General features: G+C 46.4%; 54 protein-coding genes (2 of these 54 running past the window's edge). 28 read left to right on the top strand and 26 right to left on the bottom strand.

Annotation, left to right across the window (positions count from 1 at the left end; translation table 11 throughout):
• From B5D42_RS04740 to amaB, 5 genes are all read left to right on the top strand, one after another.
• Positions 1–364: the end of a Ppx/GppA phosphatase family protein gene (locus B5D42_RS04740; protein ID WP_078830294.1), read on the top strand. 524 nt of this gene lie to the left of the window's left edge; the window shows 364 of its 888 coding nt (coding positions 525–888); its start codon lies off the left edge, out of view; it ends in the stop codon at positions 362–364.
• Between the two features lie 66 nt (positions 365–430).
• The gene (panB, locus tag B5D42_RS04735; protein ID WP_078830293.1) at positions 431–1,246 is read left to right on the top strand and encodes a 3-methyl-2-oxobutanoate hydroxymethyltransferase; all 816 of its coding nucleotides are present in this window, start codon (positions 431–433) and stop codon (positions 1,244–1,246) included.
• A 74-nt stretch (positions 1,247–1,320) separates the two neighbouring features.
• Positions 1,321–2,403, top strand: coding sequence for a sensor histidine kinase (locus B5D42_RS04730; RefSeq protein ID WP_078830292.1), 1,083 nt, complete (start codon positions 1,321–1,323; stop codon positions 2,401–2,403).
• The gene (locus B5D42_RS04725; protein ID WP_078830291.1) at positions 2,400–3,098 is read left to right on the top strand and encodes a LytR/AlgR family response regulator transcription factor; all 699 of its coding nucleotides are present in this window, start codon (positions 2,400–2,402) and stop codon (positions 3,096–3,098) included. Before B5D42_RS04730 ends, B5D42_RS04725 begins: the two co-directional genes overlap by 4 nt.
• 227 nt (positions 3,099–3,325) lie before the next feature.
• Positions 3,326–4,852 (top strand): L-piperidine-6-carboxylate dehydrogenase, encoded by a 1,527-nt coding sequence (gene amaB / locus B5D42_RS04720; protein WP_078830290.1) that lies wholly within the window; start codon positions 3,326–3,328, stop codon positions 4,850–4,852.
• An 84-nt stretch (positions 4,853–4,936) separates the two neighbouring features.
• Here the strand turns inward: amaB and lpdA are convergent, their stop codons facing one another.
• The 4 genes from lpdA to B5D42_RS04700 all read right to left on the bottom strand — a co-directional run bounded on the left by lpdA (position 4,937) and on the right by B5D42_RS04700 (position 8,639).
• Entirely contained in the window at positions 4,937–6,343 is a 1,407-nt protein-coding gene (lpdA, locus tag B5D42_RS04715) for a dihydrolipoyl dehydrogenase (RefSeq protein ID WP_078830289.1), read from the bottom strand.
• A gap of 189 nt (positions 6,344–6,532) precedes the next feature.
• Positions 6,533–7,066 carry an SRPBCC family protein gene (locus B5D42_RS04710; protein WP_176112902.1) on the bottom strand — a complete coding sequence of 178 codons (534 nt, stop codon included), beginning with the start codon at positions 7,064–7,066 and terminating at the stop codon, positions 6,533–6,535.
• Between the two features lie 177 nt (positions 7,067–7,243).
• Entirely contained in the window at positions 7,244–7,978 is a 735-nt protein-coding gene (locus B5D42_RS04705) for an SDR family oxidoreductase (protein ID WP_078830287.1), read from the bottom strand.
• Between the two features lie 61 nt (positions 7,979–8,039).
• The gene (locus tag B5D42_RS04700) at positions 8,040–8,639 is read right to left on the bottom strand and encodes a TetR/AcrR family transcriptional regulator (RefSeq protein ID WP_078830286.1); all 600 of its coding nucleotides are present in this window, start codon (positions 8,637–8,639) and stop codon (positions 8,040–8,042) included.
• 123 nt (positions 8,640–8,762) lie between these two features.
• On the opposite strand from B5D42_RS04700, the gene B5D42_RS04695 reads away from it, so the two are divergent.
• Positions 8,763–9,341 (top strand): pentapeptide repeat-containing protein, encoded by a 579-nt coding sequence (locus B5D42_RS04695; RefSeq protein ID WP_078830285.1) that lies wholly within the window; start codon positions 8,763–8,765, stop codon positions 9,339–9,341.
• Here the strand turns inward: B5D42_RS04695 and B5D42_RS04690 are convergent.
• From B5D42_RS04690 to B5D42_RS04670, 5 genes are all read right to left on the bottom strand, one after another.
• Entirely contained in the window at positions 9,338–9,757 is a 420-nt protein-coding gene (locus B5D42_RS04690) for a GreA/GreB family elongation factor (protein WP_078830284.1), read from the bottom strand. The two genes, B5D42_RS04695 and B5D42_RS04690, sit on opposite strands and share 4 nt — an antisense overlap.
• 5 nt (positions 9,758–9,762) lie before the next feature.
• Entirely contained in the window at positions 9,763–11,325 is a 1,563-nt protein-coding gene (locus tag B5D42_RS04685; RefSeq protein WP_078830283.1) for an FMN-binding glutamate synthase family protein, read from the bottom strand.
• Between the two features lie 444 nt (positions 11,326–11,769).
• Positions 11,770–13,068, bottom strand: a complete 1,299-nt coding sequence (locus tag B5D42_RS04680; RefSeq protein ID WP_078830282.1) for an NRAMP family divalent metal transporter — start codon at positions 13,066–13,068, stop codon at positions 11,770–11,772.
• 34 nt (positions 13,069–13,102) lie between these two features.
• The gene (locus tag B5D42_RS04675; protein ID WP_078830281.1) at positions 13,103–14,680 is read right to left on the bottom strand and encodes a Na+/H+ antiporter; all 1,578 of its coding nucleotides are present in this window, start codon (positions 14,678–14,680) and stop codon (positions 13,103–13,105) included.
• Positions 14,681–14,760: 80 nt separating this feature from the next.
• Positions 14,761–15,207 carry a lasso peptide biosynthesis B2 protein gene (locus tag B5D42_RS04670; protein WP_078830280.1) on the bottom strand — a complete coding sequence of 149 codons (447 nt, stop codon included), beginning with the start codon at positions 15,205–15,207 and terminating at the stop codon, positions 14,761–14,763.
• Positions 15,208–15,455: 248 nt separating this feature from the next.
• Here B5D42_RS04670 and B5D42_RS04665 point away from each other — a divergent pair, with 248 nt between their 5' ends.
• Positions 15,456–16,373, top strand: coding sequence for an ATP-binding protein (locus B5D42_RS04665; RefSeq protein ID WP_078830279.1), 918 nt, complete (start codon positions 15,456–15,458; stop codon positions 16,371–16,373).
• A complete protein-coding gene (locus tag B5D42_RS04660) occupies positions 16,370–17,245 on the top strand; it encodes a sulfotransferase domain-containing protein (RefSeq protein ID WP_078830278.1) in 876 nt (291 codons plus the stop codon). The genes B5D42_RS04665 and B5D42_RS04660 overlap by 4 nt, the downstream gene beginning before the upstream one ends.
• Positions 17,246–17,268: 23 nt before the next feature.
• Here the strand turns inward: B5D42_RS04660 and B5D42_RS04655 are convergent, their stop codons facing one another.
• Both B5D42_RS04655 and B5D42_RS04650 read right to left on the bottom strand, forming a co-directional pair.
• Positions 17,269–17,886, bottom strand: coding sequence for an SET domain-containing protein-lysine N-methyltransferase (locus B5D42_RS04655; RefSeq protein ID WP_078830277.1), 618 nt, complete (start codon positions 17,884–17,886; stop codon positions 17,269–17,271).
• A 152-nt stretch (positions 17,887–18,038) separates the two neighbouring features.
• Positions 18,039–18,332 carry a PqqD family peptide modification chaperone gene (locus B5D42_RS04650; protein ID WP_139366986.1) on the bottom strand — a complete coding sequence of 98 codons (294 nt, stop codon included), beginning with the start codon at positions 18,330–18,332 and terminating at the stop codon, positions 18,039–18,041.
• A gap of 33 nt (positions 18,333–18,365) precedes the next feature.
• Between B5D42_RS04650 and B5D42_RS04645 the strand changes: the two genes are divergently transcribed.
• A complete protein-coding gene (locus B5D42_RS04645) occupies positions 18,366–19,388 on the top strand; it encodes an SAM-dependent methyltransferase (RefSeq protein ID WP_139366985.1) in 1,023 nt (340 codons plus the stop codon).
• Between the two features lie 368 nt (positions 19,389–19,756).
• Here B5D42_RS04645 and B5D42_RS18220 read toward each other — a convergent pair whose 3' ends face one another.
• Genes B5D42_RS18220 through B5D42_RS04615 form a run of 7 tightly spaced genes read right to left on the bottom strand, consistent with a single transcriptional unit; the run spans position 19,757 to position 25,253 of the window.
• Positions 19,757–19,888, bottom strand: a complete 132-nt coding sequence (locus B5D42_RS18220) for a hypothetical protein (protein WP_262507767.1) — start codon at positions 19,886–19,888, stop codon at positions 19,757–19,759.
• A 42-nt stretch (positions 19,889–19,930) separates the two neighbouring features.
• Positions 19,931–21,829 (bottom strand): asparagine synthase-related protein, encoded by a 1,899-nt coding sequence (locus B5D42_RS04640; RefSeq protein ID WP_176112900.1) that lies wholly within the window; start codon positions 21,827–21,829, stop codon positions 19,931–19,933.
• Between the two features lie 9 nt (positions 21,830–21,838).
• Entirely contained in the window at positions 21,839–22,750 is a 912-nt protein-coding gene (locus B5D42_RS04635) for a formyltransferase family protein (protein ID WP_078830273.1), read from the bottom strand.
• A gap of 39 nt (positions 22,751–22,789) precedes the next feature.
• Positions 22,790–23,329, bottom strand: coding sequence for a phage tail protein (locus B5D42_RS04630; RefSeq protein ID WP_078830272.1), 540 nt, complete (start codon positions 23,327–23,329; stop codon positions 22,790–22,792).
• Positions 23,330–23,369: 40 nt separating this feature from the next.
• On the bottom strand, positions 23,370–23,915 hold the full coding sequence (locus B5D42_RS04625; protein WP_078830271.1) for a phage tail protein: 546 nt from the start codon (positions 23,913–23,915) through the stop codon (positions 23,370–23,372).
• Between the two features lie 56 nt (positions 23,916–23,971).
• The gene (locus B5D42_RS04620) at positions 23,972–24,520 is read right to left on the bottom strand and encodes a phage tail protein (protein ID WP_078830270.1); all 549 of its coding nucleotides are present in this window, start codon (positions 24,518–24,520) and stop codon (positions 23,972–23,974) included.
• Between the two features lie 49 nt (positions 24,521–24,569).
• Positions 24,570–25,253 (bottom strand): hypothetical protein, encoded by a 684-nt coding sequence (locus B5D42_RS04615; protein WP_139366984.1) that lies wholly within the window; start codon positions 25,251–25,253, stop codon positions 24,570–24,572.
• A gap of 343 nt (positions 25,254–25,596) precedes the next feature.
• Here B5D42_RS04615 and cysC point away from each other — a divergent pair, with 343 nt between their 5' ends.
• Complete coding sequence (gene cysC / locus B5D42_RS04610; protein ID WP_078830267.1) at positions 25,597–26,208, top strand: adenylyl-sulfate kinase; 612 nt, start codon at positions 25,597–25,599, stop codon at positions 26,206–26,208.
• A 113-nt stretch (positions 26,209–26,321) separates the two neighbouring features.
• A complete protein-coding gene (locus tag B5D42_RS04605) occupies positions 26,322–29,138 on the top strand; it encodes an outer membrane beta-barrel family protein (RefSeq protein ID WP_078830266.1) in 2,817 nt (938 codons plus the stop codon).
• Positions 29,139–29,207: 69 nt separating this feature from the next.
• Here B5D42_RS04605 and B5D42_RS04600 read toward each other — a convergent pair whose 3' ends face one another.
• The gene (locus B5D42_RS04600) at positions 29,208–30,794 is read right to left on the bottom strand and encodes a S41 family peptidase (RefSeq protein ID WP_078830265.1); all 1,587 of its coding nucleotides are present in this window, start codon (positions 30,792–30,794) and stop codon (positions 29,208–29,210) included.
• Between the two features lie 220 nt (positions 30,795–31,014).
• Between B5D42_RS04600 and B5D42_RS04595 the strand changes: the two genes are divergently transcribed.
• From B5D42_RS04595 to B5D42_RS04580, 4 genes are all read left to right on the top strand, one after another.
• Complete coding sequence (locus B5D42_RS04595; protein WP_078830264.1) at positions 31,015–31,857, top strand: N-acetylglucosamine kinase; 843 nt, start codon at positions 31,015–31,017, stop codon at positions 31,855–31,857.
• 9 nt (positions 31,858–31,866) lie between these two features.
• Positions 31,867–32,682 carry an N-acetylmuramic acid 6-phosphate etherase gene (murQ, locus tag B5D42_RS04590; RefSeq protein ID WP_078830263.1) on the top strand — a complete coding sequence of 272 codons (816 nt, stop codon included), beginning with the start codon at positions 31,867–31,869 and terminating at the stop codon, positions 32,680–32,682.
• Positions 32,683–32,769: 87 nt separating this feature from the next.
• Positions 32,770–33,333 (top strand): hypothetical protein, encoded by a 564-nt coding sequence (locus B5D42_RS04585; RefSeq protein WP_078830262.1) that lies wholly within the window; start codon positions 32,770–32,772, stop codon positions 33,331–33,333.
• A gap of 48 nt (positions 33,334–33,381) precedes the next feature.
• Entirely contained in the window at positions 33,382–34,707 is a 1,326-nt protein-coding gene (locus tag B5D42_RS04580; protein ID WP_078830261.1) for a DEAD/DEAH box helicase, read from the top strand.
• 37 nt (positions 34,708–34,744) lie between these two features.
• On the opposite strand, the gene B5D42_RS04575 is transcribed toward B5D42_RS04580, so the two are convergent.
• Both B5D42_RS04575 and hutU read right to left on the bottom strand, forming a co-directional pair.
• Entirely contained in the window at positions 34,745–35,530 is a 786-nt protein-coding gene (locus tag B5D42_RS04575; RefSeq protein WP_078830260.1) for a hypothetical protein, read from the bottom strand.
• A 73-nt stretch (positions 35,531–35,603) separates the two neighbouring features.
• Positions 35,604–37,265 carry a urocanate hydratase gene (gene hutU / locus B5D42_RS04570; RefSeq protein WP_078830500.1) on the bottom strand — a complete coding sequence of 554 codons (1,662 nt, stop codon included), beginning with the start codon at positions 37,263–37,265 and terminating at the stop codon, positions 35,604–35,606.
• Between the two features lie 160 nt (positions 37,266–37,425).
• On the opposite strand from hutU, the gene B5D42_RS04565 reads away from it, so the two are divergent.
• A complete protein-coding gene (locus tag B5D42_RS04565) occupies positions 37,426–38,010 on the top strand; it encodes a hypothetical protein (protein ID WP_139366983.1) in 585 nt (194 codons plus the stop codon).
• Positions 38,011–38,058: 48 nt separating this feature from the next.
• A complete protein-coding gene (locus B5D42_RS17830) occupies positions 38,059–38,217 on the top strand; it encodes a hypothetical protein (RefSeq protein ID WP_176112899.1) in 159 nt (52 codons plus the stop codon).
• Positions 38,218–38,222: 5 nt separating this feature from the next.
• Here the strand turns inward: B5D42_RS17830 and B5D42_RS04560 are convergent, their stop codons facing one another.
• The gene (locus tag B5D42_RS04560) at positions 38,223–38,537 is read right to left on the bottom strand and encodes a tetratricopeptide repeat protein (RefSeq protein ID WP_078830499.1); all 315 of its coding nucleotides are present in this window, start codon (positions 38,535–38,537) and stop codon (positions 38,223–38,225) included.
• A gap of 198 nt (positions 38,538–38,735) precedes the next feature.
• Here B5D42_RS04560 and B5D42_RS04555 point away from each other — a divergent pair, with 198 nt between their 5' ends.
• Positions 38,736–39,479: an electron transfer flavoprotein subunit beta/FixA family protein gene (locus B5D42_RS04555; protein ID WP_078830257.1), complete on the top strand. Its 744-nt coding sequence runs from the start codon at positions 38,736–38,738 to the stop codon at positions 39,477–39,479.
• Positions 39,480–39,530: 51 nt separating this feature from the next.
• Positions 39,531–40,496 (top strand): electron transfer flavoprotein subunit alpha/FixB family protein, encoded by a 966-nt coding sequence (locus tag B5D42_RS04550; RefSeq protein WP_078830256.1) that lies wholly within the window; start codon positions 39,531–39,533, stop codon positions 40,494–40,496.
• A gap of 69 nt (positions 40,497–40,565) precedes the next feature.
• Here the strand turns inward: B5D42_RS04550 and B5D42_RS04545 are convergent, their stop codons facing one another.
• Together B5D42_RS04545 and B5D42_RS04540 are read right to left on the bottom strand one after the other, a co-directional pair.
• Positions 40,566–41,354, bottom strand: coding sequence for an SDR family oxidoreductase (locus B5D42_RS04545; RefSeq protein WP_078830255.1), 789 nt, complete (start codon positions 41,352–41,354; stop codon positions 40,566–40,568).
• An 11-nt stretch (positions 41,355–41,365) separates the two neighbouring features.
• Positions 41,366–41,692 (bottom strand): cupin domain-containing protein, encoded by a 327-nt coding sequence (locus B5D42_RS04540; protein ID WP_078830254.1) that lies wholly within the window; start codon positions 41,690–41,692, stop codon positions 41,366–41,368.
• Between the two features lie 122 nt (positions 41,693–41,814).
• Between B5D42_RS04540 and B5D42_RS04535 the strand changes: the two genes are divergently transcribed.
• From B5D42_RS04535 to murB, 8 genes are all read left to right on the top strand, one after another.
• Positions 41,815–42,405, top strand: a complete 591-nt coding sequence (locus B5D42_RS04535) for a bifunctional nuclease family protein (RefSeq protein ID WP_078830498.1) — start codon at positions 41,815–41,817, stop codon at positions 42,403–42,405.
• A 26-nt stretch (positions 42,406–42,431) separates the two neighbouring features.
• Positions 42,432–43,271 (top strand): 4-(cytidine 5'-diphospho)-2-C-methyl-D-erythritol kinase, encoded by an 840-nt coding sequence (ispE, locus tag B5D42_RS04530; protein ID WP_078830253.1) that lies wholly within the window; start codon positions 42,432–42,434, stop codon positions 43,269–43,271.
• A 259-nt stretch (positions 43,272–43,530) separates the two neighbouring features.
• Positions 43,531–48,057, top strand: a complete 4,527-nt coding sequence (gene gltB / locus B5D42_RS04525) for a glutamate synthase large subunit (RefSeq protein ID WP_078830252.1) — start codon at positions 43,531–43,533, stop codon at positions 48,055–48,057.
• Between the two features lie 24 nt (positions 48,058–48,081).
• Positions 48,082–49,563 carry a glutamate synthase subunit beta gene (locus B5D42_RS04520; RefSeq protein ID WP_078830251.1) on the top strand — a complete coding sequence of 494 codons (1,482 nt, stop codon included), beginning with the start codon at positions 48,082–48,084 and terminating at the stop codon, positions 49,561–49,563.
• 156 nt (positions 49,564–49,719) lie between these two features.
• Positions 49,720–51,150, top strand: coding sequence for an ammonium transporter (locus tag B5D42_RS04515; protein WP_078830250.1), 1,431 nt, complete (start codon positions 49,720–49,722; stop codon positions 51,148–51,150).
• A gap of 45 nt (positions 51,151–51,195) precedes the next feature.
• Positions 51,196–51,954 carry a lysophospholipid acyltransferase family protein gene (locus B5D42_RS04510; protein ID WP_245825550.1) on the top strand — a complete coding sequence of 253 codons (759 nt, stop codon included), beginning with the start codon at positions 51,196–51,198 and terminating at the stop codon, positions 51,952–51,954.
• 28 nt (positions 51,955–51,982) lie between these two features.
• Positions 51,983–54,418: a replication restart helicase PriA gene (gene priA / locus B5D42_RS04505; RefSeq protein ID WP_245825548.1), complete on the top strand. Its 2,436-nt coding sequence runs from the start codon at positions 51,983–51,985 to the stop codon at positions 54,416–54,418.
• Between the two features lie 36 nt (positions 54,419–54,454).
• On the top strand, positions 54,455–55,468 hold the full coding sequence (murB, locus tag B5D42_RS04500; RefSeq protein WP_078830249.1) for a UDP-N-acetylmuramate dehydrogenase: 1,014 nt from the start codon (positions 54,455–54,457) through the stop codon (positions 55,466–55,468).
• Positions 55,469–55,564: 96 nt separating this feature from the next.
• On the opposite strand, the gene B5D42_RS04495 is transcribed toward murB, so the two are convergent.
• Both B5D42_RS04495 and B5D42_RS04490 read right to left on the bottom strand, forming a co-directional pair.
• Complete coding sequence (locus B5D42_RS04495; protein WP_078830248.1) at positions 55,565–56,038, bottom strand: hypothetical protein; 474 nt, start codon at positions 56,036–56,038, stop codon at positions 55,565–55,567.
• 48 nt (positions 56,039–56,086) lie between these two features.
• Positions 56,087–57,166 carry a TolB family protein gene (locus tag B5D42_RS04490; protein ID WP_078830247.1) on the bottom strand — a complete coding sequence of 360 codons (1,080 nt, stop codon included), beginning with the start codon at positions 57,164–57,166 and terminating at the stop codon, positions 56,087–56,089.
• A gap of 90 nt (positions 57,167–57,256) precedes the next feature.
• Here B5D42_RS04490 and B5D42_RS04485 point away from each other — a divergent pair, with 90 nt between their 5' ends.
• On the top strand, positions 57,257–57,671 hold the 5' portion of the coding sequence (locus tag B5D42_RS04485; RefSeq protein WP_078830246.1) for a tetratricopeptide repeat protein. The gene runs 392 nt beyond the window's last position; the window shows 415 of its 807 coding nt (coding positions 1–415); its start codon is at positions 57,257–57,259; its stop codon lies beyond the right edge, outside the window.

The raw sequence follows: 57,671 nt of genomic DNA, 5'->3' as shown, positions 1-57,671 counted from the left end.
CAGCATGTGGGACAATATGAAAAACCACATCAAACAGAAAACAAAAGGTTATAAAAAGATCGTGGCAATTGGTACAGGCGGAAATATCAACAAGGTCTTTTCACTCAGCAAGAAAAAAGACGGCAAACCGCTCCCAGCTGAATTATTAAAGGATTATTACAAGGAGCTTTCCAGTGTTTCCCTGGAAGAGCGTATGCGTATTTACAAGTTCCGGGAAGACCGGGCAGATGTGATCGTTCCTGCGCTGCAGATCTATATCAATGTGATGCGCTGGGCCGATGCAGACGAGATCTATGTACCGAAGATAGGCCTGGTCGACGGACTTGTGCAACATCTGTATTACAGCCTGCAGCCCCAATCCTGACCATTTGCCATCCCTACCGCTATATTCCGCAGATTGAATAGCTTTGCCAATTAAACCAAGCAGCTGATGAGTATTCATAAAGATGTTAAAAAGGTCACCACGCATACCCTTCTTAAAATGAAGGCTAACGGAGAAAGAATTTCCATGCTTACCGCATACGATTTTTCATTCGCACGATTGTTTGATGCCGCGGGTATTGATGTAGTGCTGGTGGGCGACAGTGCCAGCAATGTAATGGCCGGCCACGAAACAACCGTACCCATCACGCTCGACCAGATGATCTATCATGCACAGTGCGTGGTAAGAGGCATTTCAAGAGCGCTTGTGGTAGTAGATATGCCATTCGGCTCTTACCAGTCCAATTCGGACGTGGCGCTTGCATCCGCAGTAAAGATCATGAAAGAAAGCGGTGCGCATTCCCTAAAACTCGAAGGTGGCGAGGAGATCATCGACAGTATCAAAAGAATTGTGGCAGCCGGCATTCCGGTAATGGGACACCTGGGACTTACCCCGCAATCGATTTATAAATTCGGCACCTATACGGTAAGGGCTAAGGAAGAAGCGGAAGCAGCCAAACTGATCAGCGATGCGAAACTGCTGCAGGAAGCAGGTTGTTTTGCTATCGTGCTGGAAAAGATCCCTGCCACACTGGCAAAACAGGTGAGCGAAAGTCTCGATATTCCAACCATCGGGATCGGTGCCGGGAACCATTGCGACGGGCAGGTGCTGGTGATGCATGATATGCTGGGCATCAACAACGAATTCAGTCCGCGTTTCCTGCGCAAATACCTGAACCTGCAGGAGCAGATCACAGGTGCAGTGCAGCAATATATCGGCGACGTAAAATCACGCGATTTCCCTTCGGAAAACGAATCATATTAAGAATTCACCGATAAGCCGCCTGTTTTCACCCAAATTCTTTCAGATGCTGCAACAGGCAGGATAGATTTGATAGAATGAATGTCAAAAAAATAGTTACCATCATAGCGCATGTAGCGGCCTGGGCCTGTTTCCTGTCGCTGCCTTACCTTGTCTTTTTCCCGAGACTGCGTGAATTCAGCCTCAGCAACCATATGCTTGCCACGATCGTGTGCAACAATGTGTTTCTGGTTGTTTTCTATTACCTGAATACCCTGGTGCTGATCCCGAAGCTGCTGATCGAGAAAAAATGGTTATGGTATGCCCTGTCGATCGCGGCCAGCCTCACTGTTTTTCTTTTCGTGCCGAAGATGATCGCTACGGTAGTAGCGCCGCCCGAATTTATTCAGGTAGGAAAAGAATATGTGCGCAACCCGGCATTCCAGGGCAAACCGCGTTTCTCAAGGCCACCGCGTTACCGCCAGGGAACCGATCCTTACAATACCATCATTTTCCTGCTGGTCTTTACCGTGGGAACCTGTATCTCTGTAACACAGCGCTGGCTGAAGACTGAGCGCAACCGCCAGGAAACAGAGAACGAAAAACTGAATACGGAGCTTTCCTTCCTGAAATCGCAGGTGAACCCGCATTTCTTTTTCAATACGCTCAATAACATCTATTCGCTTGCCATAGTAAGAAGTGAGAAAACCGCACCAGCTGTGATGAAGCTGGCATCGATCATGCGGTATATTCTAACCGAAACCGAGCGCCACCTGGTGCCGCTGAGCAACGAAGTTGCATTCATCACCAATTTCATAGAATTGCAGCAGGTAAGGCTGACAGACAAGGTAAAGATCAATTTCCATGCAGATGGCTCGATCGATACGCTGCTCGTAGCCCCGCTCCTGTTTATCCCCTTCGTTGAGAATGCATTCAAATACGGGGTGAGCACAAAGTCGCCCTCGCAGATAGATATCAGCATAAAAGCGGAAGGCGACAAGATCCTTTTCACGGCAGTCAATTACATCGTACCTTCAGAAAACAACCTGATGGAAAACACAGGTATCGGCATCAATAATGTAAAACGCAGACTGGAACTCATGTATCCTGAAAAGCACCGGCTGCAGACAACACAGAAAGACAATTACTATACCGTTCATCTTGAAATAACAACAGCATGATAACCTGTATCGCAATCGACGACGAACCCCTGGCGCTGCAACTGATCAATGAGTATTGCGGTAAGATCTCATTTCTCAAGCTGGAGAAAGTGTTCACTGATACCGATGAGGCCAAAGCCTATCTCCTGCAGAATCCCGTGGATCTTTTATTCCTGGATATCCAGATGCCGGATATTAACGGTGTGCAGTTCTATAAAAGTCTCTCCGAAAAACCGCCCGTAATTTTTACCACGGCTTATAAGGATTTTGCGGTAGAAGGCTTCAATATGGATGCTGTAGACTACCTGCTGAAACCTTTTGAATATGACCGTTTTCTGAAAGCCGCGTATAAAGCGAAGGAATACATAGAGTTCCTGAGTTCCCAGGAAATGCAGCTCAATTCGATCTTCGTAAAAGTGAATTATGAGATCATGAAGATCAACCTGAAAGATATAGAGCTGATCGAAGCACTCGATGATTATATCAAGATCTACATCAAACCCAATCCGGTATTAACGCTGATGACGTTGAAAAGCATCCAGGAAAAACTTCCGGCCCGGGATTTTGTACGCGTGCACAGGTCGTTCATTGTACCGCTTTCCCGGATCGAAAAATTCAGTAAAACCAAATTATGGATCAGCGGCAAAGAGATACCGATCGGCAGCAGTTACAGCCAGGTATATGACCAATTGTTAACGCTTTCTAAAACAAAGTAGTTTCCCCGGTACATATTCCTTGCTCACCTATATAATTTCAGTTTTTTTATTTCCGACATTACTTTTAACCTGAAAATGCTGAATAAGCGTTTCATGCAGGGTTTTAGATAATAAAGGTATCACAGGTTGTTCTCAACGTATGTGGTACCTTTTTTTTGCCCGCCATTCAACAAGGAGACGCGACCCGTTGACCCGGTTTACCTTACCTTTGCGCCAAATTATTTGATATGGATTTTTTAGCCCAACTTAAAATAACGGCACTGAACCCGGGCGTTTCCACCGGCAGTGAATGGATCAGCAGCAAAGGAGAACAGATCGATTCTTTCTCGCCCGTAGACGGTACAAAGACCGGCAGCGTAATGGCAGCTGACGAAACATCCTACAACGAAGTGATCGTTAAAGCAGAAGCAGCTTTCCGTGAATGGCGGTTATGGCCCGCGCCGAAGCGTGGTGAGATCGTACGCCAGGTAGGTGAGGCATTGCGCGACAACAAGGAGCCGCTCGGCAAACTTGTGAGCTATGAAATGGGTAAAAGCCTGCAGGAAGGTCTGGGTGAAGTACAGGAAATGATCGATATCTGCGATTTTGCAGTTGGGCTTTCACGCCAGCTTTACGGCCTTACCATGCATAGTGAGCGTCCTTCGCACCGCATGTATGAGCAGTGGCACCCGATCGGCGTAACCGGTATCATCTCAGCCTTTAACTTCCCTGTGGCAGTATGGAGCTGGAATGCAGCCCTGGCCTGGGTATGCGGTAACACTACCGTGTGGAAGCCAAGTGAAAAAACACCACTCTGCGCAATCGCAGTACAGAATATTGTAGCCGAAGTATTCAAAAAGAACCAGGTACCGGAAGGCGTTAACTGCCTGGTACAGGGGGGAAGAAGTGTGGGCGAATGGATCAGCAACGATACACGCATCCCGCTGGTATCTGCAACCGGTTCAACACGGATGGGCAAAGCTCTGAGTGCAACTGTAGCAGGCAGGCTGGGCAGGAGCATCCTGGAACTGGGCGGCAATAATGCCATTATCATTTCCAAAGATGCAGACCTGGATATGTCGATCATCGGCGCCGTATTCGGAGCAGTGGGAACGGCAGGACAAAGGTGTACCACCACCCGCCGCCTGATCATCCACGAATCCGTTTATGAAAGTTTCAAACAGAAACTGGTAAAAGCATACGGACAACTCCGCATCGGCAACCCGTTGGATACAGCCAATCACGTAGGACCACTGATCGATACAGACGCTGTAAAAATGTACCAGGACGCCATCGCACAGGGCAAACAGCAGGGTGCAAACTTCATTGTTGAAGGCGGCGTACTGGAAGGTGCAGGTTATGAAAGCGGCTGTTATGTAAAACCATGCATCGCAGAAGCAACCAATGATATGCCCATTGTGCAGCACGAGACATTTGCACCGATCCTGTACATCATGAAATACAATACCCTCGATGAAGCCATTGCAATGCAGAACGGGGTACCACAGGGGCTTTCTTCAGCGATCATGACACTGAACATGCGCGAAGCAGAACAGTTCCTTTCACATGGCGGAAGCGATTGCGGTATTGCCAACGTGAATATCGGCACAAGCGGCGCAGAGATCGGCGGTGCATTCGGCGGCGAGAAAGAAACCGGTGGCGGACGCGAAAGCGGAAGCGATGCATGGAAAGCATATATGCGCAGGCAGACCAATACCATCAACTGGGGCACTACACTGCCGCTGGCACAGGGTATTGTGTTCGACTTCAATTAATCGTTCAATACATATCATAACAGAAAAGCCCCGCACTTTGAAGAGCGGGGCTTTTTATTTTCAGACAGGAAACCTGTACTTGTTTTAGATATCGATCGCTTCGCCGTAAGCAGCTGCAGTAGCTTCTTTCAGACCTTCGCTCATTGTAGGGTGCGGGTGTACAGCATTCAGGATCTCGTGAGCTGTAGTTTCCAGCTTGCGGGCAACAACAGCTTCGGCAATGTTTTCAGTAACATTGTTACCGATCATATGACATCCGAGGAACTCACCGTATTTCGCATCGAAGATCACTTTTACAAAACCTTCAGTTGCGCCGGCAGCAGTTGCTTTACCACTGGCAACAAACGGAAATTTACCAACCTTGATCTCATATCCGGCTTCTTTTGCAGCTTTCTCGGTATAACCTACGCTTGAAATCTCCGGTGTGCAGTAAGTACAACCGGGGATATTGTTATAATCGAGCGGTTCAGGCAGATGGCTGGTCTTTTTCTCAGTATAAGCCATATGCTCTGCTGCGTTGATACCTTCTTTGGTTGCAACGTGTGCAAGCGCCTGACCCGGAGTACAATCGCCGATGGCGTAGATACCCGCCAGTGAAGTCTGCTGGTACTGATCCACAACGATCTTACCTTTTTCGGTTTTGATACCGCTTTCTTCAAGACCGATGTTCTCGATATTGGCTACCACGCCCACAGCGCTCAGAACGATATCTGCTTCAAGCGTTACGGTAGAACCATCCTGCTTTTTTACGGTTGCTTTTACGCCGTTGCCAGATGTATCAACAGATTCAACAGAAGAATTGGTCATGATCTCAATACCCTGTTTTTTGTATTGCTTTTCCAGTTCTTTGGAGATATCCTCATCTTCAACAGGAACGATGCGCGGCAGGAATTCAACGATGGTTACTTTGGTGCCCATACTGTTGTATACATATGCGAATTCTACTCCTATCGCGCCACTACCTACGATGATCATGCTTTTAGGCTGTGTGGTGATAGACATCGCTTCGCGGTAGCCGATCACTTTTTTGCCGTCCTGCTTCAGGTTTGGCAGTTCGCGGCTGCGACCGCCTGTTGCGATCACGATGTATTTGGATTCCACCACCTGCTTGCTGCCATCAGCCGCAGTTACTTCAACCTGGCCCTTGCCCTTGATGCGGCCATATCCGGGGATCACATCGATCTTGTTCTTTTTCATCAGGAACTGGATACCCTTGCTCATTTTATCCGCTACACCACGGCTGCGCTTGATCACACCTTCAAAATCGTGGGTTCCCGTGGCATTGATGCCATAATTGGCACTATGTTTCACATACTCATATACCTGCGCACTTTTCAGCAACGCCTTGGTAGGGATACAGCCCCAGTTAAGGCAGATACCACCCAGGCTTTCCTTTTCGATGATCGCTACTTTAAATCCTAACTGTGAAGCACGGATAGCTGCGGGATAACCGCCCGGTCCGCTACCAATTACAATGACGTCGTATGCCATAAAATATTGATTGTTGATTGAATAGATATGCAAACATGCTTTTGCGCAGCAAAAATACTTGCTATTGGCCAAATGGAAAAAAATGTCTGTATCCTGTATTTCATGCAAGTTTCTGCCGTTTTCCCGCCCGCCCTTAAACAGGTGATGGCCGCCAGGGCAGCCATCACCTGTTTAAACGTATTAAAACGGTTATTTCTTTTCGATTTCCCGTTTCATATTGCTCAGTGTCTCCTCCATATTCTTGCCCATCATGCCCTTCACGAATGGCAGCATGATGTTCATGGGATACGCCATGCTGCTGTGGAAGCTCCAGTTCACGTTTGTAGTGCTGGTATCGGTCTGTTGCAGCCTGACATTACATTCGGCCTTTCCTTCGAAAGGTTTGATGAAACGGAGCTCATAGGCAACCAGGTTGTTCTGCTCCAGTTTTGTGATCTGCTGCTCGCCCTTACCGGCTTTTTTCTCACTGTCCCAGGCATAGAGGAAGCCTACTGTGCCATCTGTTCCCGTGTAGGTTTTCTTCATTCCGGGATCCATCATCACCCACACATTGTAATAATCCTGGTTTTTAATCATACGTGCATAATCATACACCTGGGCCTGTGGCCGGTTAATGGTTATGTCACGCTCCATCGTATACTCTTTCGGCATGAACAGTGCAATTACCAGTACCAATACCAGTAACAGCAGGATCGCAATTATAATTTTTTTGAGAATTTTCATACAAAGGTTTTTGGTTTGCTTAAAAATACAATAAAGAAGCACTTTTTCATAATCTGACGGATTATCCCGGTACCCGGATGATCCGCAAACCATTATGGCTTCGTTGTGCAAACCTACCCCTGCCAGACATATTCCCTGCGGTGCGATTACGGCAAATTGAAGGCTGATTGCGACAGCCTATTCCCTGTTCATCAGTTTAAACGCTTCTTCAGGCGAAGCCAGGTACGCACGGTAAACAGCTTCCGTATCTCCTACCCTGATCTCGTACTGATCCTTCGCCCAGCTTTCCGTAAAAGCCTGCGCCACCTGTGCAGGAGGAATTCCCCGCTCGCCGCCAATGGCACTGGAGAATGTTGTGTTCACGAGAGGAGGCATCAGTTCATACACTTTCACAGAACTTTTCCGCAAAGCAAACCTCAGCGATTGCGTATAAGAGTGCAAGGCAGCTTTACTGGCCGAATAGGTGGGAATCAGCCCCGGCACAAATGCCACCACCGATGATACATTTACGATGGCTGACTCTTCCTGTTTTTTCAGTAACGGCAGCAGCAGGCTGTTCAGCCGGATAATTGAAAGATAATTCGTGAGCATTTCAGCCTCCGCATGCGTAAAAACATCCGCCTGTTCATCCGCGAGGTCCAGCAGAACTGCATGGCCGGCATTATTGACCACCATATTCAATTCCGGGAATTCCAGTTCCAGTTTCTGCACCAGTGCAGCTACGTCAACATTACTTGTTACGTCCGCTGCAACAGCCGTGGTATTCTCCAGTTCTGCAGCCGCTTTTTCCAGTCTTTCCTTATTCCTGCCGGTGATGATCACCTTATTGTTGCGGCTTAGCAGTTTTGCCAGTTCGAAACCTATACCGGCACTTCCGCCGGTTATCAGGATCGTGTTACCTGTTGTTTTCATTCTATTTTGTTTTAGTATTCATTTATTATATACCGATCGGTATATGTGTTAGAAAAAAAATTTATTTGCTCAATCCTCTGATAAGGTCTTCGGCAGTTGCCAGTACCAGATCAAGATCCTGTTTATTCTTTGATGTTCTGCTCAGCAGAATCGCGCCTTCTATAAGTGCGATCAGGGATAAAGCTGTTCTTTCAGGATCAGCGGTTTTCCTGAATTCCCCGTTCTCAACTCCTGCGCGTATGATCTGCACCAGTGATTTTTTCCAGGAAGTAAATGCCGCTGCCGCCTGTTTGCGCAAAGGCTCATTCGTATCGTCTGCTTCAATGGCCGTATTCATGATGGGGCAGCCTCCGTCCGGGAAAAGGTGACGGCTACTGCTGCTGAAAACCCTTACGTTAGCAAGCAGCTTCCCTTTGGCAGTCGTTTCCGCTTTAACCTGCTGCTGTATAACGGATATCCTGTTCGCAACATTGAATGCAAATGCTTCCTGCGCTACTTCTTCCTTATTCAGGAAATTCCCATAAATACTCCCTTTTGTAAGGCCGGTTGCTTCGGTAAGATCAGACATGGAAGTACCCGCATAACCTTTCCGGTTAAATACACCCGCCGTAACTTCTGTAATAAAACGGCGTGTCTGCTCCGAACGCGGGACGAACTTCATATTGCAAATATACCAATTGGTATATGAAAGATCAAAAAAAACTTTCCGCTCATCCAATAGTGGTTTCCTTTGAACAAAAGATCACTAATTTACATTCCTATCTTTTCAGGTAAAACCGTTATTATGCCGGCTTATTTCGAGGACCAGCTACTGGAAAAACAGGATTACAAAATCCAAAACCTGCCAACAGGTGATTATGCAGGCTGCACCTTCAATCACTGCGACTTTTCCGGAACATCTTTATCTGGGGTTTCTTTTGAAGATTGTGTATTTTCGGATTGCAATTTCAGCCTGAGCAAACTTCACGGTACAACTTTCCGGGATGTAAAATTCAACGGTTGCAAGATGCTGGGACTGCATTTTGAAGATTGTAATCCATACGGGCTGGCCCTGCAGTTCGACCACTGTATCCTGAATCACAGCTCTTTTTACAAAGCGAAGATCAGGAAGACGGTTTTCAAAAATACGCAGCTGATTGAAACGGATTTCACTGAAGCGGATCTTACCGGTTCTGTATTTACGGATTGTGAACTCAGTGGTGCCAAATTTGAACAGACCATACTGGAAAAAACCGATCTGCGCGGAGCGGTGAACTTTATCATAGACCCGGAGATCAATAAAATAAAAAGGGCCAGGTTCGGCCTGTCCGGCTTACCTGGCCTGTTAACCCGTTACGACATCGAGATCGACCACAAAAGTTAGGCTTGCTCTGCGACGTTTTCAGGTTGGTTACAAACATCAACGATCGTAAATGTCTTGTTACCGGCAGGAACCTGCCAGTTTACTTTCGCACCTTTTTTAAACCCGATCAGCGCAATAGCGATCGGTGCGAATACAGACACTTTCCGACTCTTGATATCTGCTTTTTCAGGAAGTACAAGTGTGAGCTCGATGAGTTTGTCCTTCTCTCCTTCTTTTATCCGTACAGTAGAATTGATCCGGACCACATCGGCCGGGAGTTCCTGTGCTTTTACCAGTTTGGCCTTCTTCAGTTCTTCCTGCAGCATCACAGCATTCTGCCTGTCTGCAACAGTGGTCTGTGTCTGCCTTTTGATATAGGTACTGATCACGTCAAAATCTTCGGGTGTGATCATCAGTTCATTATTCTCGTTCTGCATAACTATCAGTTTAATTGTTGATAATCCTGTTTAAATATTTTTCGGCTGGCGGCGAAATAGATCTCTTCAAAACTCCTCGTCCTCTGTTCATCCACACGTCTGAAGAAACGGGCTGCTTTGATCTCATCAGGACTGCTGAACCCGCATGCTTCCATGATCTCTTTTGTAGCTGCCAGTGTATTGGCATGAAAGCTGGCTACCCGGTTCTTCTTATCTGTTACATCAAGTCCGTTATACAATGTTTCATCCTGCGTTGCCACACCGGCAGGGCATTTATCGCTGTCGCATTTCAGTGCCTGTATACAGCCCAAAGCGAACATCATTCCTCTTGCGCTGTAGCAGGCTGATGCACCAAGTGCAAGGGCTTTCAGAATATCGAACCCGGTAATGATCTTACCTGCTGCTATGATCCTGATCTTTTCTGAAAAACCAAATGCATCCAGTGTGCGCCGGACGAATGTGAGCCCTTCATACAAAGGCATCCCGAGATGATCGGTGAATTCCAGTGGTGCGGCACCTGTTCCTCCTTCTGCACCATCCACACAGATAAAATCGGGCAGGATCCCGGTAGTTACCATCGCATCGCAGATATCGATGAACTCCTGCTTGTCGCCAATACATAATTTGAAGCCGACAGGCTTCCCTTCGCTGAGATTGCGCAGCAGCTGCAGGAACTTCAGTAATCCTACCGGTCCGTCGAATGCGCTGTGCCTTGCCGGTGAATGGATCGTGGTGCCTTGTGCAACATTCCTGATGGCGGCAATCTCCTGTGTGTTCTTCGCTGCAGGTAATATACCGCCCTTGCCGGGTTTCGCGCCCTGCGACAATTTCACTTCGATCATTTTCACGTTCGGAAGCAGGGCTTTTTGTCTGAAGGATGACATATGAAACCCGCCATTCTCGTTCCTGCAACCGAAATAACCTGTACCGATCTGCCAGATAAGATCACCGCCGCGCATATGATAATCGCTGATCCCGCCTTCGCCGGTGTTCTGTGCAAATCCACCAAGAGCAGCCCCTTCATTCAATGCAGTAACAGCAGTCTTGCTCAGGGCACCGTAACTCATCGCACCTATATTGAAAATACTGGCTACATAAGGTTGCGAGCACTGGGAATGACCGATTTTTACGCGCAGGCTTTCCGTTTTTACGGAAACAGGGTAAATGGAATGGCCCACCCATTCGTAACCAGGTGCGGAAGGATCGGCCTGCATACCGAACGCAACCGTCTGTTTCTGGTTCTTCGACCGCTGGTAAACGATCGAACGTTGCCTGCGGTTAAAGGGTTTACCATTGAGATCGTCTTCGAAAAAATACTGCCTGATCTCCGGCCGGATATTTTCCAGCATATAACGGAAATGCGCAAGTATGGGGTAATTGCGCCGCAACGCATGTTTTTTCTGCAGCACATCGTACAATGCCAGCAGTAAAAGCGGCAAAGTGATACATAGTAGCCAGTACCTGTTTGAATCGTACACAAAAGCGCTTTTCAGCACAACGGTATTCAGCAGCACGAGTATGGCTATGATGGTACCACTGACGGAAATATTTTTTTTATGAATAGACATATGATAGAATTTGCATCCTGAAAATGTGGCGAATTACGATTATCCCACCCGATGCAAAAAGAGGCTGTACTGATAAGCATTCCATGCTTATTGCTATTGCCCGCGGTAATGATACCCGGCTAATATGATCTGTTTGAAATAAGGAACAGCACTGCTTTTATGACCCGACAGGACAAAATTCCGCGGCTGCCTGTGAAATCAGGCCGCGGCCTGCGTTTTAAAAGCTTTGAAGCTGGAGAAATAATACAGGTTAGACGTAAAAGGAAGAAACTCTGTAAATGAGCAGGTGTAACAATCCGCCGTATCACGTACAACAAAGTACCTGACAGGTGTTAACGGCTTGATATGTGGAATAATACCCTGCATGTTTGAGCAAACATAGGAAATTATATTTATTCAAACCGTTAAATCAGTCGGCCTGGTTCATTGCAGTGGCAAAGGTATTTACCAGAGTGTGAATAACAGTGCGATTGCCGCACAAGCCATCACCAGGAATGTAGCCCAGAGGAATGTTTTGGATAACCAGCCGCTTTTGAATTTACCCATGATCTTTTCATCCGATGCGATCTTGACTACCAGGAATAAGAGGGGCACAGCAGCGATGCCGTTGATAACTGCCGTATAAACCAGCGCTTTTACGGGATCTATCCCGATAAAATTGATGATCAGTCCTACAATAGTTGCAATCGTGATCACACCATAAAAACCATGCGCTTTACGGAGCTTGAGATTAAAGCTGGCATTCCAGTTAAATGCTTCAGATACGGCGTAGGCGGCCGAGCCGGACAAAACAGGCACGGCAAGCATACCGAGCCCTATGATACCGATGGAAAAGATCAGCTTGGCAAGATAACCGGCGTGCGGAAAAGAACTTACCAGCGGTTCCAGGGCTTTGGCTGCATCGGAAGCGTTACGGATATCCGTTACACCGCTTTTATGCAATACGGTTGCGCCAACCAGTAAAATACACCAGGTTGTGAATTCGGAAATGATCATACCTACCGTATTGTCTTTGCGCATGGCCCGGATATGCGGCCAGCGCACCCTGGGTTTCCCGTTTACGATCATTCCTTTTTCCTGTAACTCCTCCACTTCCTGTGACGCTTCCCAGAAAAACATATAAGGTGTAATGGTTGTGCCGAAAACACCCGTAATAATGAACAGGAATGCAAACGTGAATTCAAAATGAGGAACCACCGTTGCGCGTAATACTTCCGGCCAGGGCTGATCTACGATAAAAACTGTGATGGGATACGCAAGCAATGCCAGCGCCAGCCATTTAAGGATCCGGGCGTAAACCCGGTAACTTGTGAATACTTCCAGCAGCAATATACCTGCCGTGAAGAGCAACGTCAATACAACAAACGGAACAGGGATCAATAATTGGGCAGCTGCTGCCATTGCACCGATATCTGCACCGATATTGATGGTATTGGCTACTACCACCAGCCCTACCACACTGTATAATATTTTGCTACTGTAATGTTCGCGTACAACCGCTGCAATGCCTTTACCCGTCACTAGTCCGATTCTCGCGCAGGCTTCCTGCACGGCAATCATGAAGGGCAGCATATATAAAGCTGTCCACAGTTGCCCGTATCCGAACTGGGCGCCCGTCTGCGAATAAGTAGCTATACCAGACGGGTCATCGTCGGCCGCACCGGTAGTAAGCCCGGGACCTAACAGTCCGAACACTTTACCTAATTTTCTTTTCCGGATCCGTCTTTTTTGTTTGGCACTCATTTGTTGTTGTTGAAAGGCTCGTTTATTTCAATCCCTAATCCAGCTTCAGTTTCTCCTCTTCAAAATCCAGCCGGTGCAGGAATTTCCTGACCACTTCTTCATCGATACGTGAATCAGTCTTATTCCTCTGCAACAGGAATTCGCGTTGCCGGCTGATAACCGACCTGTAGATAACTGCGATATGTTCTTCCAGCTTGTCCGTTCCATGGGCCTGCAGCTGGTGCTGCCATTGTCCGGCCAGTTTTTGCAATAAAAGATCCTGTCCGAGCTGATCCGGATGGTTGGTCTGCAAATATTCCAGCGCCTCGCGCGCCAGTGCTTCGCGAAGCTCACGGATCGTTTCCTCTTCCGGCTGATGATCGTTGAATTCTTTCATTTTTATTTTCCTGATCAGTACGGGCAAAGTCAGCCCCTGTAAAACCAAGGTTACGAGTATCACAACAAATGTGATATACAGGATCAGGTTACGGTGGGGGAACGGAGTACCATTATCCAGTGTTACGGGGATCGATAATGCTGCCGCCAGCGAAACCACACCGCGCATGCCGGTCCAGCCCAGCACCAGCGGCGCTTTCATACCCGGCCTGTTATCGGCAACGGTAATAAAGCGACTGGCCAGCATGGTCACGATCACGGCGCCGTAGGCAGCGAGCATCCTGCCCAGGATCAGTACGGCAGTGATCAGCAGACTATAGCCTGTAGCCTCGTAAAAGCTGATACCATCCGCTTTCAGGCCTTCGATGATTTCAGGCATGTCCAGCCCGATCAGGAGAAACACCAGGCCATTCAGCAGGAATACCAGGCTTTGCCAGACATTCTCGCTGCGCAGCCTTGACGTAACGTTGAGGAAGCGATGCCTGTGGTAAGACAGGAAAAGTCCGCCGCTGACCACAGCGAGTACGCCTGAAGCATGCACTTCTTCTGCTGCGATATACATAGCATAAGGCGTGATCAGCGTAAGAATAATATCTGCATTTGCATCTGTAGGCAGCCATTTATGTGCTTTAAGAAAAAGCATTCCTACCAATAATCCGATCACCGTTCCACCGGCTACCATCCAGCAAAAACTCAGTGCGGCCTGGTGCCAGACAAACTGGCCGGTAGCAACCGCGATCAGGGCAAAACGGAAAATGATCAGGGAAGATGCATCATTGAGCAGGCTCTCACCTTCCAGGATCATTGACATACGCTTCGGGACCTTCACAAATTTCAATATTGCTCCGGCACTTACCGCATCCGGAGGCGAGACGATGCCACCGAGGAGAAATCCCAGCGCTAATGAAAACCCCGGGATCCATGCGTTTACAACAAAGGCAACAGAAATAGCGGTAAGAAAAACAACCACAAATGCAAAACTGCCAATGATCCTGCGCCAGCGCCAGAGCTCTTTCCAGGAATTGGCCCAGGCAGCTTCGTACAACAGGGGCGGAAGAAATATCACAAAGATCAGTTCCGGGTCTATTTTCAATACCGGGATACCAGGAATAAAACTGATGATAAGCCCTGCCAGCACGAGCAGCACAGGATAAGCTACTTTGATCTTATTGCCCAGCATGATCAGCAAAAGGATCAGCACGATCAATGCGAGGTAAAAAGGAAAATGATCCAGCATAGGTTAGTTTATGACGAAGTAAGGATCTGACCTTCAATATTGATGTCAATCGCTGCTAAAAGTTAAAACATTCAGCGCAATCAGGAAAAAAAAGAATGTACCTGGTAGAGGTGCAGTTCGGGCATGTTGCCGGTTACCAGCATATCTGCACTGCGCAGCCAGGCATGCCCCTTATAAACGCCGGTCTCATCTTTATAAAATCCAATGTAAAGGGTACTGGGTATTCCTTTCTTACGCAGCAGGATCTTGGCAGTCAGTGATCTTGTATAACATTCCGTTTTCCAGAATGTGTACCGGTCTGCAAGGGCTAATGCAGTTTTCACTTCTGTACGGTATTGCAGGGTTTCGGGGTCGGGTAGTTTATCGGTTTCAATACTGTCTGTACCCAGCCATTTCATCACTTTCCTGAAAGGAAGAAAGCTAAGTGTAAAACGCACGAGACCCGACAGAAAAAGCGCCCTGAAAAAAAGGAACTTTTGCCGGGTTGAGAAATGAAAAAAAATGCGCGTTTTTTTTACGAGAGACATAAGGATCTAGCTTCAAAATGGCAAGATAGCTATTTTACGTGCAGTAACTGCTAAGTGTTACCGGTAGCTGTTTACCCAAACAACGATATAAAGCCTGTGTACATCTGATGTTATCTGCGTAATATAAAGACATGTTCAGTTCCAGCATATTGTCTTCAAAGATTACCACCGTATTATTCGGATGGCACCAACCACGCATATAATGGATTACGCTTATATTTGTCAATCAAATATAATCGTTTTTACTCATGCATCAGTATTGGGGATTTGGCTTGTACATCACATCAGAAATTGAGTTTCCGGAATTGTATCCGTTTCCATTTTCAGAAGTACCTGACATTACCATACAATATGGCAATACTCCAAAGGAACTTAGGGGTGAGCCAACGCTAAAGAGAGTAGATATGTTGGTTGCACCTACCGAATACCTTCTTAAAGTGAATGGCATTGCGAGCTATTATGCAAGTAATGGCAACAGAATCATTGTACAGCCAGCTGCCGGCGCAGACATCAGCAGTGTTCGTCTTTTTTTACTGAGCAACGCTATCACAGCCATCCTTTATCAGCGGAATACAATTCCTTTACATGCATCTGCTGTAGTGTATAATGAGAAGCTTATACTTTTCTGTGGGCATTCAAGGGCAGGAAAATCCACACTTGCCACTAAGTTGAACGCACTAGGTTATCCGATATTTTCGGATGACATATGTGTATTAAAAATCAGCAATGATGATAAGTTAGTTATTTATCCTTCTTATCCGATGTCTAAACTGTGGGAAGACAGCTTCGATCTTTTATCGGTGCAACGAAGCGAATTGAATGTTCAGCTAAGACCTCATCTGGCGAAATACGGAAATTATTTCCACGGTTCTTTTGACATGCTCTCAAGAGACATCTTCTGCACATTCATATTGAATGATTCACATCCTGCTACTAAAGAAGATGTAGAGATTAGAAAAATAAGTTCAATGGAAGCATCTTTAGCATTATTCAAAATGCCATATAGACAATTGCAATTGGATGGTATGCTAAAACGGGCTGTCAATTTCTCCACCTTGTCCAAACTATCCACAACTTCCTCGGTATATGAAATAAGGAGGGACCAGAACCTGAATACAATTAACCTGCTGGCGGAAAAAGTTATTGAATTAATACATTTCAAATGAGGATTGATGTTGCGAAAAAAATAGTCTGGCTTGCATCCTATCCGAAATCAGGTAATACATGGTTCAGGATGTTCTTATCTGCACTACTGAAAAACGATGGTGCATTTAATATCAATACACCTGAAATCCAGGGCATTTTTTCATCAAGAGCGCTTTTTGAGCAATTCACAGATTTCGACTCCGGTTATCTTTACAGGCATGAAGTATTGCAGTTGCTCCCGGAGGTGTTCACGGAATTCGCCAACCTGAACCAATCTTCAGAGAAGCTGTTCCTTAAAGTTCACGACGCATATATTCTGAATGAAAAAGGGCTTCCTATAATACCAGCTGCTCCAACAAGATGTGCTGTTTATTTTATCAGAAATCCACTTGACATTGTTGCATCTTTTTCAAATCATATGGGCAAATCTTTCGACCAAATGATCCTAACCATGAACAACCCCATGGCATTCCTGGCATCTCAAAAAAACAACCTGAATAACGAAAGCCAGTTTCCGCAACTGCTGCTAAGTTGGAGCGAACATGTATTAAGTTGGAAATATGTTACTCAATTTCCAGTTCTAATAATCAGGTATGAAGATATGCTTGCCGACACACTGGCTACATTTTCCAGGATTACGGATTTTATTGGTTTGCAAGCATCTCAACAGGAAATCAATAAAGCTTTAGCTACTACCAGCTTTCATCAGTTAAAACAACAAGAATCTACTGCCGGGTTTAATGAAATAAATCCATCAAGATCTTTTTTCAGGCAGGGGCAGGCTGGGAAATGGGTAGATGAATTAACAAAAGAGCAAGCTAATTTGATCATCAGTACGCATGGAACTGTAATGCAGCAGTATGGTTACCCTTCAAGTTTAATTATGGAATAGATGACACTGCAAAAATGGAATATTTATTTTTGGGTAAAATCCAGCTTTTCTATTTCCTTATTTTCTCTTACATTCTTCCAGAAATCGCGGAGCAACCAGTATTTAGCACCATAATGAGTAAATATCTCATTGTCAGCATCTATGTCAGTAGCCGCTGTAAAAGATATCAACTGACGGGGAAAATCTATATTTTTATGCGTATTAGGCTTATCAGCATGATTATAAATGGATCCAAAACCAAGAGCCAGATATTGTTTAACACCATACGTCTGGCATTCTGTGCACGTGCATGATTTGTTACCCCACACATAATCATTAATTACATCATCATGCTGAGCTTTCTGGCGATAGCCAAGTTTTAGCAGTTTCGCCTGTTCGATCAGTTCTCCGGCAAATATTTTCTCCCTGGCAAAAATACCGAAGCCATGCACAGGCGATTTTCTTATCTCTATTTTAGAAGGACCGCCAATCACATCACGAGGCGGCTTTTCTTTTTTGCATAAAGGTGGTTCCGTTATTGGTGAAATATCTGGTTGGCCTGTAAAAATCACCTGCGTATCGGAAAAATTTACCTGGGTATGCTGCAATTCGGGGAAATTTCTGAGCAATTCCTGCAATTGTATTTTTACTGCTTCAGTCATCCGATTGATTTAGGAGAATACTACAATGATTTATAATGCAACACCTTTGAATTGAGTTTACTCTTTATGCACAACAAAACCCTTTATACAACCTCATTTCATAAAAAAGGAAAGTATTTCATGCCGTTTAAAGTCTTTAACTTTTATTCTTTTCATTGTACAATTTCAATAGCATGAATTGATTGCATCTGTGTAAGGTAGTTAAGTGTATTCAGAATACATTGCTCCGCTTTCACATCATATTCTGCAATAAGCTGGTCTACAAGTTCACCAATTATTTTCGGTTCCGGTATTTTTTCCCAAATATCTGTTCCTACTTCGTTAAGGCCGATATAATCCCCACTTTCAAGATCCATCATAACAGTTTCCGTACCAACCCTGCTGATCAGGAATTTTTTTTCGTTGCGACGAATTACCGAATTTAAAGTAAGAGGGTATTGAGACATGAAATATGTTTTGATGAATTTAGATACTAAAATATGCAATTTCCCCTTTATTCTTCTGAATGCATTATTTTTATTCAAACCATGCTGACAATTATGAAAGAGATACTAAAACGCTGTGCAGATTCACTACTTTTTTATCCGGATGATTACGGCCATATTTACGGCGCTGTAAGAGAACTGCATAAACTTTATGCACCGATCACAGGCATTACTGCGGGTGTTCAGGGAGCCGGCAGTGATATATATTTACCGCAAGGTAAAGCCATTTCACCTCCTCATGCTGCATTCTGCCTGCTGGAAGGCCAGCGCACATCTGTTTTCATGCGCGGTATATACCAGGCTATTTTAAAACTGAAGACCATTTACCCGAGTACACGATTGACTATTTTATACGCAGGATGCGGTCCCTATGCAACACTGGTTACGCCTCTTACTACCCTATTCAAGGCTGAAGAGATTAACATCCAGATGCTCGATATAAACCCAATCTGCCTAGAAGCAGTAAAAAAACTATATACGGAACTGGGTCTCTCAGCTTATGTAGGGTCCTATATTTGCGAAGATGCTACCGTATATCAGGCGGAAATCCCCCCGCACCTGATTATTTCAGAAACCATGATGCATGCACTTGTCAGAGAACCGCAGGTTGCCATTATGCTCAACCTTATTCCTCAGTTAACTCCCGGAGGACTATTTATTCCACAGGAAATCACTGTAAGTGCTACGCTCTTGAATTTCTCCCAGGAATCCAAACGTTGCCTGGATGCCAGTTTTAATCCCAAACGCACATCTGTTGGAAAAATTTATACCATCAGTCAGCATAATTGCCAGAAACACCAGCCTGTTACGGTTAGAATGCCGGAAAATTTTGAAGAAACAAAAGAATTATATCTTTTAACAGACATCAGGGTGTTTAATGATCAAAAGCTTAGCATTAATGACTGTAGTCTCAATATACCTGTTAAGGTTCAGTCAGTTGAAGGTTATGAAGGCAGAGACGTAACATTTGAATATATCATGGGTGAAAAGCCTGCGTTTCGTCACCATTGGAGTTAAACAAACGTACTTCAGAAATCTATACCTGCATGAAAATTCTTGAAGATATTAATAGTCACAGAATTTATATCGCGGGGCGAATGTTTACCCAACTGTGATGTATAAGGCGACCGTCTTAAATATAAAACTATAATCTGATTTTTTTCTAGAGGGAATGACAGTGAGGAATACCAACAAGGAAAAATTAAATTAATAACCTAACCAATAATAATCACGTAATTACGATACTTAGGCTTATCCTCGTATATAAAATTTATATGCAAATTCAATGAAAAATAACAAAGCTCCGCTAGGCAACCTTAAATTACGATATCACTCATAATCCGAAAAAGTCACCAATAACAAGGAGCCGGCTTGTATTATTTAAATTAACTACTACCCTTTGTAGCCGCACCTTCTGAGATAGTTACAGCACCACTTTTAACCGCATCTTTAGAGATTAAAGTTACAACTGGTTCTGACCAGGTTTTGAGGCCTTCATTAGAATGAATCATGTTCATAAGTGAAATAATTTTAATAAAGTTATGAAAAAGAATAAAATATTACAAATTATTCTTTTCTAGCCACCTTACAATACAATGTAGCCTTTTTCTGTTCATCCTGCCATTCAAGATAAAATAATCGCGGTCGTTGTCGAGGCTATAACCCGCCATTAATTTATCAAAATTGACATAAGGAAGCCTTTCCGGCAGGCCCGCTTGTTTAAGCCACGCGGCTATACTTCCTTGATCTCTGATCCAATTCGGCAATACGAACGGATGGATCAACGATTCTTTATCTGTTCTCCTAATAATGCTCTCCGGTATAACAGCCGCCATGCTTTTCCGGTATAACAGCCGCCCACCAGTAGCATTGGCTTTCTGTCCGGCCGGAATACTCAGCATGAATTGCAGCAAGCGCCTGTCCGCCATCGGAAAACGGGTTTCAGATTTGTAAAGCAAACTATTTCTGTCTTCTGTTTCCGGCCTGTTGCTGACAAGTATTTTCTGTAAGGACATCTTTTGCAGTCTCCTGTAGCTTCGCGGCCATCCGGGCGGGTCTTTTACCAGGCGCTGGTATTCCGCATGGGATAATGTTGGTGTTAAAAAATTGCCTGGAAGGTTACGATGATTTTGTATAAATCTTTTTTTGCGGTAAGCTGTCAATGATTTCTCCAGATAACAGTCTGCTGTTGCTTTGAACAATAAAGCGAGCGCCTTCATAGCACCCATTTCTCGTTTTGCTTCTTTTAGGAATGTTCTATATCTCTTCTTTTCAAAATGTTCAAAAAAATAACCCTCTGCATAACTGGTGACCATCTGATCGCCGGGGAAACCGGACAAAAGCACACGCACGTTTTCTTCCACCACTTTCTTTTTAAGCGGATCATGCCATGGCAATAACACACCAGGGCCATCGTTGATTCGCAATGCCAAGTCTATCTCCTCCATAAAATTGCTGTAACCATCCTCTCTTATTTTTATTACCTTATCAACATTGGCAAATGCAATAACTTCATCAGCAAAATGTTCTTCAATCAGATCTTCTGTATTATGATAAAACGTTTTTGACTTTTCATCGAACCCGTACGAAAAAGTCGCTATTTTTTTCCCTTCTTCATGCAACATACGTGCAGCAATACATGTAATACCTGAAGAATCAAGTCCGCCGCTTAGTTCGGCTCCGACAGTGAATGCACTTCTTAGCCTGCATTTGATTGCTTCATCAAATAGTTCTTTGAAAGCATGAACATAATCACGTGGATCTTTATAAATTATTTCCTGCTCGGTATCCAGTTCCCAATATTTTGTAAGCTTTAGACATTTTCCTTGGATTGATACAAAATGCCCCGGTGGCAAACGGGATATCCCTTCATAAGATGTTTCCGCCTCATTATGATCAATAAATCCAACCATTTTCATCAGATAATCGTGATTTGCTTTTTGTTTAATACCAGGAATTGCAAGCAATCCTTTTTTTTCTGAAGCAAAAGCAAAAAAGTGATCATCTGAATAATAAAATAATGGCTTAATGCCAACATGATCCCTTACACAGAATAATTTTTGTTCTGAAGGGTCCCAGATTGCAAATGTGAAATCCCCCACAAAATGTGAAAGGCATTCTTCGCCATATTTACAATATGCTTTCAGTATCAGGATGCTGTCAGCCAACTGCGGCCTTTCATCCTGCATAACTCCAAGTTTTCTGAACAGTTCTTCACGGTTGTCTATCCTTGCATCCGCAACAATGGTCATCCCTGATACAGCATCTGTAAAAGGAAGTTTTTCGTGGAAGGATTCCGGCGTGTTAAATAAGGTCAATTGACCCAACATCGTCTGTTCGTCTGCCCATATACCAGAAGCATCAGCATTCCAATGGTCGAGAGCCACTTTCATCAAAACAGCTTCGTCTGTTAAGACTGGTTGTTTATCTATGTTACATTTACCGAAAATCGTACTCATACACATTAATTATCCGAAACAGCGACCCGGAATTATACCCCAGATCCGGCAATAGTATGCCGGCAGAAAAAAATCGTTGTAAAATAACATATTTATATGGATAATCTGGTTATCTGAACAAACCACTGTTAATTGTGCGTCTGCAGCCACTATTGTACCAGGAGGCTCATCCCTCTTTTCGCTGCCGGCAGTAGCATCCGTAATTTTTATCGGTGTACTGTTAATAAAAGTAATAGCACCTTTATTCCATGGATTACAAGCTTTAACGAGACGAACAATTTCATCTGCGGTCATCGTATCCCAGGTGATGGTAACATCCGCTGCCGCAGGCTTCTTATAATATTTCATTTCACCGTTCTTATGAGCAACAGGTACTACGGGTAAAGAATGCATAATTAGTTGCAGGATGAAAAACACGCCTTCCGTGCTTAACTGAGACAAGAGCATATCTGCAAGCCGGCAGTTATAATGAGCCATATTATCTATTTCCTTCATCCATACAACAGGACCATCATCAAACTTCTCGGATAGCAGATGTATAGACACGGTCAATTTTGGCACGCCCAGTTTTAGCTGCCAGAATACAGGAGAAGGTCCGCGGAACCCGGGCAGGGCGCCTGAATGGATATTAAACATTTTTACGTTTAGGTTACCTGTTTTTTTTATATCGATGAGACGTGGGTAGCCTGATACAAAAACTACATCCGGCGCAACAGATTTTATCCAATTGTACAGGTCTTTATCCGCATTTTTTTCAATGGCACAGGCTATATGCTGAGCCTGCATGAAAGCTTCCACCTGCTGGTTGGCGAAAGGATCCGGTGACGGGCAAAAAAATACATGCACCTCTAAGCCACGGGCTTTAAGTGCATGTATCAGGTATAGAGCATATTCGTTATTTGTAATGATACCTATGCGCATGAGTCAGTTTGGTTCAGGCATAAACATACGCAATTATCATTACGGCCGCATAGGAAAGTTTCCAGAGAGCGCAATAATGAAATTCATCACAACATATGGCATCAGGTTATTGTGCGAACCTGCACCTCCGGTATTAACCACCGTTGCGGTATCCAGCGTACCATTTGCGGCAGCGGGATTATAAAAATCTACCGCTGAATATGTTCCACCGGCACCATTGGATTGTGCAAGAACAGCTCCATTCGGCGAAGTTGTTGTTGCAGGGGCTGTTGACGCAACCATAGCATGATTATGTGCAGGCATGGTTGACTCATCGATCGTTACACTAACAGCACCTCCGGTTTGTCCTAGTACATAATTATTAGTTCCTCCCGATATAACACCGAAACTGACAGGCACCCTGCCCCTTAGATCAGGAAGATTAAAAGTATTAACACCATCTCCGCCATAGGTAGTTCCTATCAATGCAAACAATCCCGGATTTCCGCTAACCGAAATCGAAGCACCATTGCAGATTGCCCAGCCAACCGGAGCGTAGGATCCCGCAAAAAGTCTTATTTCACCAACATAATTATCCATTTTAAATTAGTTTAACTGTTATCAACTATTTTTTACTCTGTTAAGGACGTGGGGGATAGAGTCCCGATATTGCAATACAATAATTCAGTACCAGAAAAGGCGACCTGTTTTCATGCGCACCACCGCCACCAGTAGAAGTAACTGAACTTGATAACAACGTTGTTAATGTATTGGCCTGTGGATTTACGGCATAAAGATTGGCAATTGAAGCATTTGTAGTAACAGTTGCTCCTGCTGTTTTTACATTCGTGTTACTCAAAAAGTTAGTGTTAGGGTTACCGAGATCATAACTGTTATTGGCCAATATTGAATGCGTATGCGCCGGCAAATTGGCTGCAACAAGCGTTACCGCTTCCGCCCCCCCTGCAACGCCCTGAGTAGGATATTGAGCAGACTTATGAATTATAGCACGTCCGTTCAGATTAGGCAGATTAAAGTTTTGGTTATTCCCACCATACAGATTGCCTATCAGCGAGTATAATGCCTGATTACCTGTTACGGCCAGACTCTGACCGTTACAAAGCGCCCAGCCACTGGGCGCATAATTAAATGGGAATAGTCTGATCTCTCCAAGAAGTGGATCCATAATATATTTTTTTTGTTTTAATTAATTAACCTTAACAAGATCGAAGCAAGCTCCTCCTAATTAGGATTTTCAGGCCAGATACCATTTTGAACACAAATACAATAGTTCATGACCAGAAAAGGCCCCATGTTATTATGAGGAGTATTTGTTCCAACAACCCCCATCTCAATTGCCGACATGGTAATTGAAGATGTATTTGAATAAGCGGCGATATTGGATTTTGTTGTGCCAGTAGTTGCTGCGGGCACTGCAACCGAGACCGTTGGTCCTGGCGCATTTGTTGTTCCCTGGCCAATTACAGCCTTAACTGAGTGATTGTGATTAGGCATCTGGTTGGTAAGCAGGCCTTGTGTTGCCGATCCACCGGTTTCGCCTAAGGTATCAAAGGGAGTTTGTCTGGTATCCAGTTGCGTCGCAATAGCGCCCTGAAGGTTCGGTAAATTGAAATACCCTTGTTGTATATTACCTCCGTAAGAGGTTCCGATGATCGCAAACAATGCCTGATACTGATTGATAGGCACTTGCCTCCCATCGCAGGGTAACCAGTCAAGCGGAGCATAGGTAAAGCCAAAAGGCCTGATTTCTCCATAAAACGGATCTGCCATAATAATTGTATTTTAAAGGTTAAGGAAATATGTTTTATCGCAACCGGAATTACGGGTTGCTATTGTCAGCAACAGGACCAGGTGACACGGGTGGAACCGAGACCGCACCGGGAGCTGTTATGCCTCCGGAAGGCGGGCTGGTTTTGTTCTCCGTACTCTTGATTGCCGCGTAAGTACCCGAACTGATACCCAGCAGCATCAGTACATTATCACTCACATCCGGAAGAATGGTATCGATACAGGCTGTTCCCGAACAACATCCGGCAGGCACACAGTTCATCAGGTTATGCAATGCACAAGTGATGAACCATGCTCCGATCACCATGTTGAAGATCACGGTCTGCAGCCGGTGGATACTTACCCCATTATTGTCTGAAAGAATATCGATAAAGAAATTATCGCCATTGGTCTCCTGGCTCAGAATGCGCAGCGGCTTTGTGGCATCACCCACATCTATCAGTCTTCCGGCAGCAGTTGTGGCCGCACTGATCCCGAGGAGGATTACCGTGGAATTGGCCAGGGCCGGGATATTTCCGCGCGTAATGAATATGGTGATGAAAAGCGACATGATCACCAGCGTCCACCAGGCCAGCTGGGAACGCGAATAGCTATAAGGTTTTTTAGGCGCGGAACTTTCATCACGCAACAGATCATATTTTTTATCTAAAAAAATGATGATGAATAACAGGATCGCGAACACGACCCAGTAAACCAACAAAGGATGTTGCTGCATGGATAATAGATTGTTAGTTAAGGTTGAAAGCGAATGGATTATCTGTAGGAAACAGTTGTTCTATTCTGCATCCAATATAGAAGGGATTTTTTACAAAAGCAAGTGATTCTCAAAAAATAATGCAGTTATTTTTTAAGTAATAATACGGGGGTATTTTTCCCGGTATCGACAGAAGATGCATCCATTTTCTCTTATCGCTTTTAATTATTTTTTTCATGCCTTTTATTACCGGATTATGAACAATTCTCATTTTCTTTCCTGTTATTTTCAAAATGATCACTCGTTGCATCCAGGCAATAGACTCACGGCTTAACTTTGGCACGAGTTGATATACCAGTTATTCATGAGCAAAGAAAAAAACAGTTACCTTTTTACCCAGCACTTGTCGGTAACAAGACAAAACAGGGAAACCCACAAAGGAAATAAAGCTTTTACATTATGGTTCACAGGTTTGTCCGGCGCAGGCAAATCAACCATTGCTTCCTTGCTCGACAAATGGCTGTTTGACAACGGTTATCATTCTTATGTACTGGATGGCGACAATACACGTTTAGGCATCAACAGCGATCTTGGTTTTTCAAAAGAAGACAGGACTGAAAATATCCGCCGTGTTGCAGAAATGTGCAGGCTGTTCAACGATGCCGGCATCATTACCATTGCGTCTTTTATTTCGCCTTTTGAAAACGACAGGGAAAAAGCTTCAGCCATCATCGGGAAAGACAGCTTTTATGAATTATTCATCGATTCTCCGCTTGAAACCTGCAGGAAAAGAGATACAAAAGGTTTATACCTGCTTGCAGAACAGGGAAAGATCACCGATTTCACTGGTATCAGCAGTCCATATGAGAAGCCTGAAAAACCCGACCTTCATCTTCATACTGCTGAAAAATCTCCGGAAGACAGCCTCATCGAATTGATCACATGGTTGCGCCAAAGCAGCAAACTGCTGAAATAAGACTCTTTTTACCTGGCTTTACCTATACACTTATACGCATCACCGATTATATCTTTGTTTTATAAAGCGTGGTTTTATCTTGTACTACCCTTCTGCGCAAACAACTAAGTAGTATGAAAAAAATTCTCACCTGCTTGTGCATGTGCGCATCTGTATTTTTTGGATTTGGACAGACAACCGGAACTATTAAAGGTAAACTGACCGACACACTTTCGAAACAAACCCTCAAAGACGCTTCTGTAACCGTGCTGAATGCAGGCGACTCAACGCTTGAAATGGCAGGTCTTTCCAAAGCAGACGGAAGTTTCGAGATCGGCAACATCCCGTTTGGATCCTATATTGTGCATGTTGCATTCCAGGGCTTCGATCCATTTTATAGAAATATCTCGTTATCCAAAACCAATGCAGTGCATGATCTCGGCAATATCATTCTTCATGTGCACGAGAACGATCTGGGCATGGTAACCGTTACCCAATCGCCTATCACTGTAAGGAACGACACCATTGAATATAATGCTTCCAGTTTCAAAACAAAACCCAATGCGGTAGTGGAAGACCTGCTGAAGAAATTCCCGGGCATGGATGTAGACAAGAACGGCGGTGTAAAAGCCCAGGGCGAAACGGTGCAGCGTATACTGGTAAACGGTAAAAGGTTTTTCGGAGATGATCCGAAACTTGCAACGAAGAACCTGCCACCGGATATCGTTGATAAGATCCAGGTATTCGACGATCTCAGTGACCAGAGCAAATTCACCGGATTTGACGATGGCAATCGTGTTAAAACGATTAATATCACTACCAAGAAAGACAAGCAGAAAGGTTATTTCGGGAAAGCTGTGGCCGGTGCCGGCGATAATGGCACTTATGATGAAAGTATTAACCTGCATCGCATGAACGGCAACCAGCAGATCGCAATTGTGGGGCAGGCAAATAATATCAACAAGCAGAGCTTTACTTCACAGGATTTCCTGAATGGAGGAAATGGCGGTGGCCGCGGCCGCAGTGGCGGCGGTGGCGCGGGCATCACTACCAGTCTTGCGGGCGGCCTCAATTACCGCGATACCTGGGGAAGCAAGACAGATGTATCGGGCAGTTATTTTTACAACGACCAGCGTACCAATTCCGAACAGGAAACACGCACACAGAATATCCTGAAGCAGGATTCTTCTTCTTATAATGAACGCGAAAGGAATTCATTAAGAAGCAACCGCAATCACCGCATCAATTTCAATATAGAATCAAAACCGGATTCTAACAATTCATGGGTATTCCGACCCAATATCAGTTTTCAGCAGGCAGTGCCATCTTCTTCGTCATCCAATCTCACTACCGCCGATCCTGATGGTAAACTTGTTAACCGTTCCGCAAGTACATCTTCAGGAACCAACAGCGGGTTCAATATCAATGGCAGCAATCTCCAGTTCAGGCATCGCTTTGCGAAAAAAGCACGCACGGTTTCGCTTGATCTCGGATTTTCTGCAGGCACCAATAACAGCCAGGGTTATAATTATTCGATCAATGATTTCTTCAGACCGGTAAGCAAAACAGATACGCTTAACCAGTATTATATCAGCAAATCCAATTCGTTCAGTTTCAGTCCTACCCTGTCTTATACAGAACCTATCGGCAGAAACCAGATACTCGAATTCAATTATAACTTTTCCTATTCGCGCAATAACTCATCCAACAATACTTACCGTTTCAACAAGCAGACGGGTACTTATTCCACGTTCGACAGTCTTTTCAGCAATTCATATAATTTCACCAGTACTTCCAACAGGGGCAGCCTCAACTACCGGCTCCAGGGAACCAAATACAATTTCAGCCTGGGAAGCGGCATTCAGTTTACCGAGCAGAACAGCCTGAATACAACCAAAAATATCCAGGTGATCAACAAGTTCACCAACTTCACACCAACGGCCAATTTCCAGTATAATTTTTCGAAAACAAGGAACCTGCGTGTGAACTATAACGGCCGTACCGGCCAGCCTTCGATCCAGCAATTGCAACCGCTCGTTACCACCAGCGACTCCATTAATTTTCAGATCGGCAATCCTGACCTGAAGCCACAGTTCACCCATAGCCTGCGCGTGTTATATCATTCATTCGATCCCGTTACCCAACGCGTTTTCATGTTCACGGTGAATGCAAGTGCGGTTCATAATGACATACAGAGTTCTGTGATCCAGAATGCGAACGGCGGCAGAACTTCTACCAGTGTAAACCTCGACGGTACTTATGCCATTTCAGGCTACCTGAACTATGGATTCCCTTTAAAAAATCCGAAATCGAACCTGAATTTCACTACCAACGTAAACTATAACCAGGCTCAGACACTTGTAAACAAACAAAGCAATTTTACCCGCAATACGCAGTTGTCGCAAACCATCAAGTGGACCACCAATCTGAAAGATAATTTCGATATGAATTTCAGCGCAACCACTTCTTATACCATTGCGCGGAACAGCTTGCAGTCTACGCAGAATGCCAACTATTATTCGCAATCCTTCTCTACCGAAGCAACTTATTACACCGATAACGGCTGGATCGTGTCGGCCGACTTCGATTATACTTATACAGGCAACCGCACCGGCGGATTCAGCGCGAGCGTTCCTTTGCTGAATCCATCCATCGCCAAGCAATTTCTGAAAAACAATGCCGGCGAATTAAGGTTATCTGTTTTTGACCTGCTGAACCAGAACCAGAGCGTTACCCGCAGCGTAACCGGTAGCACCATACAAGACCAGCGTTCTACAGTACTCACGCGTTATGCCATGCTTACGTTTACCTATAACCTGCGCCAGTTCGGTGCAAAACCAAAACGCAGGCCGTTTATGCAGGCAACGCCACGTAACGGTAACGGAGGTGGTATGATACGCCAGGGAGGCGGAAGACCAGGCGGCATGCGCGGTGGCCGTAATGAAGAATAAGAATTTGTTACAATAAAAGAAAACAGGCAGACTTGTCAGGCCTGCCTGTTTTATATAACTATTGCAAAGTTATTTTTTTATCAACTCCAAGGCCTTCAGTACGGTCGGATCTGTGAGATTGGCTACTTCAAAATAACCCTCTGCTCGCCAGATCTGGCGGCCCATCTGTGCACGCAATTGTTTTACCAGTTCACCCCTGTCTTTAGGCGCAACTGCATCGAGATAAATACTGTCTTTCCTTACATAAGAAACAAAGGCATTCCAGTCGTTCTCGTCGTTCATGAATTTCGAAGGGATCTCCAGCGCAGATTTTGCTTTAGACAATTCCGGGTGCTGCATATAAAAACGGTACACAAAACTGCTGAGGAGATTCTTACGGTATAATTTCATCAGCAGGCTGTCGATCCTTGTTGTATCGTAAGGAACAAATACATCAGGTGTAATTCCACCGCCGCCGTATACAATACGTCCGCCCGGTGTTTTATACGGCTTGGTTTCATGTTTTGAAGTATCACCTTTTACCATCTCTCCATTCTGGAAACGGGATACCAGCTCCTCTTCGTATTCCTTCTTTCCCTTCGTATAGGATTTCTGGATGTTGCGGCCAAGTGGAGTGAAATAGCGGGCTATCGTGAGTCTTACCGCCCCGCCATCGCTGAGCTGGAACTGCTGTTGCACAAGTCCTTTGCCAAAACTTCTCCTGCCGATGATGGTGGCGCGATCCCAGTCCTGCAGGGCACCGCTCAGCACTTCGCTGGCAGAAGCAGATGTTTCATCGATCAGCACCGTGAGTTTACCGGTTTCAAACAATCCGGGACGTTTACAGTGGTACTCATATTTTTCTACATGTTCGCCTTCGGTATAAACGATCAGTTTATCATCACTCAGGAATTCGTCGGCAATGGCAGTGGCTTCTTTTAACAGACCGCCGCCGTTTCCGCGCAGATCGAGGATCAGTTCTTTCATACCTTCTTTCTGCAGTTTTTCAAGCTGGGTCATGAACTCTTCATAGGTTCTGTCCCCGAACTTGTTAATGCGGATAAATCCGGTAGTAGCATTCATCATATAGCCCACATCAACGGAAGCCACAGGGATCACGCCTCTTTCGATCGTAATATTCTTCACTTCATTTCCCCTGAGTATTTTCACGGTTACAGAAGAGCTGGCAGGGCCTCTCAGGCGTTTGCGGATATCGTCGGGGTTTAATTTCCTGCCTGCAAGCGCAATACTGTCGTTCACCGCCAGGAACTTATCTCCCACACGGATCCCGGCCCTGGCAGAAGGTCCGTCTTTGATCACGTTCATCACATTAACGGTATCGTCAAAGAGTTGAAATTCAACACCAATTCCCTGGAAATTGCCCATCAGTTCTTCGTTCACATCGTCGAGATAGGCTGCGGGAATATAAATGGAATGCGGATCGAGGTGAGAAAGCAATTCGGTGGCTGCCAGTTCATTGATACTGTCGGCCGATACTTTATCAACATACCTGTTACGGATCAGTTCTACCAGCTCCTGCAGTGAACTGCGCCTGGCGGTATTAAAAAACCTGTTACCGGTGGTTTTGCCTTTCAGCTGGTAGCCAATGACCATGCCGAGCACCATCACCAACGAAAAAAGCAGGGGTAACCAAACCTTTAATTTTTTACTTCCCATATTCTTCTGCTTGATTAGAGAGCGGCAAATATCCACATTAAGAATGAAATAAGGTTACCGGCCATGAAGTTTAGCATAATAATGCGTTTTTGTGCTTATTTCGAATTGAAATATGTTGTAAGTTTGACATTAGTGCGTTTTTTTGCTTACTTCGTGCTTGAAAAGAATGCAAAGCAGGTCTGCAAGTGACCTCCACGCATACATATATTTAAATAGTATTATGCCAATAAAACTGATTGCTGACAGTGGCGCGACGAAGTGCGAATGGTGCCTGTTGCAGAATGGCCGTAAAAAAACCATCCACACCCAGGGTATCAGCCCCTATTTCCTGTCGGCAGAACAGATCACAGAACTCCTCAGCAAAGAATTGCTTTCCAAGCTGAAAAATGTTACAGTGGACGAAGTGTTCTTTTATGGCACAGGACTGTCTAATCCGGATAATGTAAAAATCCTCAAAAAGGTACTGAAACAGGCTTTCCCGAAAGCAAAAATAGAAGTGAACCACGACCTGCTTGCGGCTGCAAGATCGCTTTGCGGCAACCAGAAAGGCATTGCCTGCATCCTCGGAACCGGCACTAACTCAGCTTATTATAACGGGAAGAATATTGTGAAGAACAGTCCCGGCCTCGGCTATGTGCTGGGCGATGAAGGAAGCGGCGCTTACCTGGGCAAGAAAGTGCTGCAGTATTACCTGTACCGCACATTCGATGAGGAGCTGCAATCACGCTTCGAAAAGCGATTCCCCGGTATTACAGCGCCGGAGATTCTCGACAATGTTTACAAAAAACCACTGGCTAACCGTTACCTGGCATCCTATGCCATTTTTCTTGCGGAGAACCGCGGGCATTATATGATCGAGAATATCATTGAAGATGGCCTGAACGACTTTTTCTTTACTCACTTATATAAATACAGAGAAACGTGGACCTTGCCGGTCAATTTTGTAGGCAGTATCGCTTTCGGTTTCAAAGATGTGCTGAAAGATTTATGCAACAGCTATGAGCTTGAACTGGGCAAAGTGATCAAAGCCCCGATGCAGGGATTAATCGACTATCACCGTTAAAATTCATTTATGTCAGAATTCATAAAAGTAACAGAACAACCTTCTACTTACAGGCATCTTGAAAAAATGCCGATTCATGAATTACTTGTAAATATCAACAATGAAGATAAGCAGGTACCATTGGCAGTGGAGAGGGCCATACCGCAGATAGAGAAGCTGGTAGCAGCCATAACGGATAAAATGCTGGCCGGCGGACGTTTGTTCTACATCGGAGCAGGAACCAGCGGCCGATTGGGTATTGTGGATGCGAGTGAATGTCCTCCATCTTTTGGCGTCCCTTACGGGCTCGTGATAGGCCTGATCGCAGGGGGCGAAAAAGCAATTACCCAGGCGGTAGAGTTTGCGGAAGACAGTACGGAAGAAGGCTGGGCAGATCTGCAGAAGCATTTTGTAAGTGATAAAGATGTGGTAGTAGGGCTTGCAGCCAGCGGCACCACGCCATATGTGATCAGTGCGCTCAAAGAATGCAGGAAGAGAGGTATTATTACAGGAAGCATCAGTTGTAATCCATCTTCACCGGTATCTGCAGAAGCGGATTTCCCTGTTGAAGTAGTGGTAGGACCGGAATTTGTAACCGGCAGCACCCGCATGAAAAGCGGAACAGCGCAGAAGCTGGTGCTGAACATGATCTCAACCGCAACCATGATACAGCTGGGACGTGTAGAAGACAACAAAATGGTAAACATGCAGCTCAGCAATGTGAAACTGGTAGATCGTGGCGTGAAGATGGTGATGGACAACCTCCACATGGCCGATTATGAAAAGGCAAAAGACCTGCTGCTGAAACATGGCAGTGTGAAAAAAGCAGTTGAAGCGGTAAGCTGAGCAACTGAATAAAAAGATTTGAATATCTTTGCAAATACCAATCAAGGACTGCAATTCTAACAGCCCCTGATTGGTATTTTTTTTATTATGCATGAAATAGAACCTTTTTACAACTGGCGGCATATTTACACTTCGGAAGAAGACCCGCGCTCGCCTTTTTTTGGCAGAACCTACAGCGAGTTCGAGTTTTCGCAGACGGTTTACAATTACTATATCCATCCGCAATGGGACGATTTCGGTAGTCGTACACTGTACATGAAGATCATTTATGCTGATTATGAGCTGCAGTTTGCGGTGATAGAACTGATCGGCGAGTGGAACGATGCCATCGAGAATGATATCATGGAAATGAAACGCGAAGTGATGGACCTCCTGTTCAATGAAGGGATCACCAAATACATACTTATTGCAGAAAATGTGCTCAATTTTCACAGCAGCGACAAGGAATATTACCAGGAATGGTATGAGGAAGTAAGCGACGAGAACGGCTGGGTTATTGCACTGAATATGAGTGAAGCTGCACAGCATGATTTCAGGAAAAAGAAGCTGAATTATTATATTGAACTGATGGAGATCCCGGAATGGCGCACTTACAAGCCCTACCATCTTTTCAAAAAGATAGACGATGAACTGATGAAGCGGCTCGACTAGCTTCACGCCCTCTTTCGCATCCTGACGCATAAGGATTACCTTTGCAGGATGGAACAGAAGAACATGCCTTTTAAAGCTTACCTGGAGAACCTCGGTATCGATTCATTGAACGAGATGCAGGAAGCGTCGATCCGGGCAAACGAAGAACATGCAGATGTGGTACTTTTATCAGATACCGGATCCGGCAAAACGCTGGCATTCCTGCTGCCTGTGCTGCAGCGGATGGACAAGGCGAAGAAACACACGCAGGCGCTGATCATCACCCCTTCCCGCGAACTGGCGTTACAGATAGAAAAAGTATTCAAAACCATGGGTACGGGTTTTAAAGTGACCTGCTGCTACGGCGGTCATCTGCGTGAAACAGAAGAGAACAACCTCAAAGAAGCCCCTGCACTCATCATCGGAACACCCGGCCGCCTGGGCGATCATTTACGCAGAGGAAATATTCAACCTGATGGAATAGAAACGCTTGTACTGGACGAGTTCGACAAATCCCTGGAAGCCGGTTTCCAGGAAGAAATGGAAGAAGTGATCGCAGCAATGACCAACCTGAAAAAAAGAATCCTCACTTCTGCAACAGGCGGCGAGGAGATCCCGGCATTCATTGGCCTGCAAAATCCTTTAACACTGGACTTTCTTTCAGGCGAAGCGCCGGATATGCTGGCCATACAGGTTTTAAAAAGCGAAGAAAAAGACAAGGCAGAAACCCTCTTCAGGCTGATCTGCATGCTGGGCAACCGTTCTGCCATCGTTTTCTGTAACCACAGGGATGCAGTTGAACGTACCAGTCATATCCTTTCCGAAAAAGGCATTCTCAATGTATTCTATCACGGCGCACTGGAGCAGCGCGAACGCGACAGCGCATTGTGCAAATTCAGGAATGGTTCCTCCAACGTACTGGTAACTACAGACCTCGCATCACGCGGACTTGACATCGCCAATATCAGGTACATCATTCATTATCACCTGCCTGCCACAGAAGATGTTTACACGCACCGTAACGGCCGCACCGCACGTATGGAAGCAAGCGGCACCGCGATCCTCCTTTTAGGACCTGAAGAGAAACTGCCTTCATTTGTAAACCCGGAAGAACTGAGCGAAATCAGCTTACCGGAAAAGGCAGAATTGCCTGAGAAACCCAAATGGACCACGTTATTCATTGCAGCAGGCAAAAAAGATAAAGTGAATAAAATAGATATCGTAGGTTTTTTTTCCAATAAAGCGCATCTGAAAAAAGAAGACATCGGCCTCATTGAAGTGAAAGATCATTTCTCTTTTGTTGCAGTGAGAAAACTGCAATCAAGCCGCATCTTACATCTTATCCAATCAGAAAAGATCAAAAACAAAAAAGTGCGGATCGAGTTTGCGAGATAACCCGATCCACACTTTCTGTTCAATACGGTTTTAGACGTTACCGGTAATACTCATAAGTGAATACCGCGCCGTTTTCAGTGTGCTGTAACGGGAATCCATCCGCATTATAGCCCTGGTAAGTGATGAGCGATACATTCTCCGGCTGCCCTGGTAAAAGGAAGTTCTTAACGGTTTTCTTTGTAATATTATTCCTGTTAACCCCAAAGGGCATTACCCAGGTATGCTGGTAAGGGTTCGCCTTATTATCGTACTCATAGGTTGTTCTTGTTGTAATGGTTACCGGGGTTATTGCAGAACTGCCATTGTAATATTCTTCAGTCTGTACATTTCCATTGGCATCATAGGTGTATGATGCACGGATATAAAAACCGACTCCACCGTTACTGCCGGGAGTGAGTTCCGATGTAATCAGCTGCCCCTGTGCATTATAACTATTCGATGCGGCACTGACATGTCCGTTCCTGTTATAAGTATCCGTTTTTTGCAACAGGCCATTGTTGTTATAACTGAAGATCGTGTAACTGGTGTCGTACTGAGGAGTTGTAAGTGAAGAGGAATAATTCATGAGTCTGTCTTCACGAACAAGTTTGTTGTTTGAATATGTGCGGGTTACATCCTCGGATTTTACACCGGTGCTGACATAACTGATCCAATGGACCAGTTGCCCCGCCGTATTGTAGAAATACTCACTGCTGATATCAGTACCGGATTTGACACGCGCAAGTTTGCCTTTGAAATCACCTCCCGTTACAGGGCCGGCGTCTTTGGTGCAGGATGAAAAAAATACAGCCAGCACCGCAGTTAGTGAAAGCAGGTAACGCATAACAATAGTTTTTAAGGGTTATGTATAAGCATTGCCATGTTCTGACAAACCATATCCCTTTTCCGTTGCACCGTCAGCCCAACCGCGCCGTAAGCCCCAGTCCATGCGCACGTAAGGTATCCAGCGCTTTATCATAGCCGGCATCCGCATGACGGATCACACCCATACCCGGATCATTGCGCAATACCCTTGAGAGACGTTCTGCGGCCTCATCGGTGCCGTCGGCTACAATAACCATCCCGGCATGGATACTGTAGCCCATACCAACGCCGCCGCCATGATGCAGGCTTACCCAGCTGGCGCCGCCTGCCGTATTGACCAGCGCATTGAGTACCGGCCAGTCTGCTACGGCATCGCTGCCATCGAGCATAGCTTCCGTTTCCCTGTTAGGCGAGGCAACAGAACCGGTATCGAGATGGTCGCGGCCGATCACGATGGGCGCTTTTACCCGGCCTGTTTTTACAAGTTCGTTGAAGGCGAGGCCGGCCTTTTCGCGCTCGCCCTGCCCAAGCCAGCAGATCCTTGCAGGCAGGCCCTGGAAAGCGATTCTTTCCTTTGCCATTTTCATCCAGCGCTGCAGGCTTTTGTTTTCAGGGAACAGCTTCAGGATCAGTTCATCCGTAACGGCTATATCGGCGGGATCGCCGCTCAGGGCAGCCCAGCGGAACGGACCTTTTCCTTCACAGAACAATGGCCTGATATAAGCAGGTACAAAGCCCGGAAAATCAAATGCATTGGCCAGACCATGTTCCTGGGCCCTTGCGCGAAGGTTATTGCCATAATCGAATGTGATAGCGCCGGACAACTGTAACTGCAGCATCAGTTCAACATGCAGTTTCATGCTGTCGTATGCGAGTGCGATATATTTTTCGGGATCTTCCTGTCTCATTTTTGAAGCGGCTTCATTATCCAGTGTATGCGGTGTATAACCGATCAGCGGATCATGCGCAGAAGTCTGGTCGGTGAGCACGTCCACTTTCACCTGCCTGTCTATAAGACGCTGTAACAGCGTCACAGCATTACACAGCACACCGATGCTCAGTCTTTCGCCGGCATCCCTGGCAGCGACGGCCCTGTCGATGGCCTGGTCTATATCTGTAAATTTCAGGTCGAGGTATTTTGTTTCGATTCTTTTATCGATCCGCCATTCTTCCACTTCAGCACATAAGGCAACTCCATCGCACATGGTGATGGCCAGCGGCTGAGCGCCGCCCATACCTCCCAGACCCGCAGTAACGCTCAGCGTTCCTTTCAGCGAATCATTGAAATGCTTGTCGCCGACGGCAGCAAATGTTTCATAAGTTCCCTGTACAATGCCCTGTGAGCCGATATAGATCCATGAGCCGGCAGTCATCTGTCCGTACATCATCAATCCTTTTTTCTCCAGCTCGGTAAAGTGTTCCCAGGTTGCCCATTTAGGCACCAGCTGTGAATTGGACAACAGCACGCGAGGCGCGTCTTTATGTGTTTTGAGGATTGCAACCGGTTTCCCGCTCTGGATCAGCAGTGTTTCATCATGCTCAAGGTCTTTCAGCGCTTTGATGATCAGGTCGAGGCTTTCAAAATTACGTGCAGCTTTGCCCCTGCCGCCGTACACGATCAGGTCGTCGGGCCTTTCGGCAACTTCGGGGTCGAGGTTATTGAGCAGCATCCGGAGTGCGGCTTCCTGGATCCAGCCTTTGCAATGCAGTGATGAACCCGTAGGGGTTTTATATTTCGTAACGTCGTATGGCATTCTTATCGTTTTAGCGCGATGAAAATACAATTTTTCTCCAACCGCCTCCTGCGAAGATTCGTGAAGCATGACCATTCAGCCCTGCAAACATCCGCCCGCCCTTTTTCTGTTTCGCAGAATCTCTGCCCGGTTGTTGGTTTGCATAACTAAACACCTGAGCATGTACCGTTTCTTATACGCAATGGCATGTAGCGCCATTGTTATGGCCTGCGGCAAAACCGCCACAAGCCCTGTTACACCTCCTTCGCCGCCGGCGGGTAATACGATCTATCAGAACCTGAACGACAGTAGCCTGTTTTATAATCAGAGCATTGTTATAGACCTGAACAAAGACGGCATTGCCGATTTCAGGTTCAGTAATGTGCTCATACAGGAGAACAATGCATTTTACCTGCAGTTTAAAGTAAAGCCGTTGAACTCGAACAAACTGCTGACCGTTACTGTAGATGAACCTTTCGTTGCCTGCATGAATGCAAATGAAACCATCGGCATCACACCGTTAACACCTTATGAATGGACGGTTTCGGCTTCAGCGCTGGTGATCAAAAATGCGGGGAGCATCTGGGAAGGCCCGTGGAAAAACCGCACGGACAGCTACCTGCCGGTACAGCTCGAAAAGAACGGCGCATTGTATTCAGGCTGGATCCGGATTTCGTCCAGCAATTTATATCCCGCAAGGATCATAGTGCACGATGCGGCAGTGAGCACCGTGGCAGGAACAGGCATAACAGCAGGCAGCAAATAATGGAAATAGCCTTCGAATGCGTTATATTTGGGTTATAAAAATTTTACTATGGCGTTACCAGTTAATAATTCCAAGGGAGGGAAACAGGCCGCAAAAGGCAGCAAGCCGGGTGGCCAGGGTTCCAAATTCATTGTAAAGCCCGGCGCTTCGAAAGCGGTTGGGGTTGCTAAAAAACCAATCAAAACCGGCGGATCCAGGGGAAGCTGATCCTGTTAATACAACAGGTCGTCGTAAGCCGCTTGTAATTCATTGTAAGAATGGTTGTCACCTGCAAGCCGGGCGGCAGCCATTCCTTTTTCATACCATTCCACAGCCGCATCGCGCTCACCGTTACGTTCCAGCAGCCGGGCAAGATGGTAATAAGAGCCCACATAATCAGGACTATCCTGCAGAATGGCCTCGAATAAAGACCGGGCTTTGTCGTCGGCCTCCGCCTTCACATACTCCAGCGCCAGTGCATGCCGTAAAAAATTATCTTTTGGCGAGGCCTCCAAAAACTCCATAATCCTGGCAATACGGTCTGTCATAGAAATGTTTTTGTGTACAAATGGGCAGATAGCGAAATTAAGCAGATAAATCCTTGCAAAAGCCCGCAAAATGGCATAATTAAATTTTCCCGTTAAATATATAATCCAAACCTTTGCCGCGTTGAAAACCTTACTATATTTGTATTGGTTGCATAAACAACTATTTTTTCCTATAGCCGAATAAAACAATTGTTATCTATGAAAATTTTAGTTTGCGTGAGCAAGACTCCGGACACCACTTCAAAAATTGCCTTTACAGATGGCAACAGCAAATTTGATGAAGCAGGTGTACAATGGATCATCAATCCTTATGATGAATGGTATGCATTGGTAAGGGCGATTGAACTGAAAGAAAAAGACGCTTCTGTAACACTGCACCTGGTTACCGTTGGCGGTGCCGATGCAGAGCCGATCATCCGTAAAGCGCTTGCGCTGGGTGGCGATGAAGCGATCCGTGTAAATACTGATAACAGCGACAGTTATTATATTGCTGCCCAGATCGCGGAGATAGCGAAACAGGGTGGCTACGACCTGATCTTCACCGGTAAGGAAACCATCGATTACAATGGTTCCTCTATCGGCGGTATGGTTGCAGAACTTACTGATGCACCTTATATTTCCCTCGCAACTAAATTTGAACTGAACGGAACTACAGCTACCGTTACCCGTGAGATCGAAGGTGGTGAAGAAGTGGCCGAAGTGGCGCTGCCGCTGGTAGTAAGCTGCCAGAAAGGCGTGGCAGAGCAACGCATCCCTAACATGCGTGGTATTATGGCTGCACGTACCAAACCATTGAAAGTGGTAGAACCTGTTGCTACCGAAGCACTCACCAGCATCGTAAGCTTCGAATTACCGCCGGCGAAAGCAGGTGTGAAGCTGGTAAGTCCTGATAACGTGGCAGAACTGGTAAGATTACTGCATGAAGAAGCAAAAGTGATCTGATCACACTGAACAGAAGGTTCCATTATTTCAACTCTTAAAATCCGGCATAATATGTCAGTATTAATATTCGCAGACCAGGCAGATGGTCATATCAAAAAATCTTCTTTCGAAGTACTTACCTATGGCGCAAAACTGGCCGCCCAGCTCGGCACAAGCGCAGAAGCGCTGGTATTGGGCAATGTGAACGACGATCTCGCTTCACTGGGTAAATATGGTGTTACCAAAGTACACCAGGTAAAAGACGCCAATCTGGAACACGTGGATGCACAGGTCTATGCCAAAGTAATTGCCGAAGCAGTTACCGCTACCGGCGCAACCGTGGTAGTCATTTCCCATAACCAGACCGGCAAAGCCGTTGCTTCACGTGTTGCAGCAAGACTGAAAGCCGGTATTGTAGCAGGTGCCAGCGCATTGCCGGATACTTCTAACGGATTTGTTGTACGCAAGACCGTATTTTCTGGCAAAGCATTTGCCAATGTAAGCATCAGCTCTCCTATCAAAGTGATATCACTCAACCCCAACAGCTTTACTACTGTAAGCGGAGAAGGAACTGCGGAAGTAAACGTACTGAACATTGCAGTGGAAGCGCCAAAAGTAAAAGTAACTGCCGTGAACAAAGTAACCGGCGAAGTACCGCTTACGGAAGCCGATGTTGTGGTAAGTGGCGGACGCGGTCTGAAAGGCCCTGAAAACTGGGGCGTACTCCTCGACCTGGCGAAAGAACTGGGCGCAGCTACCGCCTGCAGCCGCCCTGTAGGTGATGCACACTGGAGGCCGCATCACGAGCACGTAGGACAAACCGGCGTTCAGGTTGCACCCAACCTCTATATCGCTCTTGGTATTTCCGGCGCTATCCAGCACCTTGCCGGTGTTAACCGGAGTAAAGTGATCGTGGTGATCAATAAAGATCCGGAAGCTCCTTTCTTCAAAGCAGCAGACTATGGTATTGTAGGCGATCTGTTCGAAGTGGTTCCGAAACTCACGGAAGAAATCAAAAAGATGAAAGCGGGCGCTTAATCATCTTTCACATAAATGAAAACGGGAACCGCAGCAGCAGTTCCCGTTTTTTATTTTTGCCATTGAAGTTCAGAGGCCATTTAACCTGCCGCCATCTACGGGGAGATTGATGCCATTGATGTAGGCTGCTGCCGGTGAACACAGAAATGCAACGGCAGCCGCAAACTCCGCGGGTTCGCCAAGACGACCGGCAGGAATACCGCTCACAGTCTGTTCCCGGATCTCACCGGCAGTACTCGCATTTCTTTCTGCCTGTTTTCCGAACAGGTAATCCAATCTTGCTGTACGCGTATAACCAGGCAATACATTATTTACCGTAATGCCATGCATGGCTATCTCACCTGCAAGGGTTTTGGCCCAGTTGGCAACGGCTGCACGTATACTGTTGGAGATCCCCAGCCCTTTGATCGGCTCTTTCACGGAAGTGGAAACAATGTTTACGATACGGCCATATCCAGCCTGTTTCATTCCCGGCACCAGCAACTGTGCGAGCAGGTGCGCAGTGATCAGGTGCGAACGGAAAGCCGTATCAAGATCTGCCACAGCCGTATCCAGCAATGGACCCGATGCCGGGCCGCCGGAATTATTAACGATGATATGAACGGTACGCTCATTACCCAGGTAAGCCGCTACTTTATCCCGCAATGCTGCAGGATCGGAACTGTCTGCTGCAATGAGATCATGTTGTTGCCCATTCTTACACGGGAGCGCGGTTTTCACCTGTAACAGGTTGGCTTCATTCCGCGCAAGCAGCAAAACATCTGCTCCGAGCAAAGCAAGTTCATAAGCCACAGCCGCACCAAGCCCCTGCGACGCACCGCATACCAGTGCCGTTTTACTTGTCAGATCGAGATTCATAGTATTATGTTTTACAAAGCCCTGTAATCTTCCCGCACCGGGTTGAATACATCCATCAGTTTGCAATCGGTAACAGCCAGCCCGGAATGACGCACGCCGGACGGGATCACCACAACGCTGCCGGGACCAAAACGCACCGGAACACCATCGAGCGTCAGCTCAAATTCACCCTCCAGCACATGGGAAACCTGCTCATGCGGATGCGAATGTTCCGGCAGCATGGCACCGGCAGCTACATCCAGGTAAGAAAGCGTCATGCTCTCAGTATGAATAAAACGGGCGGCATAACCTGGCACAATTTCTTTGACTGCGATACCGGAAAGGTCAAATACGGGCATATAGGAATGATTGAACGCACAAGTTACAATACACGGCCCATCCGTTACAAATCTTTCCGGCAGCAGAGAAACCGCCCCGGCTGATGAACAATTCGTTAAATTCAACTATTTTCGTGTCCGTTATGAAAAAGATAGAACTGGAGATAGTCGCTTTGTCGCACAGCATTACCCAAACGCATTCCTATGCGGTGGTACTGGGAGAAAGTAACGGGCTGAGACGACTGCCGATCGTGATCGGAGGCTTCGAAGCACAGGCTATCGCGGTAGCATTGGAACACATGCAACCCAGCAGGCCGCTGACCCATGACCTCATGAAAAATTTCATGAACGCTTTTAATGTAGAACTGCAGGAGATCGTGATCAGTGATCTGCAGGAAGGCATTTTCTATTCCAAACTCATCTGTTATACAGAAAATGATACCGTAGAAATAGACAGCCGTACCAGCGATGCCCTCGCGCTTGCCGTACGTTTTGGTTGTCCTATTTACACCTACGAACATATCCTCGACAATGCCGGTATTATCATGGAAGATTCCGGCGGTGAAAAGAAAAGCAAAACAGAAACAGCAGAACAGACTGTTGAGGAAAATGCACACAGCGACCTGCATACCATGACACTGGATGAATTGCAGACTCTGCTGAATGAAGTACTCGAGCATGAAGACTATATCCGTGCCATCGCCATCAGGGATGAGATCAACAAACGTAAATAATTCCTCATCGTTCCATCCGATTGTCCATGGTAGTTTTTCCAAATTGTAAGATCAACCTGGGACTGAATATTGTCCGCAAAAGAACGGATGGTTATCACGATCTGGAAACCATATTCCTGCCAGTAAGCCTTCGCGATGCCCTGGAGATATTACCGGCAGGTGCAGGCGTAAATGAGATCAGTTTTACAGCATCCGGTTTACCGGTAAACGGCAGGCCGGAAGATAATCTTTGCATCAGGGCCTGGCAATTATTAAAAAAAGACTATCCCGGATTACCCGCAGTGAAAATGCATTTACACAAAGCCATCCCGATGGGAGCAGGATTAGGCGGCGGCAGTGCAGACGGTACTTTTACATTACGTTTATTATCCGATATGTTCCAGCTTGCCATCCCGGACGAACGATTAAGCGAATATGCGCTTGAACTGGGAAGCGATTGCCCTTTTTTCCTGCTGAACAAACCCTGTTTTGCAAAAGGCAGGGGTGAAGAAATGGAGCCATTGGAGCTGGATCTTTCAGGATATAAAATACTGCTTGTACATCCGGGCATTCATATTTCTACCGGCTGGGCATTTGCGCAGATCAGGCCGGCTCAGCCGTCAGTTTCACTCAAAGAACGGATCACAATGCCGCCCGCACAATGGAAGCAGTTTATTAAAAATGATTTCGAAACGCCGGTACTGGCAGCATATCCTGAACTTGCAGAGATCAAAGATCAACTGTATCGTTCAGGCGCAGTTTATGCTTCATTAAGCGGCACCGGCAGCACGATATACGGTATCTATCAGCATGATGCCACTATTCCTTCAGACCTGTTCCGCAACTATTCTGTCTCGCATGCAACTTTAAGCAGCAGACCCGACTAAACTGTCAATTACCTTATTATTACACATTACCGGATAAGTTGATTCGCTCCATTCCTGCAAACTCTTGCACAAAACCGAAGAAAACCATAAACTAACATTCGTTTTCATATAGAGCATATTCAACAATACTTACTATTTATTAAATAATTTCAATAAAAACAACGCTTAAGTAAAATTATTTTTCAAAAAGAGCGCAATATTTTTTAATTTACTACCTGATCGCCTGCCATCTTTTTTTCATTCCCAAATTCGATTGTACATGCTTGTTCCTCAAACCAGCCAGGGTTTGTATAGCCCTGCTTTTGAACATGATGCCTGTGGTATAGGCTTTGTAGCCAGTATCAAAGGCCGCAAATCGCACCAGCATATTTCAGATGCGCTTACCGTGCTTGAAAACATGGAACACAGGGGCGCCTGCGGCTGCGAAAGCAATACCGGCGATGGCGCGGGTATCATGATCCAGATTCCGCACGAATTCTTCTTTGATGAATGTGTCCGGCTTGGCGTACAACTCCCCTCTTTCGGGCAATATGCAGTGGGCGCGATCTTCTTTCCGAAAGACCTGCAGTTGCGCGAAGAATGCCGCGACATATTTAACCGCGCAGCAGAAAAGCTCGGGCTGGATATTCTCCTGTACAGGAAAGTACCGGTAAATCCTTCCGGTATTGGCGTAACGGCTCTTTCAGCCGAACCTGTAATGGAACATGTGTTCGTGGCCTGCCCTGACCATATTACCCATGCAGACGACTTTGAACGCAGGCTTTTTATACTGCGCAACCATGCAAGTCATACGATCAGGAATACAGTCAGAAAGGATGAGATCGGTTTTTACCTAGCTTCGCTTTCATGCCGTACCATTGTTTATAAAGGACAGCTGACCAGCAGCCAGGTAAGGAATTATTTCCCGGACCTGAGCGACAAAAGAGTAGTATCTGCATTCGGTCTCGTGCATTCCCGTTTTGCCACCAACACCTTCCCTTCCTGGAAACTGGCGCAACCATTCCGTTACATTGCACATAATGGTGAGATCAATACCCTGCAGGGCAACCTGAACTGGTTGCGCTCCAGTGAGAAAGGTTTCACTTCGCCCTATTTCAGCAAAGAGGAAATGGACATGCTGTTACCTGTGATCACAGATGGTCAGTCGGATTCCGCATGCCTGGATAATATGATCGAACTGCTAACGTTGTGCGGCAGGTCATTACCACATGTAATGATGATGCTGATCCCTGAGGCATGGGACAACAATGAACAAATGGATGCCGCCAAAAAAGCATTCTATGAATACCATGCCTGCATGATGGAGCCCTGGGACGGCCCTGCGTCCATCTCATTCACCGATGGAAAAATAATCGGCGCTACACTTGACCGGAACGGGCTACGTCCATCACGCTATTGTGTAACCCTGGATGAAAGAGTGATCATGGCATCAGAAACAGGCGCACTGCCTGTGGAAGCATCGCTGATAAAGGAAAAAGGCAGGCTGCAGCCGGGAAGAATGTTCGTGGTAGACATGGAACAGGGCCGGATCATCAGCGATGACGAACTGAAACAGGCGATCTGCGCACGCAAACCTTATGCAGACTGGCTGAACAAATACAAGATCAGGCTGGAAGAATTGCCTGAGCCGCGTGTAATGTTCACGCACCTTGAGCCCGAACAGGTATTCAAATACCAGAAAGCATTTGGTTATTCCACTGAAGACCTGGACACTATTATTGCACCTATGGCCATCGATGCAAAGGAACCCATAGGCTCTATGGGAACAGATATTCCCCTCGCCGTACTCAGCGACCAGCCGCAGCATCTGAGTTGTTATTTCAAACAGTTATTTGCGCAGGTTACCAATCCGCCCATCGATCCGATCAGGGAAAAAATGGTTATGTCGCTGGCCACATTTGCAGGCAGTAACGGCAACCTCCTCAGTGAAGACCCGCTTGCCTGCCACAGTGTAGCGCTCAGGCAGCCCATCCTTACCAATTATGAACTTGAAAAGATCCGCAGCATCGATACCGGGATTTTCCAGGCAAAAACGCTGCAGACCTATTTCAGGGCCGATGGCAAACCAGGCTCGTTAAAAGCAGGGCTGGACAGGCTTTGCCGTTACGCTGCAGATGCGGTGGAAGACGGTTTTGAAGTGATCATACTCACCGACCGGGCCATAGATTCGGACCATGCACCCATGCCTTCGCTGCTGGCCACATCAGCCGTACATCATCACCTTATCCGCAAGGGCTACAGGAGCCGGGTTGGAATTATTGTTGAAGCAGGCGATGCATGGGAAGTACATCATTTTGCCTGCCTGATCGGCTTCGGTGCAACAGCCATCAATCCTTATCTCGCGTTATCATCTATCAGGGACATGAAGCTGAGCGGCAAACTTGAAAATGTGCAGGACGTGGATCAGCTCAAAAAAAATTACATCAAGGCAGTTAACGATGGCCTGTTAAAAGTGTTTTCAAAAATGGGTATTTCCACGCTGCAATCCTACCAGGGTGCGCAGATCTTCGAGATCATAGGACTGAACAGGCAGGTAGTGGATACTTATTTCACGGGGGCCACTTCACGTATTGCAGGTATGGGACTGGATGAAATTGCGCGTGAGGTACTGGCGAAACATCATTTCGCATTCAGCAAAAAAGCAATACCGTCAGACAGGCTGCCTGTTGGCGGCATCTACCAGTGGAAAAGAAAAGGCGAATACCATCATTTCAATCCGCAGACCATTCATCTCCTGCAGTATTCAACAAGGATGAATGATTATAACACTTTCAAAAAATACGCAAAGCTCATTAACAAGCAGGATGAAAAAGCCTGTACCTTAAGAAGCCTGTTCAGGTTCCGGCGTAATAAACCTTCTATTCCGCTGGAAGAAGTAGAACCGGCTGAAAACATTTACAAACGTTTTGCAACGGGCGCTATGTCGTTCGGATCCATTTCCTGGGAAGCACATACCACGCTGGCCATAGCCATGAACCGTTTAGGCGGGAAAAGCAATACCGGCGAAGGCGGAGAAGATGAATCACGTTATGAACCAAAACCAAACGGCGACCAGATGCGCTCCTCCATCAAACAGGTAGCATCTGCACGTTTTGGTGTTACAAGCCGTTACCTGACAGAAGCCGATGAGATCCAGATCAAAATGGCACAGGGGGCAAAACCGGGAGAAGGCGGACAACTACCCGGCCACAAAGTAGATGAATGGATCGGCAGAACACGCCATGCCACACCAGGCGTAGGGCTGATATCACCACCACCGCATCATGATATCTATTCCATCGAAGACCTCGCGCAACTCATATTCGATCTTAAAAATGCCAACAGGAATGCACGCATCAATGTAAAGCTCGTATCCAAAGCAGGTGTTGGAACGATTGCAGCCGGTGTTGCAAAAGCAAAAGCAGATGTGGTACTCATCGCAGGTTTTGACGGAGGCACAGGTGCTTCACCGATCAGCTCGGTAAAGCATGCAGGTCTTCCCTGGGAACTCGGGCTTGCAGAAACACACCAGACATTGGTTAAAAACAAATTGCGCAGCAGGATCACCGTTCAGGCCGACGGCCAGATGAAAACCGGCCGCGACATTGCCATAGCAGCTTTGCTCGGTGCAGAAGAATGGGGCGTTGCAACGGCCGCGCTGGTTGTGGAAGGCTGTATCATGATGCGCAAATGTCATCTGAATACCTGTCCTGTAGGCATTGCAACACAAGATCCATTATTACGCGATCGCTTCACCGGAGATCCGGAACATGTGGTGAACCTTTTCCGTTTCATTACACAGGAACTGCGCGAGATCATGGCAGAATTGGGTTTCAGAACAGTGAATGAAATGATCGGCCAGGTAGATTCGCTGGAAATGAGAGACGACATCAGTCACTGGAAATATGCAAATCTCGATTTATCCGCCATACTTTACAAAGAACCCGCATCGCTGTATACCGGCTTATATAAGCAGGAAGAGCAGGATCATGGCCTCGCAGCTATTCTCGACTGGCAGCTGTTACGTGCGGCAGAACCTGCACTTAAGAATGGCGCGCAGGTAAAAGCATCTTTTAATATCAAAAACACGGATCGCACCATAGGGACATTATTATCGAACGAGATCACAAAAAAATATAAAAGCGAAGGACTTCCCCACGACACTTTGCATTTCAGTTTCAGGGGCACTGCAGGACAAAGCTTCGGCGCATTCAACACAAAAGGAATGACGCTTGAACTCGAAGGCGATGCAAACGATTATTTCGGAAAAGGACTGAGCGGCGCGCGGCTGATCGTTTATCCTGAGAAAGATGCGTCTTTTATCCCTGAAGAAAATATCATCATTGGCAATGTTGCGTTTTACGGCGCTACATCGGGCGAAGCTTTCATCAGGGGAAAAGCAGGTGAACGATTCGCGGTACGTAATTCCGGCGCATCTGTTGTAACCGAAGGCGTAGGCGATCATGGTTGTGAATACATGACCGGCGGCACGATAGTCATACTCGGCGAAACCGGCCGGAACTTTGCAGCCGGAATGAGCGGCGGAATTGCTTATATCTATGACCCTGCCGGAAATTTCACCGACCGCTGCAACAGGGAAATGGTAGACCTGGATGAAGTATCATCCGAAGACCTGCCCTTATTAAAAAACATGATCGGCAATCATTATAACTATACAGGAAGCACTGTGGCGAAATTCATACTGGATGATCTCGAAAATCAGCAAAAGCATTTCATAAAGGTCTTTCCTACAGATTATAAAAAAGCACTCCTGCAACAACGCCTTCAGGCAACCATACCATCATAACCAGCAGTTTAAAAGATAATAACCATGGGTAAACCAACCGGATTTATAGAATTCTCCAGGGTAGCCCCCGAAAAAAGGCAACCAGAGAAAAGGGTCAAAGATTACAATGAGTTTGTAGCAAGATTACCAGACCAGCAACTGAACCAGCAGGCCGCCAGATGCATGAACTGCGGCGTACCGTTTTGTCATAGCGGCTGCCCGCTCGGCAATATTATCCCCGAATTCAATGACGCAGTTTACCGGCAGAACTGGCGTGAAGCTTATGAGATCCTAAGTGCCACCAATAATTTCCCTGAATTTACAGGACGCATCTGCCCTGCACCCTGCGAAAGCGCATGCGTGTTGGGTATCAACCAGTCGCCTGTTGCAATTGAAGAGATCGAAAAGCATATTATTGAGATCGCGTTCGATAAAGGTTTTGTGGTACCGAAAAAGATCAATCTACGCACTGGTAAAAAAGTCGCTGTTGTCGGTTCCGGACCGGCAGGTCTTGCTGCGGCCGCACAGCTGAACTATGCGGGACACGAGGTAACTGTTTTTGAACGGGATGATCAGCCAGGCGGATTATTGCGCTACGGTATTCCCGACTTCAAACTGGAAAAATGGGTTGTGGAGCGGAGGATCACGCTGATGAAGGAAGAAGGCATCATATTCCGATGCAATGCCAATGTGGGTGTGAATACAAGCATCAGCGACCTGCTTCGCGGATTTCATTCAATTGTACTGGCCGGCGGATCAACCATCCCCAGAGATCTTGACATACCGGGAAGGCAACTGAAAGGGGTGCATTTTGCCATGGACTTCCTTAAACAGCAAAACAAAAGGGTAAGTAATACAGCGGCCGGCAATACAGAAGAAATAAAAGCAACCGGCAAACAGGTAGTGGTAATAGGCGGTGGTGATACAGGCAGCGATTGCGTAGGAACCTCCAACAGGCAGGGAGCGGTTTCCGTAACACAATTCGAGCTCCTCCCCAAACCGCCGGAAAAGCGCACTGCATACATGCCCTGGCCAACTTACCCGATGACGCTGAAAACCTCCTCCTCGCATGAAGAAGGTGTGGAAAGAAACTGGGCAGTTGTTACCAAAGCTTTTCTCGGCGATGAAACCGGGCACCTTACCGCCTTGCGGATCGCAGACCTGGAGTGGACATGCGGCAGCGATGGCAGGCCCGCGCAATTTGCAGAAAGACCTGGCAGCGAACGAACTATTCCCTGCCAGCAGGTTTTCCTGGCAATGGGTTTCCTGCATCCGCAGCACGACGGACTGATCAACGAACTGGGAATTAGCCTCGATGAACGCGGAAATGTAAAAGCAGATGAGCAGTTTTTCCAGACCAGCATTCCAAAGATCTTTACAGCCGGCGACATGCGGCGTGGTCAATCATTGGTGGTATGGGCCATCAGTGAAGGCAGGGAATGCGCAAGAAAGGTGGATGAATTTCTGATGGGCAGTTCTTTGCTGGAGAGTAAAGAACTAAGCTGTCTTTCAAATGAAAAATATTGATATATAAATGTAGGGGCCTGTAAACACTTACTTGATAAGGTTTATTTCAAAATAATTTAAATATAAATAAATTAAATTTATTATTTTTTGACTACAGAATTAGCTTAAATGGTAACTTCATGAAAGAAATAGTTAAATATATATTTTTAAAATATCATGAAGAAACCAACGCTAAAACAGTCAGCTCCGTTTGCGGTATTGGCACTGGTAGCCCTTGCCGCTGTTTTTACTCCAACTTTACCCACTTTCACAAGCGGCAAATTCAACAGTGCGGATATCGCCTGGCTGCTCACGGCAACGGCGCTGGTCTTCCTGATGACACCAGGGCTTGCATTTTTCTACGGCGGGATGGTGCACAGGAAAAATGTGATCTCCACCATGATCAAAAGTGTGGTAGCGGCGGGCGTTGTAAGCATATTCTGGGTATTCATTGGCTTCAGCCTTTGTTTCGGCGATTCTGTCGGTGGTTTCATCGGCAACCCCGGCACTTATCTTTTCTTTAAAGGTGTTATGTCGGGCGCACCATGGAGCCTGGCCCCTACCGTTCCCTTTGCCCTGTTCGCGCTCTTCCAGCTGATGTTCGCGATCATTACCCCGGGACTTGTTGTTGGTGCGGTAGCAGAGCGGATCCGGTTCACAGCTTATATTCTTTTTATTGCTTTATTCAGTTTGCTGGTCTATGCTCCTATTGCGCACTGGACCTGGCACCCCAACGGTTTTCTTTTTAAAATGGGAGTTCTGGATTTCGCGGGCGGAACGGTTGTACATATTTCGGCAGGCTGTGCGGCACTTGCCGGAGCAATGGTACTCAAACGCAGGCAGGCTCATTTAAACCACCAGGAAGTGCCGCCAGCTAATATCCCTTATGTATTGATCGGAACGGGCCTTTTATGGTTCGGCTGGTTCGGGTTCAATGCCGGCTCGGCACTGGGCGCAAACGTTCTGGCTGTTTCTGCATTCGCAACTACCAATACAGCTGCTGCTGCCGCCGGACTTTCATGGATGTTCTTTGACGTGATCCGTGGTAAAAAGCCATCCGTTCTCGGGTTCTGTATCGGCGCCGTGGTTGGCCTGGTAGCCATTACACCGGGTGCAGGTTTTGTGGCTGTTCCGCAGAGTATTTTTATCGGATTCGTTTCTGCGATCATTTCCAATATGGCAGTTTATTATAAAAGCAAATCCGTGCTCGACGATACACTCGATGTATTCCCCTGCCATGGTATCGGGGGCATGGTAGGTATGCTGCTTACCGGAGTCTTTGCAAGCAAGGCAGTGAATGATGCGGGTACGGACGGACTTTTTTACGGCAATGCAGCATTCTTCTTTACACAGCTGAAAGCACTGGGTATTGTGATCGCTTACAGTTTTACCGTTTCTTTCCTCATTTTCAAATTCATCAATTTTGTCCTTCCGTTGCGGGTGAGCTCAGAAGAGGAAGAAATAGGCCTGGATGCAACACAGCACAATGAAAAATACGTGCAGGGAACACTGATCATTGAAGAGAGCGGCAGGTACGAAGAAACAATCCTGCTGCCACAGCATACCCCATCTCCGGTGAACGGTTCGGTAGCTGCTTCCGTGCATTAAAAACGCAGATGCTGCTTTGTTCTGATTTTATGTTAAGTTCGGCCAATGAAAGGCTTAATCAGACTGGCTCAGTATATCTATTGCGTTTATGCGTTGCTGATGTTCGTGATCCTGATGTTCCTGGTTTTCCCGTTTGTATTGCTGTCGCTTCTTTTCGGAAAACTCAGAGGGGGCAATATGATCTACGGGCTTTGCATGTTGTGGGCGAAAGCCTGGTACCTGCTTACGGGAATAAGGCATAAAGAGATCCACGAAGCGCCGCATGACACAAGTCGTCAGTATATTTTTGTAGCGAACCATATTTCCTATATGGACATTCCGCCGCTGGTACTGATCGCACACCAGCCCATCCGTATCCTCGGCAAATATGAAATGGTGAAGATCCCGGTGTTCGGATGGATTTACCGGGCAGCTGTAATCCTTGTTGACAGGCGCAATGCAGAAACAAGGGCCAGAAGTGTAAGGGCATTGAAAAGCGCATTGAAACACGGCATTTCCATCTTCATTTTCCCCGAAGGCACATTCAATGAAACCGGCCAGCCCCTGAAAAGTTTTTTCGATGGCGCATTCCGGATTGCCATTGAAACGCAGACTTCGATCAAACCCGTATTATTGCCCGACACGATCGACAGGCTGCATTACCGCGGCATTTTCGAATTGACACCCGGCATCAACCGCGTGATATACCTTGAAGAAATACCTGTAACGGGTATGACCCCGGAAGATATTCCCGCACTGAAAGAGCTGGTTTACAGGAAAATGGAAGCAGGTCTGCGACGCTATCGCAATTACCCAGCTGCTTAAAGCTTATTTTTGCTCAAATTCCGCCGTTTTGTTTATTGAAGTCATCATACCACTTGCGTTACCGAAAAATTATACCTGGGCTGTGCCATTGGCAATGCAATCCGGCATACAGCCCGGCGTGCGCGTGGAAGTAACTTTGGGAAATAAAAAATATGCAGGCATAGTCAAACAAATCCTGCAGAACAAGCCGGCTGCTTTTGAACCGAAAGAGATCCTGAATGTGCTCGATAATGAGCCGCTGCTGCATCCGCAGCAACTGGAACTCTGGCAATGGATCGCGGAGTATTATATGTGCACGGAGGGTGAAGTGATGCAGGCAGCCATTCCCGCCAATCTCAAACTCTCCAGCGAAAGCGTACTGATCTGGAACGAGACCGCAGAATATGAACCATCCGACCTCAACGATGCGGAATACATGGTTACGGAAGCGCTCGAAATGAAAAAGGAACTGCGCTTATCGGAAGTGCAGCAATTGCTCGACAGCAACAGGGTTTACCCGGTTATCCGTAAACTGATCGACAAAAACATCTGCTATGTATGGGAGGAGCTGAAAGAAAAATACAAGGTAAAGACTGAAACCTATATCACGCTCCACCCCGATTATCACCAGGAAGAAAATCTGGCCGAACTGCTGAACAACTGGACTTCACGCGCGGCGAAACAATTGGAATTATTACTGGCCTACCTGCATCTTGTAAAAGCGGAAGGCGAAGTGATCAAAGCAGAACTGCTTAAAAAATCCGGCGCAACAGACGCGCAGCTGAAAGCATTGACGGATAAGAAGATCCTTGTTGCGCAGAAAAGAGCAAAGGACCGGATCGTGTCATTACCCAAAGACCTTAACATCCGTTTTGAGCTTTCTCCTGCCCAGGAAATCGCACTGGGCGAGATCAATGCCCGCTTTGAAGATAAAAATGTTTGCCTGCTGCATGGTGTTACCGCCAGCGGCAAAACCCAGCTTTACATAAAACTCATCGAAGCGCATATCGCAAGCGGAAAGCAGGTACTGTACATGCTTCCGGAAATTGCGCTCACGGCGCAGATGATCAGGAGACTGCAACAGCATTTCGGCAGCCAGATCGCCATCTATCATTCCAAATTCAATCCGAATGAACGCGTGGAGATCTGGCACAAAGTAAAATCAGGAGAGATCAAAGCTGTATTGGGCGCACGCTCTTCCCTGTTCCTGCCGTTCAGGCAACTTGGTTTTATTATCATAGATGAAGAGCATGACGCTTCTTACAAACAGCAGGAGCCGGCACCGCGTTATCATGCACGCGATGCCGCCGTTTATTATGCATCATTGTTCGGCGCCAGGGTTTTGCTGGGCAGCGCCACTCCTTCCATAGAAAGTTATTACAACTGTGTGCGCGGGAAATATGGTCTTGTTACGCTGTCGGAACGTTTTGGCAATGCAGCCCTTCCGGAAATCAGGCTGGTAGATCTTACGCCGTTGCAGACCAAAGGCAAGCTGGCATTCTCACCCGCGTTGCTGCAGGAGATCAGCGATTCGCTGGTTAACAAAAAACAGGTGATCCTTTTTCAGAACCGCCGCGGTTATGCGCCTTACCAGATCTGCAATACCTGTGGCTGGATTCCGCATTGCAAACAGTGTGATGTAACGCTTACTTACCATAAATCGAAGAATAAACTGGCATGCCATTACTGCGGCACTGTATACCCGGTGATACAAACCTGTACCGCCTGCGGCAGCCATAATTTTATCCAGAAAAATTTCGGCACGGAACAGATCGAAGAATTGCTGACCGAAAAATTCCCCGACGCAAAAGTGGCGAGGATGGATTATGACAGCATCAAAGGCAAGAACGACCATGATGCACTGATCAAACGCTTTGAAGAACAACGTATCGATATCCTGGTAGGTACGCAGATGGTCGTAAAAGGACTCGATTTCATTCATGTGAACCTGGTAGGCATCATTGATGCCGACGGAATTCTGAACTTTACCGATTTCAGAGTAAACGAAAGAGCATACCAGCTGATGGAACAGGTAAGCGGCAGGGCCGGCAGAAAAGATGCAGATGGAAAAGTACTGATACAGGTCAGCAATGTACACCATCCCGTACTGCAGTTTGTTAAAGCGCATGATTACACCAGCCTCTTCCATGCAGAGCTGAACAACCGCAGACAATTCGGCTACCCGCCTTTCACAAGACTGATCCGTGTAATTTTCCGGCATAAGGAAAAACACCTGGCAGAGGAAGCTGCCAACCTGATGATGCAGGGCATGAAAGCGGGTTTCGCACAGGAAATGAATGGTCCTGCGCAACCTGTTGTGGACCGTGTGCGGAACCAGCATATCTGGGAGATCCTGATCAAACTGCCCAAAAACTCAAACCGCATCATTCAATGTAAAAGGGAGATCGCACAGCAGATCGTGATCATTCAATCGAATAAGCGTTACAGATCTGTCATGATCCTTCCGGATGTAGACCCGGTATAACAATCGCGCCGGATTCTTTATTTTCATGTACCGAATATGACTTTACAGCAGAACATATCGCTCAGGCCTTTCAATAGTTTTGGCATTGATGTACGGGCCAGTCATTTCGCAGCATTTTCTTCTGCAGATGAACTGGAGCAATTGTTAGCATTACCTGGATTGCCCGCACCTTTCATACTCGGTGGCGGCAGTAATATCCTGTTTACAAATGATGTGCAAAGGCTTGTGCTGAAAAACGAGCTGAAAGGGACCGAGATCATACGGGAAACCGAATCTGAGGTTTACGTAAGAGTACAGGCTGGCGAGAACTGGCATGCATTTGTCAGCTACTGTGTAAATAAAGGTTTGGGCGGCATAGAAAACCTGAGCCTGATACCCGGCAATGCAGGCGCATCGCCCATGCAGAACATCGGCGCGTATGGCGTGGAGATCAAAGATGTATTCCATCAGCTGGAAGCATGGCATATCCGGGATCAGTGTATAGTAACTTTTTCGGCGGCCGACTGTGCATTCGGCTATCGCGAAAGCGTATTCAAAAACCGGTACAAAAACCAGTTCGTGATCCTGAACGTCACGTTCCGTTTAAGCAGGAAACCGGTTTTCAATACCAGCTATGGCGCAATTGAAGCAGAGCTGGAAAAGATGGGTGTGCAGGAATTATCCGTACGTAACATATCACAGGCAGTGATCAATATCCGCAGCAGCAAGCTCCCCGACCCGAAAGAAACCGGGAACGCGGGAAGCTTTTTTAAAAATCCCGTTATTGAGCCATCTTTATTTGAACAGTTAAAAACTGAATATCCGGGTATTCCCGGTTATCCCGGTGCAGCAGGACACGTAAAAGTTGCTGCCGGCTGGCTGATCGAACAATGCGGCTGGAAAGGCTATCGCCGTGGTGATGCAGGCTGCTATCCGAAACAGGCATTGGTTCTGGTTAATTATGGCAACGCCAGCGGTGCCGAGATCTATGCACTTTCACAGGAGATCATCGATAGTGTTCATAAACAATTCGGTATTGTTCTTGAAAGAGAAGTGAATATCATTACCTGAGCTTTTGGAAAGTTCTGAACTTTCCAAAAGCTGCTTTAAACAACAAAGCCATCTCCTTTTGCAAGAGATGGCTTTGTTTTATATTCTTAAAGGAAATTACATGCCCGGGAAAAGCGGCCTGCCTATTTCAAGCCCCCTGAAAGGCCAGGGAACACCTGCAAGTATCAGCACGAACGCCAGCAGGAAGAAGGTAAATGCTTTCTTATATTTCACTTCATCCGGAACAGCTTTTTTTGCCATACCGTGTGCCATGGTCAGGAATACGATAGCAAGAATCATTGTTACCGGGTGCTCCATCCAGAAAAAACGGAAGAATTTGTTCTTCATAAAACTTTCGCCTTCGGGAAGTGTGGTCTTTAAAAAACCGAAGCGCCCGAAAGCCACCTGGTACAATCCGATCAGCAAGGTGATATGTCCGCTGATCATGGTGAACAGCCATAGTTTTTTCACTCCGGGAGTAAATGCTTTTTTCCCTGTCCAGCCACTATAGGCTTTAAACATTGAAACCAGCAGTAATACGAGGATCACCCAACGTAAAAGATTGTGTAAATGCAGCAAGCCTGTGTCCATAAAGCTATTTTTTAAATATTGATGAATATGATTGTTCTGAACGGATGATTAATCTACCCAATCCGCAATAAAGAGATTGGTATCCCTTGTTCCGCCGTTGTTACGGTTGGAAGAAAAAATGATCTTCTTTCCATCCGGGCTGAACATCGGAAAGGCATCGAAACCTTTGTCGCGACTGATCTTTTCGAGGCCTTTGCCGTTTATATCCGTAAGATACATGTTAAAGGGGAAACCGCGCGGATATTCGTGGTTACTGCAGAAGATAATATGCTTACCGTCCGGCGTAAAATTAGGCGCCCAGTTGGCCTGTTTCAGGTCTGTGATCTGTTTTGCATCAGTACCATCGGCATTGGCTACCCACACTTCCATATTGGTAGGTGCTACCATGCCCTGCGCCAGTAATTCCTTGTATTCTTTGATCGCTGCTTCCGTTTTAGGTCTGCTTGCACGCCATACGATCTTTTTTCCATCCGGGCTGAACCATGCACCACCATCGTAACCCAGTGCGGTTGTTACCTGTTTTTCTTTACCGGTGGCAATGTCCATTACATAAAGATCGAGGTCTCCGTTCTTATCACTGCAGTAGATCATTTTTTTCCCGTCCGGGGAAAGGGTTGCTTCCGCATCATATCCTTTTGCAGTTGTCAGCTGACGTACGATCTTACCGTTGAGATCGGCCATATAAATATCATAGCTGTCGTATAAAGGCCAGATATATTTATTCCCGTATTTGGAGCGGTCCGGCACTGGCGGGCAGGCATCGCCACCTTTATGCGTGGAGGCATAGATGATATGTTTCCCGTCTGGCAGGAAATAAGCGCAGGTAGTGCGCCCCTTACCCGTACTTACCTGTTTGTAAACGAATGGTTCGTTTGCACTTTCAGGCACTTTACCAATGAAGATCTGGTCGCAGTTCAACCCTTCCTTCGGGTTGGTACGCTGAAAAATGATGTGTTTGCCATCGTAGCTCCAGTAAGCTTCTGCATTATCGCCGCCAAAAGTGAGCTGGCGCACGTTCCGGAAATGTTTTTCCCCGCTGAAATGGACAGAATCCTGCGGAGCCTGCTGGGCCGGCAGTGCAGTCTGCACAAGGAAAGCTGCTGCCAGGAATAAAATATTTTTCTTCATAACTGTTAATGAGCCGCAAAATTAACACTAACAACGGCGTATTGGTAAAAATAATTAAGCAGCCTGCCTGCGGGCATTTATTTTTGCACCATGAAATACAGCCTGTTGCTGCTGCTTGTATTAGCCGCAGCTTGTACCAATAATCGTCAGCAAGATAAAGTGGCTGAGGCCGGCAGGGATAGCGTGCTGCCCGCTGCGGCTCAGCAGCTATACAGCGCCATCCGCACCAATCCGGACAGCATGGGACTTCGTTTGCAACTAGTAGAGATGCTCGACAGCATGGCATCTTATAAACCAGCCCTGCAACAGATGGATTCGCTGATCACGAGGGACAGTCTGAATTATGGCCTCTGGTTCCGCAAAGCACAGCTGCTGGAAAAAGTAAAAGATACCACCGGCGCCATCCGCTCCTACAGGTATGCAGCCAGGATCTATCCATCGCCGGATGCGCTTCTTTCAATGGCCAATCTTTACGCAGAACGCAAAGACCCGGCAGCACTGGAAC

Origin of the sequence: Sediminibacterium ginsengisoli (assembly GCF_900167075.1) — a bacterium.
Lineage (GTDB): Bacteria > Bacteroidota > Bacteroidia > Chitinophagales > Chitinophagaceae > Sediminibacterium > Sediminibacterium ginsengisoli.
The sequence above is the reverse complement of the archived record's forward strand: the minus strand, read 5'-3'. Positions and strand labels throughout refer to the sequence as shown.

Excerpts from the sequence above, each read along its gene's own strand:
- panB (WP_078830293.1), top strand. The coding sequence starts at position 431 with ATGAGTATTCATAAAGATGTTAAAAAGGTCACCACGCATACCCTTCTT.
- B5D42_RS04730 (WP_078830292.1), top strand. The coding sequence starts at position 1,321 with ATGAATGTCAAAAAAATAGTTACCATCATAGCGCATGTAGCGGCCTGG.
- B5D42_RS04725 (WP_078830291.1), top strand. The coding sequence starts at position 2,400 with ATGATAACCTGTATCGCAATCGACGACGAACCCCTGGCGCTGCAACTG.
- amaB (WP_078830290.1), top strand. The coding sequence starts at position 3,326 with ATGGATTTTTTAGCCCAACTTAAAATAACGGCACTGAACCCGGGCGTT.
- lpdA (WP_078830289.1), bottom strand. The coding sequence starts at position 6,343 with ATGGCATACGACGTCATTGTAATTGGTAGCGGACCGGGCGGTTATCCC.
- B5D42_RS04710 (WP_176112902.1), bottom strand. The coding sequence starts at position 7,066 with ATGAAAATTCTCAAAAAAATTATAATTGCGATCCTGCTGTTACTGGTA.
- B5D42_RS04705 (WP_078830287.1), bottom strand. The coding sequence starts at position 7,978 with ATGAAAACAACAGGTAACACGATCCTGATAACCGGCGGAAGTGCCGGT.
- B5D42_RS04700 (WP_078830286.1), bottom strand. The coding sequence starts at position 8,639 with ATGAAGTTCGTCCCGCGTTCGGAGCAGACACGCCGTTTTATTACAGAA.
- B5D42_RS04695 (WP_078830285.1), top strand. The coding sequence starts at position 8,763 with ATGCCGGCTTATTTCGAGGACCAGCTACTGGAAAAACAGGATTACAAA.
- B5D42_RS04690 (WP_078830284.1), bottom strand. The coding sequence starts at position 9,757 with ATGCAGAACGAGAATAATGAACTGATGATCACACCCGAAGATTTTGAC.
- B5D42_RS04685 (WP_078830283.1), bottom strand. The coding sequence starts at position 11,325 with ATGTCTATTCATAAAAAAAATATTTCCGTCAGTGGTACCATCATAGCC.
- B5D42_RS04680 (WP_078830282.1), bottom strand. The coding sequence starts at position 13,068 with ATGAGTGCCAAACAAAAAAGACGGATCCGGAAAAGAAAATTAGGTAAA.
- B5D42_RS04675 (WP_078830281.1), bottom strand. The coding sequence starts at position 14,680 with ATGCTGGATCATTTTCCTTTTTACCTCGCATTGATCGTGCTGATCCTT.
- B5D42_RS04670 (WP_078830280.1), bottom strand. The coding sequence starts at position 15,207 with ATGTCTCTCGTAAAAAAAACGCGCATTTTTTTTCATTTCTCAACCCGG.
- B5D42_RS04665 (WP_078830279.1), top strand. The coding sequence starts at position 15,456 with ATGCATCAGTATTGGGGATTTGGCTTGTACATCACATCAGAAATTGAG.
- B5D42_RS04660 (WP_078830278.1), top strand. The coding sequence starts at position 16,370 with ATGAGGATTGATGTTGCGAAAAAAATAGTCTGGCTTGCATCCTATCCG.
- B5D42_RS04655 (WP_078830277.1), bottom strand. The coding sequence starts at position 17,886 with ATGACTGAAGCAGTAAAAATACAATTGCAGGAATTGCTCAGAAATTTC.
- B5D42_RS04650 (WP_139366986.1), bottom strand. The coding sequence starts at position 18,332 with ATGTCTCAATACCCTCTTACTTTAAATTCGGTAATTCGTCGCAACGAA.
- B5D42_RS04645 (WP_139366985.1), top strand. The coding sequence starts at position 18,366 with ATGCAATTTCCCCTTTATTCTTCTGAATGCATTATTTTTATTCAAACC.
- B5D42_RS18220 (WP_262507767.1), bottom strand. The coding sequence starts at position 19,888 with ATGAACATGATTCATTCTAATGAAGGCCTCAAAACCTGGTCAGAACCA.
- B5D42_RS04640 (WP_176112900.1), bottom strand. The coding sequence starts at position 21,829 with ATGAGTACGATTTTCGGTAAATGTAACATAGATAAACAACCAGTCTTA.
- B5D42_RS04635 (WP_078830273.1), bottom strand. The coding sequence starts at position 22,750 with ATGCGCATAGGTATCATTACAAATAACGAATATGCTCTATACCTGATA.
- B5D42_RS04630 (WP_078830272.1), bottom strand. The coding sequence starts at position 23,329 with ATGGATAATTATGTTGGTGAAATAAGACTTTTTGCGGGATCCTACGCT.
- B5D42_RS04625 (WP_078830271.1), bottom strand. The coding sequence starts at position 23,915 with ATGGATCCACTTCTTGGAGAGATCAGACTATTCCCATTTAATTATGCG.
- B5D42_RS04620 (WP_078830270.1), bottom strand. The coding sequence starts at position 24,520 with ATGGCAGATCCGTTTTATGGAGAAATCAGGCCTTTTGGCTTTACCTAT.
- B5D42_RS04615 (WP_139366984.1), bottom strand. The coding sequence starts at position 25,253 with ATGCAGCAACATCCTTTGTTGGTTTACTGGGTCGTGTTCGCGATCCTG.
- cysC (WP_078830267.1), top strand. The coding sequence starts at position 25,597 with ATGAGCAAAGAAAAAAACAGTTACCTTTTTACCCAGCACTTGTCGGTA.
- B5D42_RS04605 (WP_078830266.1), top strand. The coding sequence starts at position 26,322 with ATGAAAAAAATTCTCACCTGCTTGTGCATGTGCGCATCTGTATTTTTT.
- B5D42_RS04600 (WP_078830265.1), bottom strand. The coding sequence starts at position 30,794 with ATGGGAAGTAAAAAATTAAAGGTTTGGTTACCCCTGCTTTTTTCGTTG.
- B5D42_RS04595 (WP_078830264.1), top strand. The coding sequence starts at position 31,015 with ATGCCAATAAAACTGATTGCTGACAGTGGCGCGACGAAGTGCGAATGG.
- murQ (WP_078830263.1), top strand. The coding sequence starts at position 31,867 with ATGTCAGAATTCATAAAAGTAACAGAACAACCTTCTACTTACAGGCAT.
- B5D42_RS04585 (WP_078830262.1), top strand. The coding sequence starts at position 32,770 with ATGCATGAAATAGAACCTTTTTACAACTGGCGGCATATTTACACTTCG.
- B5D42_RS04580 (WP_078830261.1), top strand. The coding sequence starts at position 33,382 with ATGGAACAGAAGAACATGCCTTTTAAAGCTTACCTGGAGAACCTCGGT.
- B5D42_RS04575 (WP_078830260.1), bottom strand. The coding sequence starts at position 35,530 with ATGCGTTACCTGCTTTCACTAACTGCGGTGCTGGCTGTATTTTTTTCA.
- hutU (WP_078830500.1), bottom strand. The coding sequence starts at position 37,265 with ATGCCATACGACGTTACGAAATATAAAACCCCTACGGGTTCATCACTG.
- B5D42_RS04565 (WP_139366983.1), top strand. The coding sequence starts at position 37,426 with ATGTACCGTTTCTTATACGCAATGGCATGTAGCGCCATTGTTATGGCC.
- B5D42_RS17830 (WP_176112899.1), top strand. The coding sequence starts at position 38,059 with ATGGCGTTACCAGTTAATAATTCCAAGGGAGGGAAACAGGCCGCAAAA.
- B5D42_RS04560 (WP_078830499.1), bottom strand. The coding sequence starts at position 38,537 with ATGACAGACCGTATTGCCAGGATTATGGAGTTTTTGGAGGCCTCGCCA.
- B5D42_RS04555 (WP_078830257.1), top strand. The coding sequence starts at position 38,736 with ATGAAAATTTTAGTTTGCGTGAGCAAGACTCCGGACACCACTTCAAAA.
- B5D42_RS04550 (WP_078830256.1), top strand. The coding sequence starts at position 39,531 with ATGTCAGTATTAATATTCGCAGACCAGGCAGATGGTCATATCAAAAAA.
- B5D42_RS04545 (WP_078830255.1), bottom strand. The coding sequence starts at position 41,354 with ATGAATCTCGATCTGACAAGTAAAACGGCACTGGTATGCGGTGCGTCG.
- B5D42_RS04540 (WP_078830254.1), bottom strand. The coding sequence starts at position 41,692 with ATGCCCGTATTTGACCTTTCCGGTATCGCAGTCAAAGAAATTGTGCCA.
- B5D42_RS04535 (WP_078830498.1), top strand. The coding sequence starts at position 41,815 with ATGAAAAAGATAGAACTGGAGATAGTCGCTTTGTCGCACAGCATTACC.
- ispE (WP_078830253.1), top strand. The coding sequence starts at position 42,432 with ATGGTAGTTTTTCCAAATTGTAAGATCAACCTGGGACTGAATATTGTC.
- gltB (WP_078830252.1), top strand. The coding sequence starts at position 43,531 with ATGCTTGTTCCTCAAACCAGCCAGGGTTTGTATAGCCCTGCTTTTGAA.
- B5D42_RS04520 (WP_078830251.1), top strand. The coding sequence starts at position 48,082 with ATGGGTAAACCAACCGGATTTATAGAATTCTCCAGGGTAGCCCCCGAA.
- B5D42_RS04515 (WP_078830250.1), top strand. The coding sequence starts at position 49,720 with ATGAAGAAACCAACGCTAAAACAGTCAGCTCCGTTTGCGGTATTGGCA.
- B5D42_RS04510 (WP_245825550.1), top strand. The coding sequence starts at position 51,196 with ATGAAAGGCTTAATCAGACTGGCTCAGTATATCTATTGCGTTTATGCG.
- murB (WP_078830249.1), top strand. The coding sequence starts at position 54,455 with ATGACTTTACAGCAGAACATATCGCTCAGGCCTTTCAATAGTTTTGGC.
- B5D42_RS04495 (WP_078830248.1), bottom strand. The coding sequence starts at position 56,038 with ATGGACACAGGCTTGCTGCATTTACACAATCTTTTACGTTGGGTGATC.
- B5D42_RS04490 (WP_078830247.1), bottom strand. The coding sequence starts at position 57,166 with ATGAAGAAAAATATTTTATTCCTGGCAGCAGCTTTCCTTGTGCAGACT.